Raw genomic sequence first — 53,424 nt, 5'->3', positions numbered from 1 at the left:
CTGAGTGTCGCGGGTTTCGATGACATCTTCGGGAGCGAGCTCATCGTCCCGGCGCTGACGACCGTGCGTGCGCAGCTGCAGCTGGCGGGTGAGCGCGCGGTGGGCAAGTTGCTCGAAGCGCTCCACGACGCCGCGGAACCGGTCAGCGACGAGCCGCTGGCGACCAGGCTCATCGTGCGCGGCAGCACGGGCCGGGTGTCGGCGCGCTGAAGCGAGCGGCTGCAGGCCGTGGCTGCTTGTGACGACAGACTGGCAATCGGTTGCCGAATCGGCGCGGATCTGTTTTGATGGAACTGTCTCAACAGCGAGACGGTCTGGAGTCTTCGATGTCGAATGCGCTGTTCCCGGTTCCTCCTCTGCGAGGAGCCGTATCCGCGGGGTCACGGCCATGAGCGAATCCGTCACGCAGACCGCGGGCGAGGATGCACGCTGGACGTCGACCGTCGCCGTGCACTACGACGCGAAGAAGCCGCTCTCGCGCTACATCCGCTGGTACCTCCTGCTGTCGCTCGCGGTGTCGGCCGTGTGGGCCGCGACCAACGGCATCCTGATGCCGAATCAGATCCAACTGCTCGAGTTCGGCTCCTTCTTCACGGGGGTCGACGCGGGGGTCGACCTGCCGGCGCTCACCGAACTCGGCCGTGCCGTGGCTTCGGGCGAGGTCACCCCGACCGCCGAGCAGACGCGGCAGCTGGGCCTGCTCGCCGACTTCGAGGCCGCACGGGCGAACGGTCTCGCGCTCGTGACCACGACCAGCGCCATCATCGTGATGATCCTCCAGCCCGTCATCGGCGTGCTCTCGGACCGCACCCGCTCGCGCCTCGGACGCCGTGCCCCGTGGATCCTGTACGCCGGCCTGATCGGCGCCGTGCTGCTCGTCGCCGTTCGCTACGCCCCCTCGCTCGTCGTGCTCGTCGTGCTGTGGTCCGCGACCGAGCTCGCGCTGAACGTGGCGGGCAACCCGCTGCAGGCCACGGTCGCCGACCGCGTGCCGCGCGACCGGCGTGGTCGTGTCACGTCGTGGACCAGCATGGGCGCCATCATCGGCGGCATCCTGGGTGGCATCGGCGCCGGCGCGCTGTTCGGCATGATCGGTCTCGACTTCTACCTGATCCTCGGGCTCGTGGTCGCGATCGCCACGGTCCTCTTCGTGACCCGCAACCGCGACGAGTCGTCGATCGACATCGAGCGCGAGCCCTTCGCCTGGAAGCCCTTCGTGCTCGGGTACGCGAGTGCTCTGAAAGCCCGCAACTACCGCTGGCTCTGGATCTCGCGGATGCTGTTCTTCTTCGGCTACAGCACCTCGACGGTGCTCAACCTCTACATGCTGCAGAGCTATGTGACCCCGGCGTTGAGCGCCGCCGAGGCCTCGGCCATGGTGCCCGTACTGGGGCTCGCCGGCATCCCGTTCACCCTCCTTGCAGTGGCGGTCTCGGGTCGGCTGTCCGACCGGGTCGGTCGCCGCAAGCCGTTCATCGTCGTCGCCTCCGTGCTCATGGCGGTGTCGATGGCGATCCCTCTTCTGTCGCCGACTCTGCCCGCGCTGTTCGCCCAGGTGATCATCACCGGGCTCGCCTTCGGCGTCTACCTGCCCGTCGACAATGCGATGTTCATCGACGTGCTTCCCGACCCGTCGAGGGCCGGTCGCGACCTCGGGTTGGCGATCGTCGCGATGAACCTCGGGCAGGCGCTGGCGCCGGCGCTCGCCGCCGTGGTCGTGTCGCTCACGGGCGGCTATCAGCTCGTGTGGGGAGCAGCCCTCGTGCTGGTCGCCCTCGCGACGCTGACGGTGGCTCCGATCACGGAGAGGAGAGACGAACGTGCTTAGGTGGGGCGTCGTCGGAACGGGTGACATCTCGGACAGGCTCGTCGCCGACCTGCTGGCGATCGACGGTGTGGTCGCCGGAGTCTGGGGCCGCACCCCTGAGCGTGCGAGCGACTTCGCGGCGCGACACGGCATCCCGTTCGCCACGGTAGATCGGGCGGCTCTGTTCGCGCGCGATGACATCGACGTCGTCTACATCGCCACCCCGGCGCACACGCACACGGAGATCGCCCTCGAGGCCCTCGACGCCGGCATGCACGTCCTGGTCGAAAAGCCCATAGCGACCTCGGCGGCCGATGCCGAGCTGCTCTTCGCCCGCGCGGAGGCGGCCGGACTCTTCCTCATGGAGGCGATGTGGATGCGGTTCAACCCGCTGCACGTCGAGGTGATCGACCGTATCGCGGCGGGGGAGCTCGGCGCGGTCCGCAGCGTGCGAGCGGGCTTCGGCACGCCCTTCTTCCCGCGACCTGGCAAGACACGGCCCGAGGATGGGGGCAGCATTCTGCGCGACCGCGGCATCTACCCGGTCACGCTCGCGCACTGGTTCCTGGGCGCCCCGGACGCGGTGCACACCAGGGGGACCATCTCGCACGGCGTCGATCTCGCGGGGCACGCGATGCTCGAGAGCGCCGACGGTGCCTTCGCGCAGCTCGCGTGGTCGGGCGTGGAGTTCCTCGACCTCTCGGCCTCGATCAGCGGCGAACGCGGCTGGATCACTCTCGCCCCGATGTTCTGGGCGGGCAGTGACGCCCGCGTGCACGCGGGCTCTGCCGAGCGCATCTTCCGCGAGCCCGAGGTCGTGCGGCACCCGCGCGTCGGCAACGGCTACGGCTACGGCCCGATGCTCGAAGCGGTCAGTGCGGCGATCGAGTCGGGGCGGCGAGAGCATCCGTGGCACGATGCCGCCACCACGATCGCGATCACACGAACCCTCGATCGCATCCTCGCCGACATCTCTTCGCTCTCGCACTGAGCGCGTCGAACCCCGTACAGAAGGAACTCATGGACATCTCAGGCAAGGTCTTCGTCGTCACCGGCGCAGGGAACGGCATCGGGCGGGAGGTGACGCTGCGCCTGCTGAGCGGGGGTGCATCGGTCGCCGGCGTCGATCTCAACGCCGCCGGGCTCGAGGCCACCGCGGCCCTGGCGAGCGCCGGCTCACGTTTCAGTCAGCACGCGGTGAACATCACCGACCGGGACGCGATCGACGCGCTGCCGGATGCCGTGATCGCGGCCCATGGTCAGGTCGACGGCGTCGCGAACATCGCCGGGGTCATCCAGAAGTTCGTGAAGGTGAACGATCTGCCGTTCTCCGAGATCGAGAAGGTCATGAACGTCAACTTCTGGGGCGTCATGAACGTCTGCAAGGCCTTCCTGCCGCATCTGCTCGCCCGGCCCGAGGCCTCGCTGCTGAACGTCGCGAGCATGGGGTCGTACGCTCCGGTGCCGGGGCAGGCCGTCTACGGCGCGTCGAAGGCCGCCGTGAAGCTCCTGACCGAAGCGCTGTACGCCGAACTCCTCGACACGAACGTGCACGTCACGGTGATCTTCCCCGGTGCGATCAGCACCGGCATCGCCGCGAACTCGGGCGTGGACCTCGGAGGCGACGCGTCTGCCGAGAACAGCGACTACAAGACCACGACCCCCGTCGAGGCCGGCCGGGTGATCGTCGAGGCGATCGAGAAGAACCGGTTCCGCGCGACCATCGGATCGGATGCGGCCGCGATGGATCGTCTGTCGCGTCTCAACCCCAAGTTCGCGACGACGCTCATCGCGAAGAAGATGGGTGCGCTGCTCGACGCGGACTGATCCATCCGGTGGTCGTATCGTTGGTGGTGATGACCACGGGTGCTGACACCACGGGCCCCGACACCACGGGCGTTGACGACGCGGTCGCCACGATCGCGCTCCCTGCCTTCGGTGCGGGTTCCGTCGATGTGCCCTGGGCGGTGAACGCCTTCGACGATGCCGTCGACCGCGACACGTCCTGGCTTCCTCACTCGCATCCGACACACGAGTTGCTCTGGAACGAGCGCGGTGCCTCGCGTGTGACCGTCGACAACCGCATCTGGACGGTCACGCCGTCGGTCGGGGTGTGGATCCCGGCGGGAGTCCTCCATTCCGCCTCGACCGCGGCGGGCACCTGGTACCGCGCGACGCATTTCGACGTGCGCCGGGTGAGCCCGCTGGCCGAACGGCCCGTGTCGATCGGCATGGAGAGCCGCATCATCGTCGACCCCACCTCGGGGAAGCCGTTGATGCTCCCGATCGGGCGCCACCACCAGCTCGAGTCCTGACGACGGGCGCGTTCACAGCGGAGAGTCGAGCTGTGCGAGCGCCGCATCCATCCGCTCGGCCATGTGCGCGTAGCCGACGTCCGACGGGTGCAGGCCATCCGACGCCATCCAACTGTCCTCCGAACCGGCGTAATGACCGTCGAGCCATCTGCTCGCGCCGGGGATCCAGTCCGCATCGACGTCGACTGCCGCACCCTCGACCCAGGCGATGATCTGGTCGACCGATGCCGGGCGCTGCTCGGTGTACCAGAACGGCTCGACGACGATGATCCGCGCGGAGGGGAGCGCGTCGCGGATGCGCGCGAGGTCGGTCGTGATCGTCTCGCGGATGAGATCGGCGCGGCGGTCGTAGCTGAAGTTGTCGTTCAGTCCCATCGTGACGAAGACGATGTCGGGCTCCTGTTCGATCACGAGCTCCGGTAGGTCGTTCTCACCGAAGCTCGATCGATGGTTCACGAACCCGAGGCCGTTGACGCTGGGGTTGAACTCCCGCCACCCGCGGTCCTCGCTGATGATCGTCGACCAGCGGAGCGACGGATCGCTCGCCCCGGTGCCGAGCGTGTAGGAGTCTCCGTAGAACGCGACCAACGGCCCGCTCCCTGCAGATGCCGAGGCGTCGGGTGCGGCCGCCGGTGCGGCGCTGCACGACGTGAGGCCCAGGGCGAGGGCGATGGCGGTCGCGAGGGTTCGGAAGCGGCGCATACTTCCTGTTCGTCGCCGAGGTGCGGGCGGATGGGCGCGCGTCTCATGGCGGCGCCGCGCCGGGGAGGCACGGATGGCAACATCGATGGCAAAAACAACGCGACCTGATCCCCGGACGGATGCATATCATTGGAATCTCGCCTCTCCGCTGGCACGTCCGTGGCACAATGCTTGTTTCCTCGGATGACGGATCCATACAGTTCCTTCAAGCGAGCGAGACCGCCGCCCACGAGAACCCGATCAGCGGTATCGCACAGCGGACACACGGCACACGACCCGATCGCCGACCCGCTCCGAGACCGCCAATGGAGGCGACATGACGACCACTTCTGTACCCAAGAAGACGCCGGCCAAGGCCGCGATCGCGTCCTGGGTGGGCACCACGCTCGAGTACTACGACTTCGCCGTGTACGGCACGGCGGCGGCGCTCGTCCTCAACCAGCTGTTCTTCCCACCCGAGCTTCCCGAGGGGGTTCGCGTGCTGCTGAGCATGATGACCCTGGCGGTCGGCTACGTGGTGCGTCCGCTCGGCGCCTTCATCCTGGGCCCGCTCGGCGACCGGTTCGGCCGCAAGTTCGTGATGATGCTCACGCTGTTCGGCATCGGCATCTGCACGTTCATCATCGGCTGCCTGCCGACGTTCGAGCAGATCGGTGTGCTCGCGCCGATCCTCCTCGTCGTCATCCGCATCATCCAGGGGCTGTCGGTCTCGGGGGAGCAGGCGAGCGCGATCTCGATGAGCCTCGAGCACGCTCCCGACAACCGTCGAGGCTTCACCACGAGCTTCGTCACCAGCGGTTCCGCCTCGGGCGGCCTGCTGGCCACCGCGGTGTTCATCCCGTTCGCGGCGATGCCGCAGGAAGATCTGCTGACCTGGGGATGGCGCATCCCCTTCTGGCTGTCGGCCGTCGTGGTCGTGGTCGCGTACCTCATCCGTCGCAACCTCGAAGAGCCGCCCGCGTTCGTGCAGACCCAGGCCATCAAGGTGCAGCTCGCGCCGATCAAGCAGGTCACCCGCTTCCACTGGGTGTCGATCATCCGGGTCGCCGCGTGCGCCATGATCGCCGGTGTCAGCTACCTCTTCGCGACGTTCTCGGTCGCCTTCGCCACGACCGGCTACGGCCTCGACAAGGCGACCATGCTGTGGGTGCCCGTGCTCGCCAGTCTGCTCGCGCTGCTCTACACGCCGTTCGCCGGATACATCTCCGACCTCATCGGCCGCAAGACCGTGTTCATCATCGGTGCCGTCGGAGCGGGTGTCACTCTGGTGCCGTACCTGTGGGCGATCACTCAGGGCGACTGGGCCTTGATCTTCCTCCTCGGCATCCTCTGCAACGGCCTCTTCTACTCGACGGCGAACGCGGCCTGGCCGGCGTTCTTCGCCGAGATGTTCCCCAACCGGGTGCGGGTCTCGGGACTCGCGGTGGGCACCCAGATCGGCTTCGCGATCGCCGGTGCCATCGGTCCGGTCGCTTCGACGGCGCTGGCCGGCGAGGACCTCACGAACTGGTTCGGCCCCGCGCTGCTGGGCCTCGGCATCATGGCGATCGCCGTCATCTCGGCGCTGACCGCCAAGGAGACCCGTCGGTATTCGCTCGACGAGGTCGATGAACGGCAGCAGACCCAGAAGGAGAAGGATGCCGTGACGGCATCCATCCTGGTCCCGTAGCCCGCGACGCGGAAGACCCCGGATGCCGACGGCATCCGGGGTCTTCTGCGTGTGGGGCGGAGGTCTGCGTGTGGGGCGGAGTTCTGCGTGTGGGGCGGAGTTCTGCGTGTGGGGCGGAGGATGCGGCGGGATGTGGCCGCCCGACGCGGAGATATCCGCCCGACTCGACGCCGCCCGCCCGACGGGCGGCGTCAGGCCGTCAGCGGGCCGGTCGACGCGCGCACCGTGAGGTGGGCGGAGATGTGGTCGATCCGCTCGGAGCGGTCACGCGTCGAGAACCGACCGATGAGCATGTCGACTGCCGCGCGGCCGGCGCTCTCGCCCGGCGAGGTGATGGTCGTGAGCGGCGGGTGCGAGAACGACGACCCGAAGATGTCGTCGCATCCGATCACGCTCAGATCGCCCGGCACGAGTACGCCCAGCTGACGGAACCGGTCGAGGGCCCCGATCGCGAGCACGTCGTTGAAGAAGATGCAGGCGGTCGCTCGCGTGAGCACGACGGCGTCGGCCGCGGCCGCACCGTTCGCGAGCGTGGGCTGGTAGCGCCCGACCGCGACGACCTCGACATCCCGTTCGGCCGCCGACGCGTTGATCGCCTCGAAGCGTGCACGGTCGGTCCACGATCCATGGGGTCCGCGCACGTACGCGATGCGAGTGTGACCGAGCGAGTTCAGGTACTGCACGGCCTGGCCGAGGCCGGCGGGAGTGTCGATCACGACTCCGGACAGCCCCGGGGCCTCGCGATTGATCACGACGGTCGGCGTGATCTGGGCGACCGAGCGCAGCACCTCGTCGTCGACGCGGGGGGAAGAGACCACGATGCCGTCGACCGTGCGCGCCATCTCGCGCAGCCACTGCTCTTCCATCGGCAGCGACTCCTCGGTGCTCACGAGCAGATGCAGGTAGCTTGCGGCGCGGATCTGCGCCTGCGCCCCGCGGGTCACATCGAGGTTGAACGGATTCGTGAGGTTCGGCAGCACCAGCGCGATCGTGCCGCGGGCGAGACGGTTCTCGGCGGCCGGCAGCAGCGCCGACGCGTATCCCATCTCCTGAGCCTTGCTGGTGATGCGCTCGTACATCTCGGCGCTGACGCGGTTCGGGTTCGAGAGAGCGCGTGACACGGTCGAGGGCGCGACGCCGCAGGCCTCGGCGATCTCGGTGAGGGTGACGCGGCGCTGCACGCGGCGGGCGGGGACGACCATCAGGATGCTCCTCGCGGTGGCGGATGATGACGTCGATGCTACCCGAGTGGCGTCGTCGTGACGAGGGAATGTGGCACGGTCTTTGCCAAGAGGCCGCCCACAAACCCGCGATTTAACGGGGGCAGGCAGAGATGTGCGGCACGGATGCGGCATGATCCTGCACTGTTCCGTGCCTGCAGCCGTAGCGTGTCTTCCACAGCGGAATCGACGACGAGAGGAGCTGACGATGACCCGGAAGATCGACCTGGTGGCAGATCTCGGTGAGGGATTCGGTCCGTGGCGCATGGGAGACGATGCCGCCCTGCTCGACGTGCTCACCTCGGCGAACATCGCCTGCGGATTCCACGCCGGCGACCCGCAGATCATGGACGAGACGGTCCGCGCCTGCGTGCAGCGCGGGGTCGGCGTCGGCGCCCACCCGTCGTTCCCCGACCTGCAGGGCTTCGGCCGCCGCGACATGGGACTCACCGCCGACGAGGTGCGCACCGACGTGCTCTACCAGTTCGGCGCGCTGCAGGCCATCGCGACCTACCACGGCACGACCGTCACGCATCTGGCTCCGCACGGCCGCCTGGGCAACCTCGTGGCGGTGCGCGAGGACTACGCGGATGCCGTCGCCGACGCCGCTCGCCGACTGAACCCCGAGCTCATCGTGCTCGCGCAGGACGGAAAGCTGGCAGACGCCGCCCGTGCAGCGGGGCTGCGCGTCGGCATCGTAGGGATCGCCGACCGTGCCTACGAAGACGACGGCACGCTCGTGCGGCGCACCGAGCCCGGCGCCGTGATCCACGACCCTGATGAGATCCGCAGCCGCACCGTGCGCATGGTGGTCGACGGGGTCATCGAGAGCCGCAACGGTGTGCTCATCCCGGTCGAGTGCGACACCGTGCTCGTGCACGGCGACACCGACGGCGCGGTCGCGCTCGCCCTGCAGATCCGTCAGGGCCTGGAGGCGGCGGGCGTCGAGATCGCCCCGCTCGCGGACTGGCTGGAATAGGACTCGCCATGGCACCGGCATCCGTCGTCATCTCTCCCAGCGGCACCTCCGCGCTGCGCGTCGTCAGCACGCTGCCCGACCGCGAGGCCGGCTGGCGACTCGTGCATCACCTCGCCCGCTTCGTCGACGCGGCGCGTGTGCCCGGAGTGGTCTGTGTGATCCCCACCTACGACGCCGCGCTCATCGAACTCGATCCGGCCGAGGTCGCGCTCGAGCGCCTGGCGGAATACCTCGAGGTCGTGGTCGACGGCCTCGACCGCGACCGCCCGCTCACCGAGACGCCGCGCACGTTCGACGTGCCCGTGCTCTACGACCTCGACGGCGAGCTCGACCTGCACATGGTCGCCGCGGCCCAGGGCATCAGCGCCGAGCAGGTCGTGCAGCTGCACAGCGAGGCGAGCTACACCGTGCGCTGTCTCGGGGCCCCCGGAGGGTCGCCCATGCTCGACGGGCCGCCGTTCCCGCATCCGGTGCCCCGCCTCGCGAGCCCCCGCGCGCACGTCCCGCAGGGCGTCGTGTCGGTCGCCGGGCGGCAGGCGACCATCACGCCGGCCGCGGCCCCCGGTGGTTGGCCCCTGATCGGCCGCACCCCTCTCACGGTGCTCGACCTCACCGTCGAACCCTTCGTGCCCTACGAGCCGGGCGATCTCATCGCGTTCCGGCCGATCGAGCGAGACGAGTACGACGCGCTTCTCGGCACCAGGATGGTGGCCCGATGAACGCCGGACAGCTGACCGTCATCGAGGCGGGCTCGACGCAGATCACCGATCTCGGCCGCGTGCGTGGCCCCCGCTACGGCGTGCCCGTGAACGGCGCTCTCGACCAGCGGTCGGCACGGGTCGCGAACATCCTCGTCGGCAACCGCGAGGATGCCGCGCTGCTCGAGGTCACGGCGCTCGACCTCGAGTTCGTCACCGACGTCGACATCCTGCTCGCGGTCACCGGAGCCGACGGACACCTCACGATCGACGGCGTCACGCGCCCGACGAACCAGCCGGTCTCGGTGCGCGCGGGTGAAGCCGTGGCGCTGCGGCAGCTGCAGGGCGGGCTGCGAGCCTACGTCGCGGTGCGCGGTTCGTTCGACGTGCCGCTGCTGCTGGGCAGCTGTGCCCCGGACTCGGTGCTGGGCTTCGGGGGTCGACTGCTCGCCGGGGCGACCATCGACATCTGCCGCTCCACGCTTCCGTTCATCAACAACCACTTCGCGGCCGAGCTGTACAGCCTCGAGGTCCCGCGGATCTCCACCGGATTCGTCGTCGACGTGACCGACGGTCCCGACATCGATGATTTCGCCGAGACCGCCGATCGACTGTTCGCGCAGCCATACCTGGTCACCCCGACCAGCAACCACATCGGCCTGCGTATGACAGGGCCGCTGCCCGAGAGGCGCTCGACGGGAGAGGTGCTCTCGCGGGGCGTGCCGGTGGGGGCGGTCGAGGTGCCGCCGGGCGACGAGCTGCTCGTGCTGCACCGCGGCCGCGGCGTCACCGCCGGATATCCCGTGCTGGCGGTCGTCACGGCGGGATCCCTCGACGTGCTCGCCCAGGTGCGCCCCGGCGAGCGCCTGCGCTTCCGCAGGGTCTCGGCCGCGGATGCTGCCGCCCATGCCCGAGCCGAGCTCGTCGAGCTCGAGACTCTCCGTCTTCGCGTCCGATCCGTGTTCACGGCCCTCGACGCCCTTGCAACATCCACCACCGGAAGGACCCTGCTATGACTTTCTCCGACTACCGAGTCGCCGTCGTCACCGGCGCCACCAGCGGCGTCGGGCGCGGTGCGATCGACCTCTTCCTCTCGAAAGGGCTGACCGTGCACGCGATCGCCCGCGACGAGTCGCGGCTCGCCGAACTCGCCGACAAGGGCGTGATCACGCACGCACTCGATGTGCGCGACACCGCCGCTCTGACGCGCGAGCTCGCGGGCATCGAAGCAGACATCGTGCTGAACAGCGCGGGAGTCAGCCGCGCGGGCAACATCCTCAGCTCCACTGCCGAAGACCTGGACGACCTGGTCGAGGTCAATCTCACGGCCGTCATGCAGATCCTTCGGCTGCTCTACCCGGGCATGGTCGAGCGCGACCGCGGGCACGTGCTCAACATCTCGTCGATCGCCGGGCACTACAACTTCTTCGGCCACACGGCGTATCACGCGACCAAGGCTGCGGTGCATCAGCTCTCGCGTCAGCTGCGCAACGACGCGATGGGCAAGCGCGTGCGCGTGACCGAGCTCAGCCCCGGGCGCATCGAGACCGAGATCTTCTCGCGCAATCTGGGTGGCACGCCCGAGACGGATGCCGAGGCATGGGCGACGTACTACGAGGGCTACGAGTCGCTCACGGTCGATGACGTGATCGCGGCGATCGAGTTCGCGGTCGACGCCCCCTCGCACGTCAACATCGGGCTCGTCGAGCTCATGCCCACCTTCCAGGTTCCCGGCGGTCTCACCTTCGACCGTCGCGAAGCCGCACTCCAGAACGCGAAGTAAGGAACATCCCCATGGTTCACGTCACCACGAAGATCCAGCGCGCCGACGCCGCCGACATCGCCCGCGTCGGAGAGTTCACCGCTGCGACGATCCACGAGGCGCAGGGCCGCCGCGGCGCCCTGAACTCGAACATCACGCCGATCGACCGCGACATGTCGTTCGTGGGTTCGGCATTCACCGTCGTGTGCGCCCCTCGCGACAACCTCATGCTGCAGGTCGCGATCCACTACGCGCAGCCCGGCGACGTGCTGATCGTGTCGGCGGGCGAGTTCGCCGAGGCGGGCATGTTCGGCGACGTGCTCGGCAACGCGTGCAAGGCCAAGGGCATCGCCGCGCTCGTCACGGATGCCGGGGTGCGCGACACGCAGGAGCTACGGGAACTCGGCCTGCCGGTGTTCTCGGGCAGCGTGTCGATCAAGGGCACGGTCAAAGAGACCCTCGGCGCCCTCAACCAGCCGGTCGTGTTCGCGGGCGAGATCATCTACCCGGGCGACATCGTCAAGGGCGATGCCGACGGCATCGTCGTCGTGCGGCGCGAGGAGGCACGCGAGGCGGCCGAGCTCTCGGCGGCCCGCGACGCGAACGAAGCCGCGCTGATCGAGAAGTACTGGGCCGGCGGCACCACTATCGAGCTCTGCAACCTCACCGAGGTGCTGAAGGCCAAGGGTCTCACGACCGACATCGACGAGGTCGAGGACCACTCATGACCGACTTCGCGACCGGAGAGGTCGCCTCGTCCTTCCACGCCGCAGAGCGCCTCGGCCGCATCAAGCCGTCGCCGAGCACGGCCGCTGCCGCACGGGTGCGGCAGCTCAAGGACGAGGGGCGCCGCATCCTCGATCTGACGGTCGGCGAGCCCGACTTCGACACTCCCGACCACGTGAAGCAGGCGGCCATCGCCGCGATCGGGGCCGGTGAGACCAAGTACACGCCCGTGAACGGCACGCCGCGGCTGCGTGCCGCGATCCGGGGTGCGCTGCGCCGCACGCACGGGATCGAGTACTCCGACGCCGAACTCACGGTCGGCGGCGGCGGCAAGCAGGTCATCTTCCTCGCGTTCATGGCGACGGTGGATGCCGGCGACGAGGTGCTCATCCCCGCGCCCTACTGGGTGTCATACCCCGACATGGTGCGCGCGAACGAGGGCACCCCGGTGATCGTCGAGACCTCGGTCGAGAACGGGTACAAGATCAGCGCCGCCGAGCTCGAGGCCGCGATCACCGACCGCACGACCTGGCTCGTGCTCAACAGCCCCGGCAACCCCAGCGGCGCGATCCACACCGAGGCCGAGCTCGCGGAGCTCGCCGAGGTGCTGCGCCGCCACCCGCACGTGTCGGTGCTGTCCGATGAGATCTACAGCGAGATCTCGTTCACCGGAGCGCCCGCTCCGAGCCTGGCCGGAGTCGCCCCCGATCTGCGCCACCGCGTGCTGGTCGTCTCGGGAGTCTCGAAGTCCTACGCCATGACCGGGTGGCGTCTGGGCTACGCAGCCGGCGACCCGGCGCTCGTGAGGGCGATCAACACCCTGCAGTCGCAGACCTCGTCGTGCCCGTCGTCGATCAGCCAGGCGGCCGCGGCCGCAGCGCTCGAGGGCCCGCAGGACTTCATCGCGGAGTCCGTGCCGGTGTACCGCGAGCGTCGAGATGCCGCGGTCGCGGGGCTGCAGGCGATCGACGGTCTCACTCCGCTCGTGCCCGACGGAGCGTTCTACCTCTACGTCGACTGCGCGGGCCTGATCGGTCGCACGACGGCCGAGGGGGCGGCGCTCGAGAACGACCAGGACGTCACGCTGTACCTGCTCGATCATGCGGGCGTCGCCGTCATTCAGGGATCGGCGTACGGCCGGTCTCCGTTCTTCCGCATCTCGTTCGCGACCGACATCGACACGATCAACGCCGCCGTGGCCGAGATCGCCGCGGCCGTGGAGGCACTGCGATGACCGCCCGTCTCCGGGTGGCCGTCGCCGCGCCGCTCGCCCCCGAACTCTGCGAACTGCTCACGTCGCTCGAGCCGCGCATCGACCTGCTCGTCGACCAGACGCTGCTGCCGCCGATGCGGCATCCGGCCGACTTCTCCGGTGACCCGTCGTTCCGCCGCACGCCCGAGCAGCAGGCGGCCTACGAGCAGCTGCTCGACTCGGCAGACGCGCTGTACGGCATCCCCGACGTCGACCCCGCGGCGCTCGCCCGCACCGTGCGCGCTGATCCGTCGCTGCGGTGGGTGCACACGATGGCGGCCGGCGGCGGGGGACAGGTGCGCGCCGCGCAGCTGCGCGACGACGAGCTCGAGCGCGTGACGTTCACCACCTCGGCCGGGGTGCACGGCGACGCGCTCGCCGAGTTCGCCGTGTTCGGCGTCTTCGCCGGGGCCAAGCACCTGCCGCGTCTGACCCGTCAGCAGGCGGATCGCGAATGGAGCGGCCGCTGGCTGATGTCGCAGGTGTCGGAGCAGACGGTGCTCGTACTGGGGCTCGGGGGCATCGGATCGTCGGTGGCCGAGAAGCTGTCGGCGCTGGGGGCGACCGTGATCGGCACCTCGCGCAGCGGAGCATCCGTCCCCGGCGTCGCCCGCACCGTGCATCCCGACGACATCGCGTCGGTGCTCGGAGAAGTGGATGCCGTCGTCACGACTCTTCCCGGAACCGACGCGACGCAGCACTTCATCGGCCGCGAGTTCCTCGCCGCCCTGCGTCCCGGGGCCACGGTGGTCAACGTCGGCCGCGGCACCGTCGTCGACGAGGCGGCACTGCTCGACGCCCTGGAATCCGGCACGGTCGGCTTCGCCGCTCTCGACGTGTTCGAGGTCGAGCCGCTGCCCGCCGAGAGCCCGCTCTGGGCGCACCCGCGTGTGCTGGTGAGCCCGCACACGGCGGCGCTCGACGCACGAGAAGACCGCCGGATCGCCGAACTGTTCGCCGACAACGCCACCCGGTTGCTCGACGGGGCGCCGCTGCGCAACGTCGTCGACACCGTCGAGTTCTACTGACCCGCACCCCGACCATCTGATCCGCATCGGAGACATCATGCCCAACCCGTTCGACCTGACCGGCAGAAGAGCCCTCGTCACCGGCTCCAGCCGGGGCATCGGCCACGCCATCGCGCGGTCGCTGCTCGACGCCGGTGCGCACGTGATCGTGCACGGGCGAGACTCCGCACGAGTGGATGCGGCGGCCGCCGCGTTCGCGATCGACTTCGGCGCGGATGCCGTGTCGACGGCGGTGTTCGACATCACCGACGAGGACTCGGTGATCGCCGGCATCCGCAGTGTCGAAGCCGAGGGCGAGATCGACATCCTGGTGAACAATGCAGGGATGCAGCACCGGGAGCCGATGCTCGATGTCAGTCTCGAGAACTGGGAGCGCGTGATCCGCACCGACCTCACGAGCGCCTTCCTCGTCGGGCGCACGGTGGCGCGAGCGATGGTGGAGCGCGGTGAGGGGGCGATCGTCAACATCTGCTCGGTGCAGACGGATCTCGCCCGACCGACGATCGGCGCCTACACGGCGGCGAAGGGCGGGTTGCGCAACCTCACCAAGGCGATGACGGCCGAGTGGGCGGGCAGCGGGGTGCGGGTGAACGGCGTCGCGCCCGGCTACATCCGCACCGAGCTCACGCAGGCGCTGGTCGACGATCCGACGTTCAATTCCTGGGTTCTCGGCCGCACCCCGGTGGGCCGCTGGGGAGAGCCCGAAGACATCGGCGGCGCGGTGGTGTGGCTCTCGTCCGACGCGTCGAGGTTCGTCACCGGCCAGGTCGTCTTCGTCGACGGCGGCATGACGGCGGTGGTGTGATGTCGAGCGCTCCGCACGCGATCGTGATCCATGAGGCCGGCGATCTGCGCATCGACGAGATCGCCGAGCCGGTCCCCGCGCCCGACGAGGCCGTGATCGAGGTGATCTACGGCGGCATCTGCGGTTCCGACCTGCACTACTGGAAGCACGGGGCCGCGGGGGAGTCGATCCTCCGCGCGCCGATGGTGCTCGGACACGAGGTGGTCGGCGTGGTGCGGCGCGCGGCGCCCGACGGCACAGGGCCCTCGGAGGGGACGCGCATCGCGGTGCACCCCGCGACCCCGGCGAAGGAGTACGTGCGTCATCCCGCAGACCGGCCGAATATCTCGGGCGGCGGGTACCTCGGATCGGCGGCGCACTTCCCGCACCGCGACGGGGCGTTCGCGCATCGGGTGGCGATGCCGACGCGGATGCTGCGGGCGCTGCCCGAGAGCATCGACCTGCAGGAGGCGGCGCTGATCGAGCCCGCGAGCGTCGCCTGGCACGCCGTGAACAGGATCGGTGATGTGACCGATCTGTCGGCGCTCGTCGTCGGATGCGGCCCGATCGGCCTGCTCGCCGTGGCGGTGCTGAAGGCGCGTGGCGCGCGTCACGTCACCGCCGTCGACCTGCACGACCGGCCGCTCGCGATTGCGAAGGAGCTCGGCGCCGACGTCGTGCTGAAGCAGCCGGATGCGGCCGACGTGGCCGCGATCGATGCGGATGTCGTGATCGAGTCGTCCGGCAGCCACCACGGCCTCGACACCGCGATCCGCGCCGCGACGCGCGGTGGGGTCGTCGCGATGGTCGGCCTGCTGCCCACCGGCCCGCAGCCCGTGCAGATCGCGCTCGCGATCGCGAAAGAGCTCGACCTGCTCGGCTCCTTCCGCTTCAACGACGAGATCGACGAGGTCATCGCCGCGCTCGCCGCGAAGGAGCTCCGCATCGCCCCGGTCATCAGCCACGTCGAGTCCTGGCGCGCGGCCGAGGCGGCGTTCGCGACCGCGGCGGATGCCACCGTGTCGAGCAAGGTCCTGCTGAAGTTCGGTCGCGCACGATGACCGCCCCGCTGATCGTCGTGATGGGCGTCTCCGGATGCGGCAAGTCCACCGTGGGCGCGGCCCTCGCCGAGCGCCTGCGCGTGCCCTTCCGCGACGCCGACGACCTGCATCCGGCGGCGAACGTCGACAAGATGTCTCGCGGAATCGCCCTCACCGACGACGACCGCGCACCGTGGCTGCACCTGGTCGGCGAAGAGCTGTTTCGGCATCGGGTCACCGGACTCGTCATCGCCTGCTCGGCGCTCAGAGTCGCCTATCGCGACATCCTGCGCGCGCATGCGCCGGCGACCCGCTTCGTGCATCTCGAGACCACGAGGCAGGTGATCGCGCAGCGGATGGTGGTGCGCTCCGAGCACTTCATGCCGCTCACGCTGCTCGACTCCCAGATCGCCACGCTCGAACCGCTCACAGCCGACGAGCAGGGTCACGTGGTGAATGCCGACCGGAGCATCGACGAGATCATCGGCGCCGCGGAGCGAGAGATCCGCTCGCCGCTCGCGCGGTGACCTGATCGTCGCGGGCGATCCACCGTCTGTTCAGGGTCGATACGCGTCGGGACGTTCGAGCGGCAACAGCGCGACGGCGACCCCGGCTGCCAGGGCACCGAGACCGCCCACGGCCATGTCACCGATGGTGTCCTGGTAGGTGACGAAGATCTCGCTGGTGACGAATGTGCGACCGGCCCACTCGATCATCTCCCAGAGCGCGCTGACGGCGAGGCCGAGCATCGCGGTGACGACGACGCCCGTGCGCCTGCGGAACGTCTCGGCGCCCTGACGCGGTACGACGTCGCACCGGGCGAGGGCGAGGTAGCCCGTGGCGGCGATCGCCCCCGTGCACACGAAGTGCACGACGAGATCCCATCCCGTGATGGTGCGGTAGAGATCGAACACATTGCTCCCTGCCGCCACGAGCACGATGACACCGACCGAGATGTCGAGCCAGGCGCGCATGCCCAGCATGCGAGGGATCATGAGGGCGGGGAGCGCGAGAGCGAGGATGCCGGCATCCGTCGGGGTCGACCAGATGGCCGCGACGACGACGCTGAGCACAGCGATCACGCGCAGAGCGTCGGCCGTGTACTCGGCGACGCCTCGAGGTGGACGGAGGAAGTTCTGCTTCATCGGGGCGTCTCCGTTCGCACATCGCGTGATTCCACGGCTGCCAGTCGGACGACGGCCTGAACGGGGAAGTGATCCGACGGCCAGCCTCCGGCGACGCGATGGGTATTGACCGCGGCGCGGCAGACGTGAACTCCCGGTGACACCAGGATCGCGTCGATGCGCCGCCCAGGCCGGGGCGGGCGGTACCCGCCGTACGTGCCCCACTCGGGGGAGAGCCTCTCATCCGCTGCCGTCCAGGCATCCGCCAGAGCGTCGCCCGCCCGCAGTGCGCCCCACGGGATCGAGGTCGGTCCCGCATTCAGATCTCCGAGCAGCACGACAGGCTGCGATTGCCCGATCACCGTGCGGTGCAGCTCCTCCGCCGCGCGATGGCGCGATCTCGTGGAGAAGACGTCGAGGTGCGTGTTGATCACCACGACTTCTCGTGACGTCACCCGATCCCGAAGCCGCGCCTGCACGGCGACGCGCGGGATCACGTTGCCCCAGGAGGTCGATCCCGGCTGATCCGGTCGGTCGGAGAGGGCGGTCTGCCGCCATTCGAGCAGTTCGAGTCGGTCATCGTCGTAGAACACGGGGCATCCCTCGCCGCGGGGCCCCGTGCTGCGGCCGTGACCCACGAAGCGGTACGAGCCGCCGAGCGCGTCGCGCATCACGATCGCCTGGTCCGGCATGACCTCCTGAGCGCCGAGAATCGTGGGTCGCTCTCTGCTCAGCAGCGCTTCGACGCGAGGACGCCGAACACTCCAACGGTCGGCGAGGGGCCAGGTCGGGAACGCCAGACGCCGCCGCACGTTGAACGTCATCACATGCAGATCCGGCGCATCCACACGGCCGACGAGCGGGATGGTCATCGATGGGCACCTCTCGGCGTAGGGACTCCGAAGCGGTGCAGGACACGCCGGAGCGCCAACCGCACCCAGCGCACCGATGGGAAGTCCTGCGGCCAACGCCGGATGACGGTGCGGAAGCCTCGGCGGGTACGACGCGCGAAGGCACGGCCGCTCACGAACGGGCGCATGGAGATCCCCATCCCTGTGTTCGGAAGGTAACGGATGCGGTGGCGTTCGCCGAGATGGAAGGCGAGGTCGAGGTCGTCGTGCACCTCCGGGTCGTCGCGCCGCACGTCTGCGCGCACCGAGAGCCAGGCCGAACGGCGGAAGGCGAGATTCGAGCCGAACAGCGGCAGGTGGCCGAGTGCGGGAGCGGTGGCAGCCGCATACGCGCCCAGATAGGCGCCGGCCAGAGGCGCTCGCAGGACTCGCGGGCCGTCGATGAAACGGGCGCCACCGGTGAAGACCGAGACCCGCGGATGCCGCACGAAGGCGTCCATCGTCTCCTCCACCCAGGTGTCGGCCGGGATGCAGTCGGCGTCGAGCCGCAGAATCACATCCCCGGTCGCCGTGTCATAGCCGAGTGCGCTCGTGGCGGGGATGCCGGGCCGATCGCAGTGCACCACTGTGGCGCCGAAGGCGGCCGCGACCGCTGCCGACGAGTCTGCGGAGTCGTTGTCGACGACGATGATCTCACTCGGCTGACGGGTCTGACGGGCGAAAGCCGTCAGACACTGCTGCAGATGACCCGCGTCATCCTTCACCGGGATCACCACGGATACGGTGAGGGACGGTCCGGCTGGTCTGGGACCCTTCACAGAGCCTCCTCGGCGCGTCGTTCGGCAAGGCTATGCGATCCCTGCCCATGGTTCGACGCCGTTGACATCGGAGCACCCGCCGGTTAGTGCGGGCATCTGCGTCGGCTGGCCAGAGGCAGCCGTGACGGTCTCACTTCAGCGTTATCCAGTTGTGAGCAGAACGTTCGTTCGGCGTAACGCCGACCGCGCTCTCCGTGAAACACCGCGCGCCTAAAGTCGGCTTCACGGACAGAGGAGGGCTCGTGATCGTTCGAGACAGCGCACCGGCGAATGTCGTCGTGGTCGGCGCCGGGATGGTGGCGCACCGGTTCGTCGAGAGTCTGCTGCGTTCGGAGAACGACGCCCGGACCGTGACCGTCATCGGCGAGGAGGCACGCGCGCCATACGACCGCGTCGGGCTGACCTCGTACTTCTCGGGTGCGCTCGCCGAAGACCTCGAGCTCGACCCCGGCGTGCTCGCTGATCCACGCGTCCGCTTCATCGCTGACGACCGTGTGACGCAGATCGATCGTGCGTCACGGTCGGTGCGCACGCGGTCGGGCGCGCAGCACGCGTACGGCACGCTCGTGCTGGCGACCGGTTCGTACGCTCTGCGACCCGCGGTCGACGGGGCCGAGCTCCCCGGCAGCTTCGTGTACCGGACGCTCGACGATGTCGCGGCGATCCGTCAGTTCGTCGAGCGGCGGCGGGCGCAGCTCGGACGCCCGCTGCGTGGCTCCGTGATCGGCGGCGGTCTGCTCGGGCTGGAGGCCGCCGGTGCGCTGCAGGGGCTCGACGTCGGATGCACCGTGGTGCAGTCCTCCGATCGCCTCATGTCTGCTCAGCTCGACCTGGCCGGCGGCACGATCCTCCGCCGGCTCATCGAGTCGAAGGGGATCCAGGTGCGCACGGGTACGAGGACCACGCGCCTGGACCCCGATGCGTCCGGTGCTGTGGCCGCCCTTCAGTTCCAGGACGGCAGCATGCACGACGCAGACATCGTCATCTTCACGGTCGGCGTGCGCCCGCAGGACTCCCTGGCCCGGCTCGCTCAGCTCGACGTGCATCCCACGGGCGGTGTGCTGATCGACTCCCGCTGCCGAACGATCGACGAGAACATCCTCGCGATCGGCGAGGTCGCCAATTTCGACGGTCGCTCCGTCGGGCTCGTCGCCCCCGGCTACGCGATGGCGGAGGTCGCGGCGACTCGCCTGCTCGGAGGAGATGCGACCTTCCCGGGCTACGACGACTCGGCCAAGCTCAAGCTCGCCGGTGTCGAGGTCGCGAGTTTCGGTGACGCGATGGCCGTGACCCCGAACGCTCTCGATGTCGTCTACACCGATCCGGTGAACGGGGTTTACAAGAAGCTCGTACTCTCCGACGACGCGAAGATTCTCCTCGGCGGCATCCTCGTCGGCGATGCATCGGCGTACGGCTCGCTCCGTCCGCTGGTGGGAGCGCCGCTCGGCGCCGATCCGGCCGCTCACCTGCTGCCGGAAGGCGGCACGACGCTCCCGGACAATGAGTTGCCGGAATCGGCCGTCGTCTGCTCGTGCTCGAATGTGACGGCGGGGCGCATCCGCGAGGCCGTCCATTCGGAGGGCTGCACGGATGCCGCAGCCGTGAAGGCGTGCACGAAGGCGGGGGCGACCTGCGGATCGTGCGTCTTCGCGGTGAAGAAGATCGTCGGACAGGAGCTCACCAAGCTCGGCCAAACGACGTCCGATGCGCTGTGCGAGCACTTCGCGATGTCGCGCCGGCAGCTCTTCGATGCCGTGCGGGTGTCGGAGCTGTCGACATTCAGCGCCATCATCGGGCGCTTCGGCACCGGTCGTGGCTGCGACATCTGCAAGCCGGCCCTCGCGAGCATCCTCGCCGTGCTGGTCGGCGCGCACGTTCTCGACGGGGAGAACGCATCGCTGCAGGACACCAATGACCATGTGATGGCGAACATGCAGAAGGACGGCACCTACTCTGTGGTGCCCCGGATGCCGGGCGGCGAGGTCACACCGGCAGGGCTCATCGCGATCGGCACCATCGCGGACACGTACGGGCTCTACACGAAGATCACCGGCGGCCAGCGGATCGACATGTTCGGTGCCCGTCTGGAGCAGCTGCCGCAGATCTGGCAGAAGCTGGTCGACGCCGGTTTCGAGTCGGGCCAGGCGTACGGCAAGGCGCTGCGCACTGTGAAATCGTGTGTCGGGTCGACCTGGTGCCGATACGGCGTGCTCGACGCAGTCGGCATGGCGGTGCGGCTGGAGCTGCGGTACCGCGGTCTGCGCGCGCCGCACAAGCTCAAGGTCGGCGTCTCCGGTTGTGCCAGGGAGTGCGCGGAAGCTCGCTCGAAGGATGTCGGCGTGATCGCGACCGAGACGGGCTGGAACATGTACGTCGGCGGGAACGGCGGGTTCTCACCTCGGCACGCGGAGCTGCTGGCATCCGATCTCGACGACGAAGGACTGATCCGTGCGATCGACCGCTTCTTCATGTACTACATCCGCACTGCGGACCGGCTGCAGCGCACAGCCGGATGGTGCATGGAGCTGGATGGTGGACTCGACGGTCTCCGGGCAGTGATCTTCGACGACAGCCTCGGCATCTGCGAGGACCTCGACGCGGCGATGGCGGTGCATGTGGACCGCTATGAGGACGAGTGGGCGGCCACTCTGCGGGATCCCGTGAAGCTGCGGCGGTTCGAGTCCTTCGTGAACGCGCCCGATACGCCGGACCCCTCGCTCGCATATGTATCGGAGCGGGGGCAGGTGCGTCCCGCCACGACGGAGGAGCGCAGCGACGGTGCGGTGCTGATCGCCGGCACGACGCTGGAGGTGCGTCGATGACGTTCACAAGCCCCACCGCCGCGCGGCGCGTGCGGGTGTGCGCCGTGAGCGATCTCGAGGTCGAGCGCGGTCGGGCTGCGCTCGTCGGTGCGGTGCAGGTCGCGCTGTTCCTGCTGGCCGATGGATCCGTGCACGCCGTGTCGAACCTCGACCCGTACAGCGGAGCGAACGTCATGTCGCGTGGCATCGTCGGGAGCAGAGGCTCGACGCCGACGCTGGCATCGCCGATGCACAAGCAGGTGTTCGACCTGCGCAGCGGAGCGTGCCTCGAGACGCAGGGTAAGGAGCCTGCATCGCTGAGGGTGTGGAGCGTGGCCGTCGTCGACGGGCACGTCGAGATCGACATCGAGGAGCTCCGATGACTGTGATGCTGGGTGTCAACCTCGCCGGCCGCGACGTGCTGCTGGTCGGCGGAGGGGCGGTGGCGAGCAAGCGGCTCCATCGCTTCCTCGCCGACGGCGCGAGGCCGCGGATCGTCGCTCCTGTGTTGGATGGCCGCACGGCACTGCTCGTCGAGCGTCACAGTGTCGCCTGGGAGCCCCGGGAGTTCCGCGCGGGCGACCTCGACGGTGCGTGGCTCGTGCACACGGCGACCGGTGATGCGCAGATCGACCGTCTGGTCGCGGAGCAGTGCGAGATGCAGCGTGTTCTCTGCATCAACGCCTCGGATGGCGCGCACGGCACAGCCAGGCTCACCGCACAGGCTGAGATCGGCGACGTGACGGTCGCCGTCACGAGCACGGTCGGGGCCGACCCCCGGCGTTCCGTCGCGGTGCGCGACGCGATCACCGACCTGGTCAGTGACGGCGGTCTGCCGTTGCGGCGACGGCGGGCCGGCCGCACTGGCAGGGTCGACCTCATCGGCGGCGGTCCCGGTCCCGCTGATCTGATGACCGTGCGCGCCCGTCGCCTGATCGCCGAGGCGGATGTGCTCGTGACCGACCGCCTCGGACCGGCGTCCGAGATCGTGCAGGGTCTCGACTCGGATGTCGAGGTGATCGACGTGGGCAAGCAGCCGGGTCGTCACCCGGTCCCGCAGGACGAGATCAACCGGATCATCGTCGAGCACGCCGCAGCCGGACGCAGGGTCGTCCGGCTGAAGGGCGGCGATCCGTTCGTTTTCGGGCGCGGCGGTGAGGAGATGCGCGCCTGTCTCGCCGCCGGGATCCCGGTCGATGTCACGCCGGGGATCTCGAGCGCGATCGCGGTGCCGCAGGCGGCCGGCATCCCGGTCACGCACCGCGGCACGGCGGCGGCGTTCCACGTCGTGAACGGGCAGGGCGGGTTCGGGCCGGGTACCTTGGAGGCCATGGCTGACGCGACGGTGACGACGGTCGTCCTGATGGGTGTCGCCGCTCTCGGGCGGCTGGTCGAGTCTGCGCTCGCGCACGGAGTCCCGAGAGATCGGGCCGTCGCATTCGTCGAGAGTGGTCACACGCCGCAGCAGCGTACAACGCGCACGACCCTCGGCCGGGCTGTGGAGGAAGCGCGCGCGGTCGGGCTCCGCAACCCCGCCGTGATCGTGATCGGGGAGGTTGCGAGCGAACGTCTGCTGCTGCCGACCCCCGCGGCGATCGGGGCTGCTCTGGCGTGACGACCCGTGCCCCGCTCCCACCGGCTCTCGCCGGATGCACCATCGTCGTGGCCGCAGACCGACGCGCGGGTGATCTGGTCTCTGCACTCGAACGCCGGGGTGGACAGGTCTACCGGGCGCCTGCGCTCAGCATCATCCCGAATGAGGACGACGAGGACCTGCTCGCCCGCACCCGCGACCTGATCGCGACTCCGCCCGACATCGTGATCGTGACGACCGGTGTCGGGTTCCGCGGGTGGATCGATGCCGCGCACGAGAACGATCTGGCGGAGGATCTCGCAGTCGCGCTGGCCGATGCGCAGTTCGTCGCGCGAGGGCCGAAGGCGCACGGAGCGATTCAGCAGGCCGGGTTCACGGCGGACTGGGTCGCGGAGTCCGAGACATCGGCGGAGGTGGGGGAGTACCTCACGGCTGACGGCGTGGCAGGCCGGCGTATCGCGATCCAGCACCACGGTGCAGGTGCGGATGGCCTCGACGCGCTGCTCCGTGATCTCGGCGCCGATGTCGTGAGCATCACGGTCTATCGGTGGGGTCCGCCGCCCGACCCTCAAATCGTTCACCGCTCCGTCGTACAGGCCGCCACGGGCGAGGTCGACGCGGTGCTCTTCACCTCCGCACCCGGCGCCGCGGAGTGGGTCAGGGCGGCGGTGCGCGCCGGCGCACTCGACTCGATCCGTCGACGCGCGGCGGCCGGACGCCTGCTGCTCGCGGCCGTCGGCCCCATCACCGCCGCACCGTTGCGCGACGCCGAGCTGCACATCACGCTCGCCGCCCGCGGCAGGCTCGGGTCGCTGGTGCGCTGCGTCGTCGACCACTTCGCCTCAGGGACGGCACCGCAGCTGCGGACCGCAGCCGGCACCCTGGAGGTGCGCAGCGGCGGAGCGTTGCTCGCGGGCCGCTTCGTGCCGCTGTCTCGCGCAGGTGCCAGCATCCTGAGCGAGCTCTTCGACGCGGCTGGACGGGTGCTCTCGCGGGAAGAGCTCGCGCTCGTGCTGCCGCGGGGCGGCGAGAGCGCGCACGCCGTCGAGATGGCGGTCGCCAGGCTCCGAGAAACGCTCGGCGGGGCGAGCGTGATCCAGACCATCGTGAAACGCGGCTACCGACTCACTGTGGAGGATTCCGAATGACCACTCTCGTCGCTTGCTCCCACGGCACCGACTCGCCGGAGGGGCGGCGTGCGGTCGAACTCCTCGTGGATCTCGTTCGGCAGCTGCTGCCGCAGACGCGGGTCGTGCAGGCGTTCGTCGACGTGCAGGAGCCCACCCTGCTCGATGTGATCGAGCAGGAGCGGAGCCTCGACGATGTCGTCGTGGTGCCGCTGCTGCTCTCCGTCGGGTTCCACACGGCCGTCGACATCGCCGACGCGGTACGCCCGCACGACAACGTGCGCCAGGGAGAGCCCTTGGGCACCCATCCGCTGGTCGCGGAGGTATTGGCCGACCGGCTTCGGGTGACCGTCTCGGACACCTGGCTGCCTGGTGACCACATCGTGCTCGCCGCAGCCGGATCGAGCAACCCGGCCGCCGTCGCGGATGTCGCCGCAGCCGCCGCGAACCTCGCTCCTCTCATTCCTGTCCCGATCACGATCGGCTACGCCTCCGCGATCGATCCGCGGATCGGAGAAGCTGTGGCATCCGCTCGTCGTGGCGGGGCTACTCGCGTGATCGCCGCGAGCCATGTGCTCGCTCCGGGGTACTTCGCCGGACTGGTCCGGAGGGCGGGTGCCGATCTGGTCTCGGCGCCGCTCGGCGTCGACGTGCGCATCGCCGAAGTGGTCGTCGACCGTTTCCACGCGGCCTGACCTCGGGAGCAACGCCCCTCGAGCGCACGACAGGGGGCGGACGCCGAAGCATCCGCCCCCTGTCTTCTCATCACACCCGAGACGGCTCACGCTCCGCACGGGCGGTGTTCTGGCCGATCGCGGGCGCGCCCGCAGCCGGCGCGTCGACGACCGCGAGGAGGGACCGACGCTGCGCTGCACGTGCCTCGCGCGCCTTTCGAGCCTTCGGGCGGCCGTGCGTGAAGTAGATCGGCAATCCGACGAAGACCAGGCCGCCCACGAGGTTCCCGACGACGGTCGGCAGCTCGTTCCAGACCAGGTAGTCCCACACGGTGAAGTCGGCACCCATCAGCAGCCCCGACGGGAACAGGAACATGTTGACGATCGAGTGCTCGAAGCCCATGTAGAAGAACAGCATGATCGGGAGCCACATCGCGACGATCTTCCCGATCGTGCTGTCCGACACCATCGCCAGTACGACACCCGTCGACACCATCCAGTTGCACAGCACGCCGCGGATGAAGAGCGTCAGCATGCCGGCCGCACCGTGATCGGCATACCCGACGGTTCTGCCGTGCCCGATCTCGCTGATCGCCTCGCCGACGGCGCTCGGCGCCGTCGAGAACCCGTACGTGAAGTAGATCGCCATGAGGATCGCCACGAGGAACGCGCCCCCGAAGTTGCCGAGGAACACGAGCCCCCAGTTGCGCATCAGCGACCCGACCGTCGCACCGGGGCGTCGGTCGAGCACCGCGAGCGGGCCGAGCGTGAAGACGCCGGTCAGCAGGTCGTAGCCGAGCAGATAGAGCATCACGAACCCGACCGGGAACAGCACGGCGCCCAGGAGCGGTTGACCGGTCTGCGTCGAGACCGTCACGGCGAAGGCGGCCGCGATCGTGAGCAGGGCCGCGCCCATGAAGGCACGGATGAGGGTGTCGCGAGTGGACAGCTGCAGTTTGTAGGCACCGGCGTCGACCATGCGGGTCGCGAGCTCGGCTGGCTTGATGTAGGACACATGACCTCCACGGGACGGGAGCACGAATGCTCAGCTGCATCGAGCATGGAGGACCGGCGTTTCGGGCAGCGACGCGCGAGGTTACGGCTGTGGAGCAAACCCTTCACTTCGCCGACCCCGCGGTGTGAGATGTCCGTTCGCGACACGCCGACCCTCACCGATCCCGCGAGAGGAAGCGCAGAGGTGATCAGCTCACCGCCGCATGCAGGCGCTGCGGTTCGGTCCGCATGGGAGTGCGGACCCCGCTGTCAGAGAAGGTCGAAGTACCCGCCGTAGGGCGAATCGGTGTCGCCGGTGTCGCGCGCGTCGAACTGCACGGTGGCGACGCTGATCGAGACACGAGAGGTCGGGGTGATCAGCACCCGCATCGTGCGGTTGCCGACGATGGTGAACGTCACGAATCTTCCCGACGTCGCGGTTGCGGCTTCGATGCGCGTCATGAGGTTGTCGAGGTCCTGATCCTGCGACAGCAGGTTGGCCATGCCGTCGATGACGATCTCGGTCTGAACCATTGTCTGCACGTCACTCATGCTCCCATATCATCGCCCTCGAGCGACCCGCGCTATGCGGTTGACAAGACCACGTCGGTTCCTCGACCGACATGGTGGCGATTGCCCCGCGCCGCACCTAGCTCTCGGGCGTCTCGAGGACTTCGTCGACGAGCGTGATGCCACCGGAGCTGTTGGCGGACTGCATGAGCGCTTCGATCCACTTCATGTTGAGTTGTGGAGTCGTCGGCTCCGAGAAGGTGAACCGGAGCGGGATCGACGGGTGGATCCAGATCGTGCTGCGCCTCTGCACGTCGCCGTCCGCGTGCTGCCACGACAGCGTGAAGGACTCCTGACGGCGCAGCTTGGTCGCGATGACGACCTTGAGGTGCGCGAGAGCGCGCTCCTCGACGTGGATCGCATCGTCGGAGTCACCGTAGTGAAGAGTGCCCATGTTGCCCGATGTCCCTTTGCTCATGACGACCGCGCCGCGGAGGAGAGGTTTACACCGTAAGCCTAGCGGTGACAAGCCCCCTCGCTGCTGCACCATGGTGGCCTATAACGGTTGCCACCGATCCGCTCGGGTCGGTCACGATGAAGGATTCGCCATGCCCCGTCCTGCACCCGCCGCCGACCGCAGCGCCCCGATCCCGAAGCGGCAGGCAAGCCGGACTCGCCGGACGACCTGCACAAGCGCTCCTGGAAGTACGTGCTGCAGAAGACGATCCGCGAGTTCTCCTCCGACCAGTGCACAGACATCGCCGCCGCACTGACGTACTACGCCGTGCTCTCGCTCTTCCCGGGTCTCATCGCGATCTTCTCCCTCCTCGGCGTCTTCGGTCAGGGACAGGCCGCGAGTGACGCGGTCCTGGACATCGTCGAACAGGTCGCTCCGGGAGACACCGCCGACACCATCCGAGGACCCATCGAGCAGATCGCGGGATAACCGGCCGCGGGGTTCGCGCTGATCACCGGAATCATCCTCGCGATCTGGTCGGCATCCGGGTACGTCGGAGCGTTCAGCCGCGCGATGAACCGCATCTACGAGATCGAGGAGGCGCGCCCCTTCTGGAAGCTGAAGCCCGCGCAACTGCTGGTCACCGTCATCGCCATCGCGCTGCTCGTCATCGCCGCGGTGATCCTCGTCGTGTCGGGACCGGTGACCGAAGCGCTGGGCAGCGCTCTCGGGCTCGGCTAGGTTCCCCAGACGATCTGGTCCATCGTGAAATGGCCGGTGCTCGCGTTCGTCGTCGTGCTGATCGTCGCGATCCTCTATTACGCGACTCCCAATGCGAAGCAGCCGAAGTTACGGTGGATCAGCATCGGCGCGCTCATCGCCATCGTCGTCCTCGTGCTTGGCACCGTCGGCTTCGGACTGTATGTCGCCAACTTCTCGAACTACGACCGCACGTACGGATCCCTCGCCGGGATCATCATTTTCCTGCTGTGGCTGTGGATCGCGAACCTCGCCCTGCTGTTCGGAGCGGAGTTCGACTCCGAACTCGAGCGCGGTCGCCAGCTGCAGGCCGGGATCTCCGCAGAGGAAGAAATCCAGCTGCCCCCCGCGCGACACTCGCAAGAGCGACAAAGCGGCGAAGAAGGAGCAGGAGGACATCGAGGAAGGCCGCAAGATCCGCATCGACGCGAGCGCCGGGAAGACCGACGACAACGACTGACCCGGCCGCGACCCGTCAGCGGCTGATGTCGGCGCTCAACCGGTCGAGGAGGACCTCGAGCGAGATCTCGAACTCCTCCTCGCTGCGGTCCTCGCTCAACAGGGGGCGAAGGCGCAGCACCTCGGGCGCGTTGGCCAGGTCGACCTGGCCGTCGCGCTCGGGGACGTCGGCGCCGCCCTCGTCGAGCGGAGCTCCGACGGGAGCGGTGTCGGCGCCGTGGACGGCGGACTCCAGAAGGAGCTGCCCGAGAAGGAAGCTGCTGAACGAGCGATAGGTGCCGACGGCCTGCGCGTCGGTGAATCCGAGGCCGATGAGCGTGCGCAGGAACAGATCGACGACCTCCACACTGCGCAGCGGCGGACGCAACCAGGGTGCCGCCGGGTGCCGGCTCGCCACGAGGGGAAAAGCGCGCGGATGCTGGGTCGCGATCCGGCGAACCCGGTGCGCGACCGTCTGCAAGAAGCCCTGCCAGTGGTCCGCGAGCTCATCGTCGAGCGTGTCGGTGAGGTTGCCCATCAGCGAAGCGACAACCCCTTCCAGCAGGTCTTCCCGGCCGTGGACGTAGCGGTAGAGCGACATCGCCTCGACCCCGAGCTCCTGTGCGAGTGAGCGCATCGACAGGTTCTCAGGACCCGTGCGGTCGATCTGCTCCAGTGCCGTCCGAATGATGAGCTCTCGGCTCAGCCGACCCGCCGACGAACCTGATGGGGTGTTCCGAGATCGCTCCGGCATGCTCACACGCTACTCGCATCGCATCGCAGCGCGGCGGCGGTCGCCGTCGGAGTCAGAGGAGTTCGGACGGGTGGGTGAGCCGCCACCACTCGGTGGGCGGATCGATGGTCCCCACGATCTCCACGGGCGCGGTGACGGTGTTCGGCCCCGCTGTCCAGGTGATGCTCCCCACGACGCTGCCGTCACGGTACGCGGGCGGGGCGTCGATGGACATCGTCAGCTCGATCGGCGTGTCCGACCAGGTGAAGATCTCTGCGTCCTCTCCAAGAGCCAGCGTCGCGGTCTCGCCCCACGGCGTCGAGATCGATCCGACTTCTTGACCCGCGGTCGCGACCGGCACCTGGTGGAAACCGGCGCGGATGCTCTCGAGCCCGGCGACGACCGTGGCGTTCACCGACTCACGCGATGCTCCGCCGAGCACGACGCCGGTGACGGCGAGCGGCGCGGCTGCGCCCACATCCAATGTCGACGTGTACAGCAGGTTGTGTGCGCCGTCGCCCAGGTTCCCGGTCTTCAGCCCCGTGATGCCGGCTGTTCCGAGCAGGCCGTTGGTGTTCTGCAGCCGACCCGCGCCGGGCACCGAGGTCGATGAGGTCGCCACGATCTGAGCGATCGCGGGATGCGCGGCGGCGAGCTTCGCGATGGCCAACAGGTCGGCCGGTGTGCTCGTGTTGCGCGGACTGATTCCCGTGGGTTCGACGATCGTCGTCCCGGTGAGACCGTGGGCTGCGAGCCAGTCGCGCGTCGCGCCGAGGAAGGCGCTCTGCGACCCGAAGATCCGCGACGACAGCGCGTCGGCGTAGTTGCTCGCGGAGGGGATGAGCATGGCCGCGAGAGCATCGTGCAGCGACATCGAGGTGCCGGTGGGCATCGGAGCGATGGTCGCGCCCAGCACGTAGTACTGGTCGTAGAGGTCGTGGTCGGACTTGCTGAACGTGATGGTCGGCCCCGGGTCGTCCGCAGACGAGAGTGGCGCCGCGTCGAGGATGACGAGGGCGGTGATGAGCTTGGTGATGCTGGCGATCGAGAGCGGTTCGCCCGTTCCTGTCGCCGACCAGGTCGCGCTCGCCGTGTCTCCCAGATAGGCATCGGCACCGGCGATGCTGATCGCCGTCGCTGCCGCCGTGGGAGTGGGGATGACAGCGGGGGCGCCGACCGCGATCTGCGGCGCGCGAGCGGCCACCTCGGGCGGATTGACCGGCGCAGTGAGCGCCCACCCGATGTAGCCGCCGGTCGCCGCCAGCAGCAGCACGATGCAGGCGGCCGTGATGATGAGTCCTCGTCGCCTGCGTCTTCTGCGCGTCGCCGGATCGATCCGATCGCCGTCGAACTCCTGCTCGCCCGCCATGAGGTCTGCGAAGTCGGAGAGTTCGTCCACCGGCTGACCGGATGCCGTCATCGAGAGCCTCTCATCGCGCCGCACCTGTCGCTCGCATTCCGCCGAAAAGCCCATCTTCTCGTAAGTCCCCAGGCCCCGGTATCGGCCGTTCGGGGGACAAACGGGGCCGACATGACGGGAATACCCGGGCAGGGTATACACTTGAACCAGATACCCCCCAGGGGTACTACCTGAACGAGAAGGAGACATCATGACCACGAACGAATTCCAGGTGACGGGGATGACCTGCGGGCACTGCGAGATGTCGGTCCGCGAAGAGGTGGCCGAGGTGCCCGGCGTCGACGACATCCGGGTGAGCGCCCAGACCGGCAGGCTCGTCGTCACGGGCTCGGACTCGCTCGACGACGCGAAGATCCTGGCTGCCGTGGCAGAAGCAGGGTACTCGGCGGTGCGGACGGCATGAACGCCGGTGCACGACTCGCCGTCTACGGCATCGGGCTGCTCGTCGCCTTCGGCGCGGCCTTCGGCCTGGCGAAGGTGATCGTGCCGCCGAGCGCCGTCAGCGAATGGACGAAAGGTGCAGAGATGAATGAACACGAAGGGCATGGGGTTTCGGCCACAGCGCCCGCTGACTCAGCCGACGCGGCGACTGCTGCCCTGAAGGGCCTCTCGCTCAGCAGCGACGGTTTCGTGCTGTCGCCGGTCGTCGCTCCCTCGGGAGTGGGCGAGGCGGGGGAGCTGAGCTTCCGGATCACGGATGCCGAAGAGGCCCCCGTCACCGACTACCAGACCGCACACGACAAGGAACTGCACCTGATCGTGGTGCGTTCCGACGGAAGCCTGTTCCGCCACGTCCATCCGACGATGGATGAGGCCACCGGCACGTGGTCTCTGCCGTGGGAATGGACCGAGCCCGGCACCTACCGCGTCTTCGCCGACTTCACGCCGGCGGCGGATGCCGCCTCCCTGACCCTCACCCGCACCGTCCAGGTGGCCGGCGATTTCGCGCCTGTGGTGCCCGAGCCGACTCGAGTCGCGAACGTCGACGGCTTCACGGTCTCCCTCGACGGCGACCTCCAGGCGGGGACGGTGAGCGACCTCGTGCTGACCGTCACGCGCGATGGTCAGCCGGTCACGACGCTGGAGCCGTACCTGGGTGCGTTCGGTCACCTCGTCGCCCTGCGCGACGGCGACCTCGCCTACCTGCACGTGCACGCCGAGGGCGAAGAGCCCGGCGTGGGCGAGACGTCCGGTCCCGAGATCGCGTTCGCCGCCGAAGCCCCGACCCCGGGTCGTTACCTGCTGTACCTCGACTTCCAGGTCGACGGCCAGGTGCACACCGCCGAGTTCGTTCTCGACGCCGGAAGAAGCTGACGCACATGAGTACATCAGCACCCCTCGACCTGGGGTCGGGCGTCGAGCTCGAGATCGGCGGGATGACCTGCGCCTCCTGCGCTATGCGGATCGAGAAGAAGCTGAACAAGCTCGAGGGTGTCGTGGCCACGGTCAACTACGCGACGGAGAAGGCGAAGGTCACGGTCCCCGAGGGGTACGACCCTGCGCTCCTGATCGCCGAGGTCGAGAAGACGGGGTACTCCGCGGCGCTCCCCGCTCCGAAGCGCGGGATGAGCGATACCGAGACGGCCGGTGAGCCCGGCGACGCGGATCCCGAGCTGCGGTCGCTGCGCAACAGGCTGATCGGCGCGATCGTGCTGACTGTCCCCGTGATCGCGATGGCGATGATCCCCGCACTGCAGTTCACATACTGGCAGTGGGCCTCGCTGGCACTGGCCGCTCCGGTGATCGTCTGGGCGGCGTGGCCCTTCCATCGGGCGGCGTGGATGAACCTCAGGCACGGCACGGCCACGATGGACACGCTCATCTCGATGGGCACCTCGGCGGCGTTCCTGTGGTCGCTCTATGCGCTGTTCTTCGGAACGGCGGGGACGCCCGGAATGACGCACCCGTTCGAGTTCGCTCTGGCGCCCTCCGACGGGGCGGCGAACATCTACCTCGAGGTGGGTGCCGGCGTGACGATGTTCATCCTGGCCGGTCGGTACTTCGAGAAGCGCTCGAAGAAGCAGGCCGGTGCGGCCCTGCGGGCCCTCCTCGAGCTCGGCGCGAAAGAGGTCGCCGTGCTGCGCGGCGGGGTCGAGACGAAGATCCCCGTCGAAGATCTGCAGGTCGGTGACGAGTTCATCGTGCGTCCCGGCGAGAAGATCGCCACCGACGGTGTCGTCGTCTCGGGCACGTCAGCCGTCGATGCGTCGATGCTCACCGGCGAGGCGGTGCCGGTCGAGGTCGCCGAGGGAGACGCCGTCACGGGGGCCACGACGAACGTCGGGGGACGGCTCGTGATCCGCGCCACCCGCATCGGCTCCGACACACAGCTGGCGCAGATGGCCCAGCTCGTCGAAGACGCGCAGACCGGCAAGGCGGAGGTGCAGCGACTCGCCGATCGGATCTCGGGGGTGTTCGTGCCCATCGTGATCGCGATCGCGGTCATCACGCTCGGCGGTTGGCTCGGCGCAGGATTCCCGGTGACGGCCGCCTTCACAGCGGCGGTGGCCGTGCTGGTGATCGCGTGTCCCTGCGCTCTGGGATTGGCGACGCCGACGGCGCTGCTCGTCGGCACCGGACGCGGAGCGCAGCTGGGCGTGCTCATCAAGGGCCCGGAGGTTCTCGAATCCACCCGCAGGATCGATACCGTCGTCCTCGACAAGACGGGGACGGTCACGACCGGCAAGATGACACTCGTGGGCGTGTTCACCGAGGACCGCACGGATCGTGCGGAGCTGCTCCGACTGGCCGGCGCGCTGGAGGATGCCTCCGAGCATCCGATCGCGCAGGCCATCGCCAAGGGGGCGACGCAAGAGGTCGGCGCACTGCCGACGCCCGAGGACTTCGCGAACATCGAGGGAAAGGGAGTTCAGGGCATCGTCGACGGCCATGCCGTACTCGTCGGACGGGACTCCCTCCTGGCCGAGTGGTCACAGAATCTGAGCCCAGAGCTCGCGGCGACGAAGGCCCGCACCGAGGCCGACGGTAAGACCGTCGTCGCGGTCGGGTGGGACGGGCAGGCGCGCGGCATCCTCGTCGTGGCCGACACCGTCAAGCCCAGTAGCGCCGAGGCGATCGCCCAGCTCGCGAACCTCGGATTGACGCCCATCCTGCTCACCGGCGACAACGAGGCCGTGGCCCGACGGATCGCCGCAGAGGTGGGGATCGATGAGGTCATCGCCGAAGTCCTCCCCGAAGACAAGGTCGACGTGGTCAGGCGCTTGCAGCGCGAGGGCAAGACGGTCGCGATGATCGGCGACGGCGTCAATGACGCTCCGGCCCTCGCCCAGGCCGATCTGGGGCTCGCGATGGGCACGGGAGCGGATGTCGCCATCGAGGCATCCGACATCACCCTGGTGCGCGGAGACCTGCGAAGCGCGGTCGACGCGATCCGGTTGTCGCGCAAGACGCTCGGAACCATCAAGACGAATCTGTTCTGGGCCTTCGCCTACAACGTCGCGGCGATCCCCGTCGCGGCGCTCGGGATGCTGAATCCGATGCTCGCGGGCGCGGCGATGGCACTGTCCAGCGTCTTCGTCGTCGGCAACAGCCTGCGTCTGCGCGGTTTCAGGAGCATCACGACGCCGTGACGTCGGCGCCGCGGGTTCACGCGCCGGGCCACAAGTATGCTCGCGGCATGGATCAGATGCGGCCTTTCGATCAGGGGGAGTGGGAGGCGCAGCGCCGGGCGCAGCGATGGCGGCGCGCGATGTGGACGGTCGTCATCGTCGGCATCGTGCTGTTCGGGCTCTTCTATGCCGCACGCGTGGGGTGGCTGTCGATGATGGCCACGGAAGGCGATGTTCCTCCGGCGTCGGCGGTTCCGCTGCCGGCGGGAGCCGAGATTCTCGGCGAGAGCATCGGATGCGGAAGTGGGGGATGCTCGGTGACTTTCACTGTGCGGCCTCCCGGCGGACAGTCGCCGCATGCGCTCGCGGAGAAGATGGGCGCCACGCCGCAGCTGTCGGTGCCGGGAGACTTCTGGGACCCTCGGACGGTATGGGTCTCGGCGAGCCCGGCCGGCAGCGTGCTCAACCTGATCGTCGACTACTGGTCGTCGGAGTGGGTGCCGTAGGCGCTCGACCGGATCACTTCTCGCTGCGCACCCTCAGTCTCGCGGGTGCGCGACGGAGGCCGGCTCCGACGAGCGGCTCTTCCGGTTGCGGCGGCTTTCTCGAATCACGCTGATCACGCTGACCGCGAGGAGGATCACGAGAACGACCTGTACGTAGCCCATCGCCGTGGGGTCGGAGTCGGCTGCCGCAGAATGCGGGGCGGGCACGGCCGCGGCGGGGAGTCCCACGTCAGAACCGACGTAGAGCACCCAGTCCGTCAGGGCATGGACGAGCATCCCGACCCAGAGGCGTCCGGTGACACGTCGGACCCAGTAGTAGGTCGCGCCTGCTGACAGGAGCCCGGCGACGTTGAAGGCGATGATGAAGAGCGGCAGCCCATCGAACAGATACGCAGGAAGATGGGCGAGGGAGAACACCACGCACGTGATCACGAACACGGAGAACTCGCCGAAGCGTGCGCGAACAGCAGTGAGCAGGACTCCGCGCATCACGAGCTCCTCACCGAATCCGACCATCAGGGTGCCCAACGCCACGACGGCCAGGAAGCCGAAGGTGCGCTCGCCCCAGGGAACGTCAGCCAGCTCGAGCAGCAGAACCGTGACGGCCAGCACCGGGATGGCGATCAGCCACCACCGCCGAGGGGTGAGGGTCGGGGTCGGGGGTTCCCTCCACACGTCGGAGCCCCAGCCCGCCCAGCGGAGGAAGAGCAGCACGCCCGCGATGCCGACGGCGAGTGGGATGAAGTGGCCGAGCGCGAACTCGGCCAGGGGGTCGTCGTCGTGGGCCAGACCGCCGATCAGATTGCCGAGACCCCACGCGCAGAGCACGTAGAAGACGACGACTCCGAGTGCGAGCCAGATGGAGCGCGGCCGGGCAGTTCGGCTCGTCGCCGCTGTGCGCCCTCCGTGTGACATCAGTCAGCGTCCGCAGAGAAGACCGGACTCAGGAACCGGCGCTCGTATCGGCGGATGCACTGCGTTCTGCGTGCGAGCTCGAAGGCCGCGACGCACTCGGGATCGGTCTTCGACGCCGTGCGGTAGACCTCGTACTCGGCCAGGGAAGGGAACGTGAAGAGCGCGAATGCCTCGTCGCTGTCGCCCTCGCTCGGCATGAAGTAGCCGTGGTGGGTTCCGCCGTGCTTCGCCACCAGTCGGATCCACGCCCGCCCGTACTCGGTGAAGTCCTCGAGCTTGTCGGGGTCGATCTCGTAGCGCAGGTGGACGGTGATCATGACGCTCATCCTTGCAGAGCGCGTGCTGAGCCCGGCCTCGATCCCGAATGTACGCTGAAGGCATGGATGATCAATCGCCGTCCCCGGCCCGCCCGCTCTGGGCGAGCGTGGCCGACGGCTTCTACGTGGGCAGCCGTGAGGGCTCCTTCCTCGGCTACGTCGACCGCCAGTCGGACGGTGCGTGGCGAGCGTTCGACGCCGCTTCGCGCTCGGTCGGCGATTTCGCCGACCATCATGCGGCGATGGCCGCGGTGACGGACACCGTCACCGTCGGAGCGCAGTCCGAACGTATCGAGCCTCAGCGAGGGGATGCCGGATGACCGAGAAGAATCCACTCGTCTCTGTCGTGTACTGCAGCAGTGCGACGCGGCCCTTCCGTGCCGAGGAACTCGGCGATCTGCTGGAAGCGAGCCGGGCCCACAACAGCGAGCACGACATCACCGGGATGCTGCTGTACCGCAGCGGAGAGTTCGTGCAGATCCTGGAGGGCCCGCGGTCGGGTGTCGACGCGCTGATGGAGAAGATCGGCCGGGACCCGCGGCACACCGACGTGCGTGTGCTGATCGAGGAGCCGCTGCACGAGCGGCGCTTCGCGGACTGGACGATGGGATATCAGTCCCTCGTGGCTCCGCGACCGGAGATGCTCGAGGGGTACCGCGACTCCTTCGACGACCTTCGCGTGGGTGACCACGACATGATCGGCCGAGCCATCATGGAACTCACGCTCTGGTTCCGAGTACGTGAGTCGGGTGCGCTCCGTCCGCACTGAGTCGGCCGCGTCAGAAGCTCCCGATGCCCTTGCCGATCGTGACCACTCCGATGACCAGCAGGAGAACCGTCATCACGGTGGCGTTGTTGTGCACGAGCCAGGTGCGCAGTGCATCGAGCGGCCCGGTCATCTTCTGCGCGGCGACGAGATAGGCGACCACCGGCAGCGCGACGGACGAGGCGGCGATCACGGTGAAGACGACGATGACGACCGTGGTCTCGCTGCTCGACAGGTTCTCCGAGCCGATCGCGACACCCGCGCCGATGCCCATCAGCAGGGTGAACACCACGACGGCGACGACGATGCCCAGCACCCATCCGACGAGGAAGCCCACGCTCGTGCTGCGGGCCTTCGGCGAGAGCAGCCCTGGCAGCGGGCATCGCATTTTTCCAGAGTCGGAGCGGGGTGTCCACCACTGCCGCCGCGGGCTGTTCGTTGTCAGACTCGGCGCATGGTGTTCATCGGATTCCACGCGTCGCACGAGCAGATCCCACCGAGCGCCCTTCTCGAGGCGGTGATCGGGGCGGAGCGCGCGGGGTTCGACGGGGCGATGTGCTCCGATCATCTCGCGCCCTGGACCACAGCTCAGGGCGAGTCGGGTTTCGCCCTCAGCTGGATCGCCGCCGCGCTCGCCCGCACCCGCTTCTCGATCGGCATGGTCAATGCTCCCGGGCAGCGCTACCACCCGGTGATGATCGCCCAGGCGTTCGCGACCCTCGAGGAGATGTTCCCCGGCCGCTTCTGGGCGGCGATGGGCAGCGGCGAGGCCGTCAACGAGCACGTCACGGGCGACGGGTGGCCCGACAAGAGCATCCGCAACGAGCGACTGCGCGAGAGCGTCGACGTGATCCGCCGCCTGATCGACGGCGAAGAGGTGGATCACGACGGACTGGTGCGCGTGCATCGGGCGCGCGTGTGGAGCAGACCCGCCGAACCGCCGCCCCTCTTCGCGACGGCCGTGAGCGCCGAGACGGCGGAATGGGCGGCGTCGTGGGCGCAGGGTCTCGCGACGGTCGCCCAGGAACCGGCCGCGCTGCAGCGGGTCGTCGAGGCCTATCGCTCGGCGGGAGGCACGGGCCCCTGCATCCTGCAGGTGCACCTCAGCCTGGCGGAGAGCGACGGCGCGGCGTTCGCGATCGCACGCGAGCAGTGGCGGAACGGTCTGCTGGCACCCCCCCGTCACCTGGGATCTCGAGCAGCCTGAGGACTTCGAGGCCGCAGTGGACGGGATCGACGAGGAGGGGCTGCGCGACTCCGTGCTGATCGACCACGACACCGCCGCGCTCGCCGGTCGCATCGCCGATCTCGTCGAGATCGGGTTCGATCGCGTCTATCTCCACCACGTCGGCACCGAGCAGTCGCGATTCCTCGATGCCGCTGCATCCGAACTCATCCCCGCCCTGAAGGAGCGACTGTGAAGATCACCGACACGAGTGACCTCTGGTGGAAGACCGCGGTGATCTACTGCCTCGACGTCGAGACGTTCCTCGACTCGAACGGCGACGGCGTGGGCGACCTGCAGGGCCTCGCGCAGCGCATCGACTACCTCTCGCAGCTCGGGGTCACCTGTCTGTGGCTGATGCCCTTCTATCCGACGCCCGACCGCGACGACGGCTACGACGTCAGCGACTTCTATGGGATCGACTCACGACTCGGCACCCACGGCGACTTCGTCGAGGTGATCCGCACCGCACGAGACCGCGGGATGCGGGTGATCGTCGACCTGGTCATCAACCACACCTCCGATCGGCATCCATGGTTCCTCGCCGCGAAGCGCAGCGTGGATTCCCCCTATCGCGACTACTACGTGTGGCGCGACGACGCACCCCCGAAGGGGCAGAAGAACGCCGTCTTCCCGGGGCAGGCGAACGGCATCTGGGGCAAGGACGAGAAGTCGGGGCAGTGGTATCAGCACAGCTTCTACGAGCACCAGCCCGACCTGAACATCGCCAATCCGCGGGTGCGGGATGAGATCGCGAAGGTGATCGGGTTCTGGCTGCAGCTGGGAATCTCGGGTTTCCGTGTCGACGCGGTGCCGTTCCTGCTCGAGATCCCCGAGGGCTCCGGCATCCCCGAGCCGCACGATCTGCTGCGCGACATCCGCCGCTTCCTGCAGCGCCGCTCGAGCGAGGCGATCCTGCTCGGCGAGGTGAACCTGCCCTACGACACGCAGGAGCAGTACTTCGGCGGCGACGATGAAGACGAGCTGACCATGCAGTTCGATTTCGTCGGGATGCAGTCGCTGTACCTGTCGTTCGCCCGTAAGGATCCGGCGCCTCTGATCGCGGCGCTGCAGGCCCGACCGGTGCTCGGCGCGGAGGTGCAGTGGGCGAACTTCCTGCGCAACCACGACGAGCTGACCCTCGACAAGCTCACCGACGGCGAGCGCCAGGAGGTGTTCGAGGCGTTCGCGCCCGACGAGCGTCAGCGCGTGTTCGGTCGAGGCATCACCCGCCGCCTTCCTCCGATGCTCGAGGGTGACCCCCGTCGCATCCGCATGGCCTACAGCCTGCTCTTCACCCTGCCGGGCACTCCCGTGCTGTTCTACGGCGAGGAGATCGGCATGGGCGAGAACATCGAGATCCCCGGCCGCGAAGCCGTGCGCACGCCGATGCAGTGGTCGGTCGACAAGAACGGCGGGTTCTCGGATGCCGCGCCCAGCCGACTCGTCGCTCGGCCGCCCTCCGACGGCTACGCGCCGGAGCACGTGAACGTCGCCGCGCAGCTGGGCGACCGCGAGTCGATGCTGTACTTCGTGCGGGCGCTCACCTCGGCATACCGGATCTCGCCGGAACTCGGCTGGGGAACGCTCGAGATCATCGACCAGCCGGCCGCCTCGCTTCTGGTGCACTCGCTCGCGGCAGACGTCGGCAGGATGATCGCCCTCCACAACTTCGCGGAGGTGCCGGTCACGACCTCGTTCCGGGTGCAGGACGAGCCAGACGGAACGAGACTCGTCGATCTGCTCGATCCCGCGCAGATCGCACTGGGGCCGCACGGCGAGGTCGAGCTGGAGGTGCCGGCATACGGCTATCGCTGGCTGCGTGTGTCACGCCCCGGCGACGGCCGTGTGACCTGAGGCTACGCCTCGACCGGCTCCAGCGTCTTCTCCGCGGGCTCGGGGACCAGATACAGCCCGGAGGGCGCGTTCGCGGTGAAGGCGAGTGCATGGACCCAGGCGGGGTTGATACGTGGATGCTGGGATGAGTCGAACTTGAAGACGAGATTCGTCCAGGGGTGGATCCACACGGTGGTGCGGCCGCCGCCGATGCTGGGGTCGTCTTTCCATGTGAAGACGAAGGGTTCGGCGATGCGGAGTTTGCCGAGGATCGCGAGCTGCAGATGTGCGAGTGCGCGGTCGTCGTAGGTCGTCTTCAAGGATCCGTCGACGATGAGTTTTCCCATCAGGGTGCCTTCCTGTAGGGGAGTCGGAAAGGTGCTTCCGACGGTACTCGCCGCTCCGCTCGACGCGGTCCGATTGTCCGATTCGCGCAGTCATTCGTCGCGGCGCGGTTCGTGACCCGCACGAACGAGGTGGATGTGCTTCAGAAGACGACGTTCGAGACGCATGACCGCGACGCCGCCATGCAGGCGATGTCCGAGTCGGTGGGCAGCCGACTCGTCACCGACGGTTCCGGCGAACTCAGCCTGCGCACCGAGGTCACGGTGAGCGATGTCGTCACACCCCAGCACGTCGCCACCCGGGGAGAGACGATCCACACCCCCACGCATCTCGTCTGCGAGTTCACCGTCTCCCGCGGGGAGTTCACGATCACCTCGCTGCCCGGGGCCGCGGTGCGCGATGTCGCCCGCGAGGTCTTCGTGGACGCGCAGGCCACGCTCGATATCGACTCGGTGCGCCCGGTGTCGGCGGAGATGGATCGGCTGTGGCAGGCGAACCTCGCGTTCTACCGCGAGCACATCCTGCAGCCCGAGATGTACGACAACGCGCTCGTCCGGCAGGAAGCCACGAGGTCGCTCCTGACGACGGCGATCCTCGCCTTCGGCCTGCACCGGCCCGGCGAGCGGAGCGCCGCCCCGTCGGCGGCGGCACGGCGAGCCCGCCTGTACATCGACGAGCACCTGCACGAGCCGATCACCGTGCACGACATCGCGGTCGCCGCCCGCCTCAGCGTGCGAGGGCTCCAGTACGCGTTCGACCGTGCGTACGGCGAGCCGCCCATGACGTATCTGCGATCGGCGCGGCTGTCGGCCGCACGTCGTGACCTGCTCGCGGCCGATCCCGAGTACGACGGCGTGGGCGACATCGCACGGCGCTGGGGGTTCGCGCATCTCGGTCGCTTCTCGAGCACGTACCGGGACACCTACGGGGAGAGTCCCCGGGTGACGCTGGCGTCGTAGGAGGAGATCGGCCGTGCCTGCCGTGGATCAGTCGTTCGTGTCGACCGGGGCGGATGCCGTCGAGGTGGCGCGTCGACGACGAAGACGGCGATGCGCACTCCCGTCCGGTGCTCGTCCGCCCCGGCCATGTGATGCACGCGACGTGCGGCGATTCGCACGCCATCACGGCGACGTTCGACCTCGACTCTCTCGAGCGCATGGCCCGCAGCTTCTACGCCGACGATGGTCTCACGGTCCGCTTCGACAGCAGCGTGCCGATCAGTCGTGCATCCGCGCAGCTCTATCGTCGACTCCTGATCGACGCCCACGTGAACCTGCCCGTGCTCGCCGACAGCGAACTGCTCCGCGCATCGCTGTACCGGATGCTGACCGTGGGACTCCTCGAGTGCTTCGCGCTGCACGGCGAACCTGCCCGCCGCCGCGACTCCGTCCGGCCGCCGCGGTTCTCCTGGTCGGCTGGCCAGGACGCGCGAATCCGCTATCCAGATCACGCGAAACCGTCACAGGTCGGAATCCACGGCGTAACGTCGGTTGACATCCAGGGGGAGGACATCATCATGGGGACACTCGAGATCGTCTATGCCGGCAGCCCGTTCCGCATCGTGGGCCGCAGCCTCGAAGAAGTACAGCAGCAGATCGCCATCACACTCGCGTCGGGCAACACCGGCTGGCTCGAGGCCTACGACGGCTACGGCAGCCGCTCGCCCTTCCAGCTGCTCATCGCCCCCGGTGTGCCGCTCGCTCTCTGCGCGGTCGGCGACGACGCGGACTGAGCGACGAGATGGCTCAGACGGTCGCGTCTGCCGCGCGCAGCACCCCGGTGTCGAGCGCCTCGAACGAGACGACCTTGTACCCCTCAGACCCGAAGTAGATCGTCGCGCGATCGGCGTCGACGCTCGTGACCGTGCCCGCACCCCACTCGCGATGCTCGACGTGCTGGTCGACAGTGATCGGCGCGTCCGCGATCTCCGCATCGTCGGCCGCTACGGCTGCCGCGTCGCGCTGCTCGCAGCGATCGCAGTTGTCGCACCATCGCGGTCCCTCGACGCCGAAGTAGTCGAGCAGGATGCGGCGTCGGCACTGCGAGGTCTCGGCGTACGACCGCATCATCGCCAGGCGCGAGTCGGCCACCCGTTCGCGCGCGTCGAGCGTCTCACGCACCGCTCGCACAGCCGTCTGCGCCGAGACGTCGCGAACTCCACGCACGCCTTCGCCCGTTTCGGCGAGTCCGGCGTCGAGGAGGTCGTTGACGAGGCGTGTGATGGTGCGCTGCGGCCGATCGAGCGCGTCAGCGAGCTCGGCGACGGACCGCCCCGGTGTCGCGCCGATCGCCGTCCACAACGCGCGGAGATCGGTCGAGTGCGCCGAGCGTCGCGTGAAGAAGCGCCGGAGGCCCAGGTCCTTCGCGTGGTAGTGCAGCGCTGTCGTGGCGGGCTCTCCGTCGCGACCCGCGCGGCCGATCTCCTGGTAGTACGCGTCGAGTGACTCGGTGACCGTCGCGTGCAGGACGAAGCGCACATCGGCGCGGTCGATACCCATGCCGAAAGCCGAGGTGGCGACCACGACGTCGAGCTCGCCGTCGCGCCAGCGGTCCTGGATGCTGCGGCGCTCGGCGGCCTTCATGCCCGCGTGGTACGCGGCGACGCGTCGGTCCGCCGACGCGATCTCGTCGGCGTAGATCTGCGTCTCCTTGCGAGTCGCGACGTAGACCAGACCCGGGGCGGTCCACGTGCGGGCCTCTTCGACGACGGCCGCGCGCTTCTGCGCCTCGCTCTCGTGCCGGTGCACGACGAGACGGATCTCGGGGCGATCGACTCCGTGCACCTGCACGTCGACGTCACGCATCGTCAGCTTCTCGATGATCTCCGCCCGCACCGGGTCGGACGCGGTGGCCGTCATCGCCAGCACCGGAGGATCCCCCAGCTCTCGTCGGACCTCGCCGAGTCGCAGGTAGTCGGGCCGGAAGTCGTGCCCCCACGACGACACGCAGTGGGCCTCGTCGATCACCAGCAGCGTCACCCCCGCGGCGGCGAGGCGGGCGACCGTGTCGTCGTGGCCCAGCTGCTCGGGGGCGAGCAGCACGTACACCGGCCCGCCCGCGTCGATCAGCTCCCAGGCGCGCGCGGTCTCGGCCGCCGAGATCGACGAGTTGAGTGCGACGGCGGGCGGCGCGGCAGGAGCAGCGTCGATCGAGGCCATCTGGTCGGCTTGCAGCGCAACGAGGGGCGAGACGACGAGCACGACCCCGCCGCGCTGAGCCCCCGCGATCTGGTAGACCGCCGACTTGCCGCCGCCGGTCGCGAGCACCAGCAGGGTGTCGCGCCCCGCGGTCGCCGACTCGATCGCTTCACGCTGGCCCGGAAGCAGCTCATCCCACCCGAAGCCCTCTCGCGCGATGGTGTCGACGGATGCGGAGGACGTGCGGGAAGAGCTCATGGACGTGACGGTAACCGCGCGATCCGAGACACGCGTGCGGGTTGACAAGTCGACTCCGCGCACCTCCGTCGCCGCTGCGCGCGAGTGCCGCTTCGTCGGGAGCCGTCCTGGTCAGTCCGCGGACGCCCGAGACGGGGGAGCCGCTGGTGAGCATGACGACCGCGTCCGCCGCATCCTCGTACATCTCGAGGATGATCCCGGAGCGGCGCCGCACGCCTCCGTCGCCTGGGCAGGTCAGCCGCCCGCGGTGTCGGCACCGACCTCGTGCACGGCCGCGGGCAGCTCGCGCACGAGTTCGCGGGCGAGGAAACCGAGCCCCGATCGCGCGGTGAGCCGGTCGCCGGCGCGCGCATGCGTCCAGGCTCCCCACACGGCAGCGTGCGCGGGGTCGAGACCTCGCGCCGCGAACCCGACGATCGCACCCGCCGCGACATCGCCGGAGCCGGCGGTGCCGAGTCCCGGCCCGCCGCCGTCGAGCTCCCACACCTCTCCCGAGGGCGCCGCGATCGTGGAGTAGCAGTGGATGATGGCGTCGAGCTCCTGTGCGAGGCGGGGCAGGTCGCGGGCGGGGTCGTCGACGGGTCGGCCGAGCAGAAGGGCCGCTTCGTCGAGGTTGGCGTTCACGATCACCACCTTCGGCAGCGATGTGCGGGGCAGGTCGCGCAGCACACCGACCGCGAACGCGTCGACCACGAGCGTCGAGATGCTCCTGCTCGCCAGACGCTCGAGCCACGCCCGCGCATGCTCGGGGTCGTCGAGTCCCGGCCCCACCAGCACGGCATCCGCGGCGTCGCACGCGTCGTTCCAGGCGTCGTCGGTCGCGTCCGGCTCGCGCGGCGCGTCGTAGACGCCCGCCTCAGGCACCGAGATGCGCACGACGTCGGCGACGACGGCATCCGTGGTGACGCCGATCTTGCCCGCTCCGACCCGCAGCGCCGCCTCGCCGGCGAGCACGACAGCCCCCGCCGACAGGCGCGATCCGCCGACGATCATCGCGGTCCCTCGAGAGTTCTTCGACTCGCCGGGGTCGGGCAGCGACCACTCGCGCAGCAGATCGGGTGTCACCCGCGTCGGCTCACTCGGGGCGGACATCAGGACTCCCGGGGTGCACGGTGACTTCGGCGCCGAGCTGCTCGAGATGGCGCACATCCGAGAAGTCGACGAGCTGCCACTGGCCTCCCTCGACACGCAGACGGGTCACCGACGCGTTCAGCACGGTGTTCGCGGCGGCGAAGCGCAGCAGGCGCTCCTCATCCATGCCGGTCAGCAGCGCCACGAGCAGCATGACGACCGCGTCATGCGCGACCACCAGTCCGAGTCGGGCATCGACCGCGAGCGCATCGTGCAGGAACGATCGCAGCCGCAGAGCAACGTCGGCCCACGACTCGCCGCCGGGCGGTCGATGGTAGTACTTGCCCAGATGCGCGCGGCGGCGGGCTTCCTCCGGATGCCGTGCGGCGACGCCGTATCGGGTCAGCAGGTCGAGAATGCCGAGCTCACGGTCGCGCAGCCGCTCGTCGATGACCACGTGCTGCGGGGTCGGCCCGTCGGCCGTCGCGATCGCGAAGGTCTGCTGGGCGCGCGCATACGGCGAGATCCAGGCGACGGATGCGGTGTCCGCCAGCTCGCGCAACGGCATCGCCAGCGCGCGTGCCTGCTCGACACCCGTCTCCGACAGCGGCACGTCGGCGTCGCGCGTGTCCAGCGCGATCTCCTCCTGTCGGGCCACTTCTGCGGCCGTCGCGGCGATGTTGCCCACGCTCTCGCCGTGGCGCACGAGCCACAGTTCTTGCAGTGACGCCATGCGGTGTCCTCTCCTCGCGAGTCGCTCGAATCCCGTCTGTGGCTCAGCGCGAGGTCGGGGGAAGCTTGTCGACGCCGTGCCGGTGGGGCTTGTCGGGCTCGGCGGCGGTCTCGGGCGACGCGTGCGCGGGCCCGGTCGGCGACTCGGATGTGGGGTAGTGGGGCTCGTCGATCTCGATCGCCTTGTCGCGCTCGTCGAGCGGAGGCAGGTGGTCGAGCGGCTGCTTGATGTCGTCGGGGTGGCTCATGGCCCCATGCTCCGCGAGACGATGCCCGCGTGACAGGGGGTTGTGATCTGACGCGTCCTGTGGTCGGGTACGCCCCGTCATCACACCGGGATCGCGTGACCCTTGTCGGCGGGATCCGCGAAGCTCTGCGCGGGTTCCGGTACGAGATACAGTCCTGTCGGCGCGTTGGCGGTGAACGAGAGCGCCTCGATCCACCGTCGGTTGATCGACGGCTGCCTGCTCCCGTGGAACTTGTAGACGATCGAGCTGTGGCAGTGCAGCCAGACCGAGATGCGGCCGCCGCCGACGCTGGCATCTTCCTTCCAGGTGAAGGTGAACGGCTCGGCACGGCGCAGCTTCGCGGTGATCACCAGCTGCAGGTGGGTGAGCGCGCGATCCTCGATCTCGATCTTGTTCGTGTGCTCGTAGATGAAGTAGCCCATGGGGATTCCTCGATTCGATCTCTTGCGGAGACGCGAGTCAGGGGCTGGGACCGGCGGCGACACGGGGAGAGGACCCTGAGCGGATCCTGTGTCGCCCTTTCACGGTAGCGCGGTCGCGCCCGTGTGTCATCCCTTCGTCGGAACGGGTCGGCGAATGTCGGGGTGCGTCACCGCATGTCGACGTCGGTCAGGGCGCCACGGCCGAATCGATGACCTCCTGGGCCACCACCGACAGCAGTCGGCCGCTGTTGCGTGCGCGGCTCCTCAGGAGGCGGAAGGCCTCGTCCATGTCGACCTGCTCACGGTGCGAGAGCACGCCCTTGGCCTGTTCGATGACCACGCGGCTGTCGAGCGCCCGCTGCAGCTGCTCCTGCGCGATGTTCGCCTCCCGCAGCGCCCGCTCCTGGATGATGCTGATGGTCGCGATGTCGGTGAGCGCGCGCGCGATCGTGAGATCCGTCTCGGGCAGCGGACCCTTGCGGTCGCTGAAGAGGTTGAGCGACCCGATGACGTCATCGTGGAAGCGCATCGGGATGGCGTACATCGCGTGGTATCCGACACTGGCCGCGCCCGTGGCGAACGCGGGCCAGCGTCCGGCCGTGGCGGCGATGTCGTCGACCGAGACGATGGTGCCCGTCTCATAGGCGTCCACGCAGGGGCCTTCGTCCACGCGCAGCTGCAGCAGGCTGACGAGCTGACTGCGTTCGCTCGTCGAGGCGACGACCTCGAGGTGTCCGGAGGCACTGGGCAGGAGGATGCCGGCGTCCGCCGCCTCGACGATGTGCGACGTCTGCTCGACGAGTGTCTGCAGGACGTCGACCATGTCGTAGTCGTGGACGAGGGTGTCGGCCAGGGAGACGAATGTCTGGGCGAGCTGGGCTTCGCGGGTCTGGGCGATCATGAGCACAACCTACCTTTCGGGTGGGTGCGAGTCACGGTTCTAAGGTGAGTCGGCGGGCGGTGATGTCGGCGGCCGTCTCCCGAACAGAACGACCGGATGCGAAGGCATGGGCGCGGATCCGCAGAAGCGCCTCGGCGGGCGGGATGCGGAGCTGCGCGGTGACCATGCCGGTCGCCTGATGGACTTCGCGGCGTGAGAACGGTCCGTCTTCGGCCGGCTCGAGGTTTCGACGTCGCAGTGCGCGCTCGAGAACGCGGGCGGCCGTCTCCTCGACGAGCCGCGATGCCTCGTCGAGGCCGTCCGTCGTGAGTGCGTCGGCGGTCTCGGCGTACAGCTCGACGGCCCCCATGCGCAGCGGCCCGATCGAGAGGGGGAAGGAGTAGAGCGCGTGGATGCCGGACCCGGCCAGGGTGTGCGCGAACATCGGCCAGCGCTCCGGCGAGACCTCTTCCAGTCGAGGGACGAGCACCACCGATCGGGAGCGGTGCGCCTCCCAGCTCGGGCCCTCACCGGCGTCCAGCTGGGATTCGATGACCTGTGCGGCGAGGTCATCGGTCGCGCTGACCGTCTCGATGTCGAACGGCAGGTCGAGAGTCGAGATCGCCGCTCTCTCGATGGGCAGAGCGCCGACGAAGTGTGCGCTCAGATCGGGCGCACCCGGAGTTCGCGCGGTCGTGATGATGACCTCCTGGTCTGGTGGGGTGCCAGAAGCCGTGAGCGGCCATGGTCGGGGACGGATTTTCCGTCTCACACCATATAAGAACGGAGGGGTGTCGCGCCGAACGCCCTTCCCTCGGCATCGCGAGTCTTTATGATTCGGTTCTCCGACGATCCACCGGCCCCGCCGGTCGTGCAGGTTACGCGTGCCCGGTCCGATCGACAAGCCCCCTCTGCGCGAAAGCCGACCGTCATACGGTGGCCGCTCGCCGCCACCATCCCGAGGCGAGACGGCCGACCGAGAGGAACACCCCATGCGCGCGATGACCTACCGAGGGCCGTACAAGGTCCAGGTGACCGAGAAGCCCGAACCCCGCATCGAGCACCCGAACGACGCGATCGTGCGGGTGACGCACGCCGCCATCTGCGGCTCCGACCTGCACCTCTTCCACGGCATGATGCCGGACACCCGGATCGGTCACACGTTCGGGCACGAGATCGTCGGCGTCGTGCACGAGGTCGGACCCTCGGTGCAGAACCTCTCGGTCGGAGACCGGGTCATGGTGCCGTTCAACATCTACTGCGGGTCGTGCTACTTCTGCTCGCGCGGTCTGTTCTCGAACTGCCACAACGTCAATCCCAACGCGACCGCCGTCGGCGGCATCTACGGCTACTCGCACACCACCGGCGGGTACGACGGAGGGCAGGCCGAGTTCGTGCGCGTGCCCTTCGCCGACGTCGGGCCGAAAGTGATCCCCGACTGGTTGGATGCCGAGGATGCGCTGCTGCTGACCGACGCGTATTCGACCGGCTACTTCGGCGCTCAGTTGGGCGACATCGCCGAGGGCGACACCGTCGCGGTGTTCGGCGCGGGTCCGGTGGGGCTCGCGGCAGCGCGCTCGGCCTGGTTCATGGGGGCGGGTCGGGTGATCGTCGTCGACCAGCTCGACTACCGGCTCGAGAAGGCGCGCGATTTCGCCTTCGCCGAGACCATGCACCTCGCCGAGGTGGGGGACATCGTCCTGGCCATGAAGCGGGCGACCGGCCACCTGGGCGCCGATGTGGTGATCGACGCGGTCGGAGCCGAGGCCGACGGCAGCGTCGTGCAGCACGTCACCGCGGCCAAGCTGAAGCTGCAGGGCGGGTCTCCGGTGGCGGCGAACTGGGCGATCGACTCGGTGCGCAAGGGAGGAACGGTCTCGCTCATCGGCGCCTACGGACCGCTCGTCTCGTCGGTGCGCCTCGGCGATGCGATGAACAAGGGCCTCACCATCCGCGCCAACCAGGCGCCCGTCGCGCGCCAGTGGCCGCGCCTGCTCGAGCACATCCAGGCGGGGCATGTGAAGCCGAGCGAACTGCTCACCCACCGCTTCCCGCTCGAGCACATCGCCGAGGCCTACCACGTGTTCTCGTCGAAGCTCGACGACTGCATCAAACCCCTGATCACGTTCGGAGAGGACTGAGACCATGCCGTACGAAGCCACCAAGCCCCTGCTCGCACCCACCGCCGACGAACTGCGAGAGCGGATCCCCGGGTGGGGTGCGGATGCCGCGCCCGAACACCGTCGCACCTGGCAGGAGCGTGACGACATCGGCGACACCGGAGCCCGCTGGACCTTCCCCGATCGGCAGCCGGGCGGCGAGGGGCGCGAGCGCTCGATCGAGCACGGGATGCTGCCTCCGGTGTTCGGCACCGCCCAGCCGCTGCACGGGGTGTCGGGAGCGATCCGCCGGTTCGCCTACGACCACTTCAGCGAGACCAAGAACACCCGCTGGCTGCTGCTCGTGATCGGTGATCGTGTGGAGTCCGTCGGTGCGCACGTGCGGTCGATGGTCACGCGGCACCCCGACAACCCGATCACCCAGACCGGCGTGCTCGCGGAGTTCTCGCATCACCCGGTGCGCTCGCGCGTGGGGCAGGGCCGGATCGACGTGCGCCACACGTGGATGGACCCGATCATCGTGGCGGGACCGTGGATCGCGACAGGCGTTCTGCTCATCACGGTGGCGCGGCGCATGCTCCGTCGAGGCTGATCGCGGCGCGGGCGCGAGGCTGCACTCAGTGCGGACCCCGCGACCGCGCGGCGGCCACGTCGGCGCGGATGCCGGACGACGACGGCTCGCCGTGCCCGGGCAGCACCAGAACTGCATCGGTCTGCGCGAGGGTGTCGAGCGAGGTCATCGCCTCGGCGGTGTCGGCAGTCGCGGCCCGCGCGACGATCTGCGGCCCGGTCTCGCCGGTGTACGGGTCGAGAGTCACGAGGGCGTCACCGGTGATCAGCACCCCGCGATCCTCGAGCAGGAACGCGCAGTGACCGTCGGTGTGACCGGGGGTCCACAGCGCGATGGGGGCGCCGGGGGCGTCGACCGTGTGTCCGTGCTGCAGCCGACCCTGTGCCTCGACGCCGCGGACCATGAGGGCGCCGTGCGCCGCCATCCTCGCGATCACCGGGATGCCCCGCGGGTGCGTGAGCACGTAGGCCAGCCGCGGAGACGCCGGCCGGTAGCTGTAGGGGTGCCGCGCCAGCCGTGCGTCCCTGGCGTGCACGAGGACCGAGGTGCCCTCTGCGCTGATGCGGCGTGCCATTCCGACGTGGTCGAAATGCCCGTGCGTGAGAATCAGGGCGTCGATGTCGGACGGCTGTGCGCCGAGGTGCGCGAGCAGCGTGTGCAGCACCCGTTCGGAGCCGGGGAGCCCCGCATCGAACAGCGTGAGGCCGTCGTCGGTCTGCACGAGGTAGCAGTTGACGTCGGCTACTCCGATGCGGAAGATCCCGGGTGCGACTTCGGACCAGGCGGGGGAGGAGGACATGCCCCGAGAGTAGAAAACGCCTGGCGAGGCGATGAGGGCATTGACAATCTCGCCGAGTCGGCTCTCGCGCGCTCTCGCGGACGCCGGCGGCGCGCCCGCGTTTTACTCCTCGATCCCGATACACGCAAGGGTGCTTGCCTGGGCAATTCCCGGGGTTAGGAATGCCCCACCGATCACACCGATCGGACCGCGAGAAGGAGCACCAATGTCGAACATCTATGAGACGTCGGGCCCTCAGGGCTCGGACGCGACATCCCCCGATTCGTCAGGCACGGTGGATGCCGCGAAGCACGAGGCAGCCGACCTCAAGGACACGGCCACCGCGCAGGCCAAGGACGTGCTCGACACGGCGAAGCACGAAGCCGCGTCGGTCGCCGGCGAAGCGAAGGCGCAGGCGAAGGACCTGTTCGCCCAGACTCAGCGTGAGCTGAAGGAGCAGGCGAACACTCAGCAGCAGCGTGTCGCGGGCGGGTTGCGTTCGGTCAGCGAAGAGCTCGACTCGATGGCGTCGTCGGCCTCCGGCAGCGGCATCGCGGCAGATCTCGTGACCCAGGTGTCGTCGCGGCTGTCGGCGGCATCGACCTGGCTCGGCGATCGCGATCCTGCCTCCGTCGTCACCGAGGTCAAGCGTTTCGCTCGACGTCGGCCGGGCACGTTCATCCTCGCCGCAGCCGTCGTGGGCGTCGTCGCCGGCCGCCTCACCCGGGCGCTGGCCTCCGCCGCGTCCGACGAGAAGAACGCATCCGGCGCCCCAGCGACATCGGCGTCCATGCCGCCCGCGCCTGCGCCTGTCGAGGTGCGTCCTGACCCGGCCGTACCGGTTCCGGTCGGCGGCTCCACGACCGGCGCAGGAAGCACCCCGCTGTACGCCCAGACCGCATCGGGCAGCCAGGACATCCTCGGGGAGGCGGACCATGACCGATCCGACACCGTCTGAGGCCAAGGCCGCATCGACATCCATCGGCGACCTCCTGGGCGAGGTCTCGCGCGACATCTCGACGCTCATGCGGCAGGAGGTCGCTCTGGCCAAGGCCGAGCTGAAGGACTCCGCGTCGAAGTCCGCCAAGGGCGCCGGGCTCATGGGCGCAGCAGGATACGGCGCGCTGATGGCGGTGTTCTTCCTCTCCGTCGCCCTCTGGTGGGCCCTCGGAGAACTGGTCGGCGGCGGCTGGTCCGCCGTGATCGTCGCACTGATCTGGGCGATCATCGCGGGCATCCTGTTCGCTGTCGGACGCGGCCAGCTGGCCAAGGTCGAGGGCGTGCCGCAGACGGTCGACACGCTGAAAGAGATACCCGAAACGCTGAGAAGGAATGAGGAGAACCGATGAGTGATTCACCCGAAGAGATCCGCGCCGACATCGAGCGCACCCGCCAGGAGCTGGGGCTCGACGTCGACGCCCTCGCCGACAAGGTATCTCCGTCGAAGATCGTCGACAGGCAGATGGGCAGGGTGCGCGGCGCCTTCACCTCGGTCCGCGAGCGCGTGATGGGGGCGGCCGACGATGCCGGCTCCTCGCTGTCGGATGCGGGCTCGCACGCCGGTGACCTCAAGGACCGCGCGGTCGCGAAGGCGGAGGGCAACCCGCTCGCGGTCGGCCTCATCGCCTTCGGCGCCGGACTGCTGCTCGCGTCGCTGGTCCCCGCGTCGTCGAAGGAGAAGGACATCGCGTCGACCGTGAAGGACCAGGCGCAGCCGCTCGTCGACGAGCTCACGGATGCCGCGAAGGAGGTCGGCGAGCACCTCAAGGAGCCCGCGAAGGAATCGGTGGCCGCAGTGCAGGACTCCGCGCAGGAGTCGGTGGAGGTCGTCAAGGACGAGGCGCAGAGCGCCACCGGCGAGGTGCGGGACCAGGCTCAGCACGCTCGGGACAACCTCTCGGGAGGCTGACCCGGGTGCAAGACAGACAGGGCGGATGTGCCGAGCGGCGCATCCGCCCTGACTGTGTGTCGGGGGACGTCGACGCTGCGCCGCTCAGGCGACCGGGTGCCGCTCAGCCCAGCAGCGTCACGCCGAAGCTCGCGACGACGGCGCGGAGCTCCGTGAGATAGCGCTGCGCCTGCTCGGTCAGCGGAATGGCGGAGTGACCGATCCACCCGATCTCGATCTCTTCGTCGACATCGAGCGGAATCGCGACGATCTCGGGGTCGAGGTCGTCGCTGATGATGCCGGTGGAGATCGTATAGCCGTCGAGTCCGATCATGAGGTTGAAGATGGTCGCGCGGTCGGAGACGCGGATCTCGCGCGGGGTGGAGAGGGTGGAGAGGATCTCCTCCGCGAAGTAGAACGAATTGTTCGCGCCCTGATCGAAGGTGAGCCGCGGCACCTCGGCGAGGTCCGAGAGCGTCACGCGATCCCGCGACGCGAGGGGGTTCTTCCGGGAGATGAAGATGTGCGGCTCGGCGATGAAGAGCGGCCGGAAGGCGAGCCCGGAGTCGCGGAGCAGCTTGTCGATGACGTTGCGGTTGAAGTCGTTGCGGTAGAGGATCCCCAGCTCGCTGCGCAGAGTGCGCACGTCTTCGATGATGTCCCAGGTGCGGGTCTCGCGCAGTGAGAACTCGTACTCGGCGGCCTCGCTCGCCTTCACCATGCGCACCATCGCGTCGACCGCGAACGAGTAATGCTGCGTCGACACCCCGAGCAGACGGCGGGAGGGAGGTCGGCCCAGGTAGCGCTGCTCGAGCAGCGCCACCTGCTCGACGACCTGCCGGGCGTAGCCGAGGAACTCGACGCCGTCGGAGGTGAGGGTCACGCCGCGGGCCGAGCGGAGCAGCAGATCGCGCCCCACCCTCTGCTCGAGATCCTTCATCGCCGCGGACATCGTGGGCTGCGCGACGTAGAGCAGATCGGCGGCGGCGCTGATCGATCCTTCCGCCGCGACCTCGATGTAATAGGTGAGCTGCTGCAGCGTGATGCCGCTCGTGCGCTTGGCCATAGTCTCAGACTATGCCACGGCATAGTCGCGGTGCATTACTCGATGGGCGGTCACCGCCGTCACGATGGAAGGACCCCCGATCGAGGCCGCACCCGGCCGATCAGACCCCCGATTGGCCGCTCATGGCATCCGAGTTCACCTTCCGCATCACGACGACCCGCTTCGACGAGGACTACTCCCCGTCGGATGACTCGCGCATCACGACGAACTTCGCGAACCTGGCGCGTGGTGAGCACCGTCAGCAGAACCTGCGCAACGCCCTGACGATGATCGATCGGCGATTCAACGATCTGGCGCACTGGGACAACGCCGAGCGCGACCGCTACACGCTGGAGCTCGAGATCGTGTCGGTCGCGATGCAGTTCGCAGACGAGGGCGAGGACCGGGAGTTCCCTCTGCTCGAGGTGCTCGACATCGGCATCCTCGATCGGCTCACCGGCACGCGCACGCAGGGGATCGTCGGAAACAACTTCTCGTCGTACATCCGCGACTA

At 68.8% G+C, this 53,424-nt stretch carries 61 protein-coding genes and 1 pseudogene (2 of these 62 cut by a window edge); 39 read left to right on the top strand and 23 right to left on the bottom strand.

Translation table 11 applies throughout. From position 1 onward, the window contains the following. From AC3WS6_RS17175 to AC3WS6_RS17155, 5 genes are all read left to right on the top strand, one after another. Positions 1-210, top strand: the 3' end of a protein-coding gene (locus AC3WS6_RS17175) for a LacI family DNA-binding transcriptional regulator (RefSeq protein WP_492502225.1). Its footprint begins 855 nt before the window's first position; the window shows 210 of its 1,065 coding nt (coding positions 856-1,065); its start codon lies beyond the left edge, outside the window; its stop codon occupies positions 208-210. 178 nt (positions 211-388) lie between these two features. Further along, positions 389-1,828 carry an MFS transporter gene (locus tag AC3WS6_RS17170; protein ID WP_492502224.1) on the top strand — a complete coding sequence of 480 codons (1,440 nt, stop codon included), beginning with the start codon at positions 389-391 and terminating at the stop codon, positions 1,826-1,828. Beyond that, positions 1,821-2,798: a Gfo/Idh/MocA family protein gene (locus AC3WS6_RS17165; RefSeq protein ID WP_492502223.1), complete on the top strand. Its 978-nt coding sequence runs from the start codon at positions 1,821-1,823 to the stop codon at positions 2,796-2,798. The genes AC3WS6_RS17170 and AC3WS6_RS17165 overlap by 8 nt, the downstream gene beginning before the upstream one ends. Positions 2,799-2,827: 29 nt before the next feature. Next, positions 2,828-3,634, top strand: coding sequence for an SDR family NAD(P)-dependent oxidoreductase (locus tag AC3WS6_RS17160; protein WP_492502222.1), 807 nt, complete (start codon positions 2,828-2,830; stop codon positions 3,632-3,634). A gap of 29 nt (positions 3,635-3,663) precedes the next feature. Next, positions 3,664-4,122 carry an AraC family ligand binding domain-containing protein gene (locus AC3WS6_RS17155; RefSeq protein WP_492502221.1) on the top strand — a complete coding sequence of 153 codons (459 nt, stop codon included), beginning with the start codon at positions 3,664-3,666 and terminating at the stop codon, positions 4,120-4,122. 12 nt (positions 4,123-4,134) lie between these two features. Here AC3WS6_RS17155 and AC3WS6_RS17150 read toward each other — a convergent pair whose 3' ends face one another. Next, positions 4,135-4,824, bottom strand: coding sequence for an SGNH/GDSL hydrolase family protein (locus AC3WS6_RS17150; protein ID WP_492502220.1), 690 nt, complete (start codon positions 4,822-4,824; stop codon positions 4,135-4,137). A 316-nt stretch (positions 4,825-5,140) separates the two neighbouring features. On the opposite strand from AC3WS6_RS17150, the gene AC3WS6_RS17145 reads away from it, so the two are divergent. Continuing rightward, a complete protein-coding gene (locus tag AC3WS6_RS17145; protein WP_492502219.1) occupies positions 5,141-6,493 on the top strand; it encodes an MFS transporter in 1,353 nt (450 codons plus the stop codon). Positions 6,494-6,684: 191 nt separating this feature from the next. Here AC3WS6_RS17145 and AC3WS6_RS17140 read toward each other — a convergent pair whose 3' ends face one another. Next, positions 6,685-7,695 (bottom strand): LacI family DNA-binding transcriptional regulator, encoded by a 1,011-nt coding sequence (locus AC3WS6_RS17140; RefSeq protein WP_492502218.1) that lies wholly within the window; start codon positions 7,693-7,695, stop codon positions 6,685-6,687. A 226-nt stretch (positions 7,696-7,921) separates the two neighbouring features. Between AC3WS6_RS17140 and AC3WS6_RS17135 the strand changes: the two genes are divergently transcribed. From AC3WS6_RS17135 to AC3WS6_RS17090, 10 genes are read left to right on the top strand one after another with little or no spacing between them, the layout of a single operon-like run. Next, complete coding sequence (locus tag AC3WS6_RS17135) at positions 7,922-8,692, top strand: LamB/YcsF family protein (RefSeq protein WP_492502217.1); 771 nt, start codon at positions 7,922-7,924, stop codon at positions 8,690-8,692. 8 nt (positions 8,693-8,700) lie between these two features. Next, positions 8,701-9,411, top strand: coding sequence for a 5-oxoprolinase subunit B family protein (locus AC3WS6_RS17130; RefSeq protein ID WP_492502216.1), 711 nt, complete (start codon positions 8,701-8,703; stop codon positions 9,409-9,411). Continuing rightward, a complete protein-coding gene (locus tag AC3WS6_RS17125) occupies positions 9,408-10,406 on the top strand; it encodes a 5-oxoprolinase subunit C family protein (RefSeq protein WP_492502215.1) in 999 nt (332 codons plus the stop codon). The genes AC3WS6_RS17130 and AC3WS6_RS17125 overlap by 4 nt, the downstream gene beginning before the upstream one ends. Next, positions 10,403-11,173: an SDR family oxidoreductase gene (locus AC3WS6_RS17120; protein WP_492502214.1), complete on the top strand. Its 771-nt coding sequence runs from the start codon at positions 10,403-10,405 to the stop codon at positions 11,171-11,173. The genes AC3WS6_RS17125 and AC3WS6_RS17120 overlap by 4 nt, the downstream gene beginning before the upstream one ends. Positions 11,174-11,184: 11 nt before the next feature. Then, entirely contained in the window at positions 11,185-11,880 is a 696-nt protein-coding gene (locus AC3WS6_RS17115; RefSeq protein ID WP_492502213.1) for a 4-carboxy-4-hydroxy-2-oxoadipate aldolase/oxaloacetate decarboxylase, read from the top strand. Then, positions 11,877-13,112: an aspartate transaminase gene (locus tag AC3WS6_RS17110; protein ID WP_492502212.1), complete on the top strand. Its 1,236-nt coding sequence runs from the start codon at positions 11,877-11,879 to the stop codon at positions 13,110-13,112. Before AC3WS6_RS17115 ends, AC3WS6_RS17110 begins: the two co-directional genes overlap by 4 nt. Continuing rightward, the gene (locus AC3WS6_RS17105; RefSeq protein ID WP_492502211.1) at positions 13,109-14,158 is read left to right on the top strand and encodes a D-2-hydroxyacid dehydrogenase; all 1,050 of its coding nucleotides are present in this window, start codon (positions 13,109-13,111) and stop codon (positions 14,156-14,158) included. Before AC3WS6_RS17110 ends, AC3WS6_RS17105 begins: the two co-directional genes overlap by 4 nt. A 37-nt stretch (positions 14,159-14,195) precedes the next feature. After that, positions 14,196-14,963, top strand: a complete 768-nt coding sequence (locus AC3WS6_RS17100; RefSeq protein ID WP_492502210.1) for a glucose 1-dehydrogenase — start codon at positions 14,196-14,198, stop codon at positions 14,961-14,963. Then, positions 14,963-16,003 carry a zinc-binding dehydrogenase gene (locus tag AC3WS6_RS17095; protein ID WP_492502209.1) on the top strand — a complete coding sequence of 347 codons (1,041 nt, stop codon included), beginning with the start codon at positions 14,963-14,965 and terminating at the stop codon, positions 16,001-16,003. The genes AC3WS6_RS17100 and AC3WS6_RS17095 overlap by 1 nt, the downstream gene beginning before the upstream one ends. Beyond that, complete coding sequence (locus AC3WS6_RS17090) at positions 16,000-16,509, top strand: gluconokinase (protein ID WP_492502208.1); 510 nt, start codon at positions 16,000-16,002, stop codon at positions 16,507-16,509. The genes AC3WS6_RS17095 and AC3WS6_RS17090 overlap by 4 nt, the downstream gene beginning before the upstream one ends. Before the next feature lie 30 nt (positions 16,510-16,539). Here AC3WS6_RS17090 and AC3WS6_RS17085 read toward each other — a convergent pair whose 3' ends face one another. The 3 genes from AC3WS6_RS17085 to AC3WS6_RS17075 are packed head-to-tail and all read right to left on the bottom strand — an operon-like array spanning position 16,540 to position 18,730. Beyond that, positions 16,540-17,127: a DUF2238 domain-containing protein gene (locus AC3WS6_RS17085; RefSeq protein WP_492502207.1), complete on the bottom strand. Its 588-nt coding sequence runs from the start codon at positions 17,125-17,127 to the stop codon at positions 16,540-16,542. Next, a complete protein-coding gene (locus AC3WS6_RS17080) occupies positions 17,124-17,978 on the bottom strand; it encodes an endonuclease/exonuclease/phosphatase family protein (protein ID WP_492502206.1) in 855 nt (284 codons plus the stop codon). Before AC3WS6_RS17080 ends, AC3WS6_RS17085 begins: the two co-directional genes overlap by 4 nt. After that, positions 17,975-18,730 carry a glycosyltransferase family 2 protein gene (locus AC3WS6_RS17075; RefSeq protein WP_492502205.1) on the bottom strand — a complete coding sequence of 252 codons (756 nt, stop codon included), beginning with the start codon at positions 18,728-18,730 and terminating at the stop codon, positions 17,975-17,977. Before AC3WS6_RS17075 ends, AC3WS6_RS17080 begins: the two co-directional genes overlap by 4 nt. Positions 18,731-19,017: 287 nt before the next feature. Between AC3WS6_RS17075 and nirB the strand changes: the two genes are divergently transcribed. From nirB to AC3WS6_RS17050, 5 genes are read left to right on the top strand one after another with little or no spacing between them, the layout of a single operon-like run. Further along, complete coding sequence (gene nirB, locus AC3WS6_RS17070; RefSeq protein WP_492502204.1) at positions 19,018-21,597, top strand: nitrite reductase large subunit NirB; 2,580 nt, start codon at positions 19,018-19,020, stop codon at positions 21,595-21,597. Next, on the top strand, positions 21,594-21,959 hold the full coding sequence (nirD, locus tag AC3WS6_RS17065; RefSeq protein WP_492502203.1) for a nitrite reductase small subunit NirD: 366 nt from the start codon (positions 21,594-21,596) through the stop codon (positions 21,957-21,959). Before nirB ends, nirD begins: the two co-directional genes overlap by 4 nt. After that, positions 21,956-23,191, top strand: coding sequence for a uroporphyrinogen-III C-methyltransferase (cobA, locus tag AC3WS6_RS17060; protein ID WP_492502202.1), 1,236 nt, complete (start codon positions 21,956-21,958; stop codon positions 23,189-23,191). Before nirD ends, cobA begins: the two co-directional genes overlap by 4 nt. Further along, positions 23,188-24,318: a uroporphyrinogen-III synthase gene (locus AC3WS6_RS17055; RefSeq protein ID WP_492502201.1), complete on the top strand. Its 1,131-nt coding sequence runs from the start codon at positions 23,188-23,190 to the stop codon at positions 24,316-24,318. The genes cobA and AC3WS6_RS17055 overlap by 4 nt, the downstream gene beginning before the upstream one ends. Beyond that, positions 24,315-24,992, top strand: a complete 678-nt coding sequence (locus tag AC3WS6_RS17050) for a sirohydrochlorin chelatase (protein ID WP_492502200.1) — start codon at positions 24,315-24,317, stop codon at positions 24,990-24,992. Before AC3WS6_RS17055 ends, AC3WS6_RS17050 begins: the two co-directional genes overlap by 4 nt. Positions 24,993-25,062: 70 nt before the next feature. Here AC3WS6_RS17050 and AC3WS6_RS17045 read toward each other — a convergent pair whose 3' ends face one another. From AC3WS6_RS17045 to AC3WS6_RS17035, 3 genes are all read right to left on the bottom strand, one after another. Then, on the bottom strand, positions 25,063-25,986 hold the full coding sequence (locus tag AC3WS6_RS17045; protein ID WP_492502199.1) for a formate/nitrite transporter family protein: 924 nt from the start codon (positions 25,984-25,986) through the stop codon (positions 25,063-25,065). A 248-nt stretch (positions 25,987-26,234) separates the two neighbouring features. Next, on the bottom strand, positions 26,235-26,516 hold the full coding sequence (locus AC3WS6_RS17040) for a hypothetical protein (protein ID WP_492502198.1): 282 nt from the start codon (positions 26,514-26,516) through the stop codon (positions 26,235-26,237). Between the two features lie 97 nt (positions 26,517-26,613). Next, positions 26,614-26,928 carry a DUF7882 family protein gene (locus AC3WS6_RS17035; protein WP_492502328.1) on the bottom strand — a complete coding sequence of 105 codons (315 nt, stop codon included), beginning with the start codon at positions 26,926-26,928 and terminating at the stop codon, positions 26,614-26,616. A 147-nt stretch (positions 26,929-27,075) separates the two neighbouring features. Here AC3WS6_RS17035 and AC3WS6_RS17030 point away from each other — a divergent pair. Then, positions 27,076-28,150: pseudogene (locus AC3WS6_RS17030) on the top strand (YihY/virulence factor BrkB family protein). 15 nt (positions 28,151-28,165) lie between these two features. Here AC3WS6_RS17030 and AC3WS6_RS17025 read toward each other — a convergent pair. Continuing rightward, entirely contained in the window at positions 28,166-28,882 is a 717-nt protein-coding gene (locus AC3WS6_RS17025) for a TetR/AcrR family transcriptional regulator (protein WP_492502197.1), read from the bottom strand. Positions 28,883-28,934: 52 nt separating this feature from the next. Next, complete coding sequence (locus AC3WS6_RS17020; protein ID WP_492502196.1) at positions 28,935-30,281, bottom strand: D-alanyl-D-alanine carboxypeptidase family protein; 1,347 nt, start codon at positions 30,279-30,281, stop codon at positions 28,935-28,937. A gap of 190 nt (positions 30,282-30,471) precedes the next feature. Here AC3WS6_RS17020 and AC3WS6_RS17015 point away from each other — a divergent pair, with 190 nt between their 5' ends. The 4 genes from AC3WS6_RS17015 to AC3WS6_RS17000 are packed head-to-tail and all read left to right on the top strand — an operon-like array spanning position 30,472 to position 34,356. Then, positions 30,472-30,684 (top strand): heavy-metal-associated domain-containing protein, encoded by a 213-nt coding sequence (locus AC3WS6_RS17015; protein ID WP_492502195.1) that lies wholly within the window; start codon positions 30,472-30,474, stop codon positions 30,682-30,684. Further along, entirely contained in the window at positions 30,681-31,595 is a 915-nt protein-coding gene (locus AC3WS6_RS17010; protein WP_492502194.1) for a DUF8832 domain-containing protein, read from the top strand. The genes AC3WS6_RS17015 and AC3WS6_RS17010 overlap by 4 nt, the downstream gene beginning before the upstream one ends. A gap of 5 nt (positions 31,596-31,600) precedes the next feature. Further along, positions 31,601-33,871, top strand: coding sequence for a heavy metal translocating P-type ATPase (locus tag AC3WS6_RS17005; RefSeq protein WP_492502193.1), 2,271 nt, complete (start codon positions 31,601-31,603; stop codon positions 33,869-33,871). A gap of 47 nt (positions 33,872-33,918) precedes the next feature. Continuing rightward, a complete protein-coding gene (locus AC3WS6_RS17000) occupies positions 33,919-34,356 on the top strand; it encodes a hypothetical protein (RefSeq protein WP_492502192.1) in 438 nt (145 codons plus the stop codon). Positions 34,357-34,389: 33 nt separating this feature from the next. On the opposite strand, the gene AC3WS6_RS16995 is transcribed toward AC3WS6_RS17000, so the two are convergent. Both AC3WS6_RS16995 and AC3WS6_RS16990 read right to left on the bottom strand, forming a co-directional pair. Further along, complete coding sequence (locus AC3WS6_RS16995; RefSeq protein ID WP_492502191.1) at positions 34,390-35,271, bottom strand: CPBP family intramembrane glutamic endopeptidase; 882 nt, start codon at positions 35,269-35,271, stop codon at positions 34,390-34,392. Then, positions 35,271-35,588, bottom strand: coding sequence for an NIPSNAP family protein (locus AC3WS6_RS16990; protein ID WP_492502190.1), 318 nt, complete (start codon positions 35,586-35,588; stop codon positions 35,271-35,273). The genes AC3WS6_RS16995 and AC3WS6_RS16990 overlap by 1 nt, the downstream gene beginning before the upstream one ends. Positions 35,589-35,650: 62 nt before the next feature. On the opposite strand from AC3WS6_RS16990, the gene AC3WS6_RS16985 reads away from it, so the two are divergent. Both AC3WS6_RS16985 and AC3WS6_RS16980 read left to right on the top strand, forming a co-directional pair. After that, positions 35,651-35,908, top strand: coding sequence for a hypothetical protein (locus AC3WS6_RS16985; RefSeq protein ID WP_492502188.1), 258 nt, complete (start codon positions 35,651-35,653; stop codon positions 35,906-35,908). Next, a complete protein-coding gene (locus AC3WS6_RS16980; protein WP_492502187.1) occupies positions 35,905-36,357 on the top strand; it encodes a BLUF domain-containing protein in 453 nt (150 codons plus the stop codon). Before AC3WS6_RS16985 ends, AC3WS6_RS16980 begins: the two co-directional genes overlap by 4 nt. Before the next feature lie 10 nt (positions 36,358-36,367). On the opposite strand, the gene AC3WS6_RS16975 is transcribed toward AC3WS6_RS16980, so the two are convergent. Next, entirely contained in the window at positions 36,368-36,742 is a 375-nt protein-coding gene (locus tag AC3WS6_RS16975; RefSeq protein ID WP_492502186.1) for a GAP family protein, read from the bottom strand. Between the two features lie 66 nt (positions 36,743-36,808). Between AC3WS6_RS16975 and AC3WS6_RS16970 the strand changes: the two genes are divergently transcribed. The 3 genes from AC3WS6_RS16970 to AC3WS6_RS16960 are packed head-to-tail and all read left to right on the top strand — an operon-like array spanning position 36,809 to position 39,436. Then, positions 36,809-37,561, top strand: coding sequence for an LLM class flavin-dependent oxidoreductase (locus AC3WS6_RS16970; protein ID WP_492502185.1), 753 nt, complete (start codon positions 36,809-36,811; stop codon positions 37,559-37,561). A gap of 16 nt (positions 37,562-37,577) precedes the next feature. Beyond that, entirely contained in the window at positions 37,578-37,775 is a 198-nt protein-coding gene (locus AC3WS6_RS16965) for a hypothetical protein (RefSeq protein WP_492502183.1), read from the top strand. Next, complete coding sequence (locus AC3WS6_RS16960; protein ID WP_492502182.1) at positions 37,772-39,436, top strand: alpha-amylase family protein; 1,665 nt, start codon at positions 37,772-37,774, stop codon at positions 39,434-39,436. The genes AC3WS6_RS16965 and AC3WS6_RS16960 overlap by 4 nt, the downstream gene beginning before the upstream one ends. Before the next feature lie 2 nt (positions 39,437-39,438). Here AC3WS6_RS16960 and AC3WS6_RS16955 read toward each other — a convergent pair whose 3' ends face one another. Continuing rightward, positions 39,439-39,762, bottom strand: coding sequence for a DUF7882 family protein (locus AC3WS6_RS16955; RefSeq protein WP_492502181.1), 324 nt, complete (start codon positions 39,760-39,762; stop codon positions 39,439-39,441). Positions 39,763-39,873: 111 nt separating this feature from the next. Between AC3WS6_RS16955 and AC3WS6_RS16950 the strand changes: the two genes are divergently transcribed. Together AC3WS6_RS16950 and AC3WS6_RS16945 are read left to right on the top strand one after the other, a co-directional pair. After that, the gene (locus AC3WS6_RS16950; protein ID WP_492502180.1) at positions 39,874-40,719 is read left to right on the top strand and encodes a helix-turn-helix transcriptional regulator; all 846 of its coding nucleotides are present in this window, start codon (positions 39,874-39,876) and stop codon (positions 40,717-40,719) included. Between the two features lie 53 nt (positions 40,720-40,772). Next, positions 40,773-41,492, top strand: coding sequence for a hypothetical protein (locus tag AC3WS6_RS16945; protein WP_492502179.1), 720 nt, complete (start codon positions 40,773-40,775; stop codon positions 41,490-41,492). Between the two features lie 13 nt (positions 41,493-41,505). On the opposite strand, the gene AC3WS6_RS16940 is transcribed toward AC3WS6_RS16945, so the two are convergent. The 7 genes from AC3WS6_RS16940 to AC3WS6_RS16910 form a co-directional block, all read right to left on the bottom strand. Continuing rightward, positions 41,506-43,155 carry a RecQ family ATP-dependent DNA helicase gene (locus AC3WS6_RS16940; protein WP_492502178.1) on the bottom strand — a complete coding sequence of 550 codons (1,650 nt, stop codon included), beginning with the start codon at positions 43,153-43,155 and terminating at the stop codon, positions 41,506-41,508. Positions 43,156-43,389: 234 nt separating this feature from the next. Continuing rightward, positions 43,390-44,247, bottom strand: a complete 858-nt coding sequence (locus AC3WS6_RS16935; protein ID WP_492502177.1) for an ADP-dependent NAD(P)H-hydrate dehydratase — start codon at positions 44,245-44,247, stop codon at positions 43,390-43,392. Further along, complete coding sequence (locus AC3WS6_RS16930; RefSeq protein WP_492502176.1) at positions 44,231-44,959, bottom strand: histidine phosphatase family protein; 729 nt, start codon at positions 44,957-44,959, stop codon at positions 44,231-44,233. The genes AC3WS6_RS16935 and AC3WS6_RS16930 overlap by 17 nt, the downstream gene beginning before the upstream one ends. A gap of 43 nt (positions 44,960-45,002) precedes the next feature. Beyond that, positions 45,003-45,206, bottom strand: a complete 204-nt coding sequence (locus AC3WS6_RS16925; protein WP_492502175.1) for a hypothetical protein — start codon at positions 45,204-45,206, stop codon at positions 45,003-45,005. 80 nt (positions 45,207-45,286) lie between these two features. Next, positions 45,287-45,628: a DUF7882 family protein gene (locus tag AC3WS6_RS16920; protein WP_492502174.1), complete on the bottom strand. Its 342-nt coding sequence runs from the start codon at positions 45,626-45,628 to the stop codon at positions 45,287-45,289. Positions 45,629-45,815: 187 nt separating this feature from the next. Further along, a complete protein-coding gene (locus AC3WS6_RS16915) occupies positions 45,816-46,529 on the bottom strand; it encodes an ANTAR domain-containing protein (RefSeq protein ID WP_492502173.1) in 714 nt (237 codons plus the stop codon). Positions 46,530-46,560: 31 nt separating this feature from the next. Further along, on the bottom strand, positions 46,561-47,280 hold the full coding sequence (locus tag AC3WS6_RS16910; protein ID WP_492502172.1) for an ANTAR domain-containing protein: 720 nt from the start codon (positions 47,278-47,280) through the stop codon (positions 46,561-46,563). 220 nt (positions 47,281-47,500) lie between these two features. Here AC3WS6_RS16910 and AC3WS6_RS16905 point away from each other — a divergent pair, with 220 nt between their 5' ends. Both AC3WS6_RS16905 and AC3WS6_RS16900 read left to right on the top strand, forming a co-directional pair. Next, positions 47,501-48,649, top strand: a complete 1,149-nt coding sequence (locus tag AC3WS6_RS16905; protein ID WP_492502171.1) for a zinc-dependent alcohol dehydrogenase — start codon at positions 47,501-47,503, stop codon at positions 48,647-48,649. Positions 48,650-48,653: 4 nt separating this feature from the next. Then, positions 48,654-49,220 (top strand): hypothetical protein, encoded by a 567-nt coding sequence (locus AC3WS6_RS16900; RefSeq protein ID WP_492502170.1) that lies wholly within the window; start codon positions 48,654-48,656, stop codon positions 49,218-49,220. Between the two features lie 25 nt (positions 49,221-49,245). Here the strand turns inward: AC3WS6_RS16900 and AC3WS6_RS16895 are convergent, their stop codons facing one another. Beyond that, a complete protein-coding gene (locus AC3WS6_RS16895; RefSeq protein ID WP_492502169.1) occupies positions 49,246-49,998 on the bottom strand; it encodes an MBL fold metallo-hydrolase in 753 nt (250 codons plus the stop codon). 205 nt (positions 49,999-50,203) lie between these two features. Here AC3WS6_RS16895 and AC3WS6_RS16890 point away from each other — a divergent pair, with 205 nt between their 5' ends. Genes AC3WS6_RS16890 through AC3WS6_RS16880 form a run of 3 tightly spaced genes read left to right on the top strand, consistent with a single transcriptional unit; the run spans position 50,204 to position 51,886 of the window. After that, positions 50,204-50,935, top strand: a complete 732-nt coding sequence (locus tag AC3WS6_RS16890; protein ID WP_492502168.1) for a hypothetical protein — start codon at positions 50,204-50,206, stop codon at positions 50,933-50,935. Then, a complete protein-coding gene (locus AC3WS6_RS16885) occupies positions 50,913-51,326 on the top strand; it encodes a phage holin family protein (protein WP_492502167.1) in 414 nt (137 codons plus the stop codon). The genes AC3WS6_RS16890 and AC3WS6_RS16885 overlap by 23 nt, the downstream gene beginning before the upstream one ends. Next, positions 51,323-51,886: a DUF3618 domain-containing protein gene (locus AC3WS6_RS16880; protein ID WP_492502166.1), complete on the top strand. Its 564-nt coding sequence runs from the start codon at positions 51,323-51,325 to the stop codon at positions 51,884-51,886. The genes AC3WS6_RS16885 and AC3WS6_RS16880 overlap by 4 nt, the downstream gene beginning before the upstream one ends. Positions 51,887-51,989: 103 nt before the next feature. Here AC3WS6_RS16880 and AC3WS6_RS16875 read toward each other — a convergent pair whose 3' ends face one another. Then, positions 51,990-52,931 (bottom strand): LysR family transcriptional regulator, encoded by a 942-nt coding sequence (locus tag AC3WS6_RS16875; RefSeq protein WP_492502164.1) that lies wholly within the window; start codon positions 52,929-52,931, stop codon positions 51,990-51,992. 122 nt (positions 52,932-53,053) lie between these two features. Between AC3WS6_RS16875 and AC3WS6_RS16870 the strand changes: the two genes are divergently transcribed. Further along, positions 53,054-53,424, top strand: the 5' portion of a protein-coding gene (locus AC3WS6_RS16870) for a putative oxygenase MesX (RefSeq protein ID WP_492502163.1). 634 nt of this gene lie beyond the right edge of the window; 371 of the gene's 1,005 nt are visible here — the first part of the coding sequence; the start codon lies at positions 53,054-53,056; its stop codon lies beyond the right edge, outside the window.

This window comes from Microbacterium sp. EB106-03-03-XG65 (assembly GCF_058791955.1).
The sequence above is the reverse complement of the archived record's forward strand: the minus strand, read 5'-3'. Positions and strand labels throughout refer to the sequence as shown.

What these genes read in the sequence shown, in the direction of transcription:
- AC3WS6_RS17170 (WP_492502224.1), top strand. Translation starts at nt 389, where the DNA reads ATGAGCGAATCCGTCACGCAGACCGCGGGCGAGGATGCACGCTGGACG.
- AC3WS6_RS17160 (WP_492502222.1), top strand. Translation starts at nt 2,828, where the DNA reads ATGGACATCTCAGGCAAGGTCTTCGTCGTCACCGGCGCAGGGAACGGC.
- AC3WS6_RS17155 (WP_492502221.1), top strand. Translation starts at nt 3,664, where the DNA reads ATGACCACGGGTGCTGACACCACGGGCCCCGACACCACGGGCGTTGAC.
- AC3WS6_RS17150 (WP_492502220.1), bottom strand. Translation starts at nt 4,824, where the DNA reads ATGCGCCGCTTCCGAACCCTCGCGACCGCCATCGCCCTCGCCCTGGGC.
- AC3WS6_RS17145 (WP_492502219.1), top strand. Translation starts at nt 5,141, where the DNA reads ATGACGACCACTTCTGTACCCAAGAAGACGCCGGCCAAGGCCGCGATC.
- AC3WS6_RS17140 (WP_492502218.1), bottom strand. Translation starts at nt 7,695, where the DNA reads ATGGTCGTCCCCGCCCGCCGCGTGCAGCGCCGCGTCACCCTCACCGAG.
- AC3WS6_RS17135 (WP_492502217.1), top strand. Translation starts at nt 7,922, where the DNA reads ATGACCCGGAAGATCGACCTGGTGGCAGATCTCGGTGAGGGATTCGGT.
- AC3WS6_RS17130 (WP_492502216.1), top strand. Translation starts at nt 8,701, where the DNA reads ATGGCACCGGCATCCGTCGTCATCTCTCCCAGCGGCACCTCCGCGCTG.
- AC3WS6_RS17125 (WP_492502215.1), top strand. Translation starts at nt 9,408, where the DNA reads ATGAACGCCGGACAGCTGACCGTCATCGAGGCGGGCTCGACGCAGATC.
- AC3WS6_RS17120 (WP_492502214.1), top strand. Translation starts at nt 10,403, where the DNA reads ATGACTTTCTCCGACTACCGAGTCGCCGTCGTCACCGGCGCCACCAGC.
- AC3WS6_RS17115 (WP_492502213.1), top strand. Translation starts at nt 11,185, where the DNA reads ATGGTTCACGTCACCACGAAGATCCAGCGCGCCGACGCCGCCGACATC.
- AC3WS6_RS17110 (WP_492502212.1), top strand. Translation starts at nt 11,877, where the DNA reads ATGACCGACTTCGCGACCGGAGAGGTCGCCTCGTCCTTCCACGCCGCA.
- AC3WS6_RS17105 (WP_492502211.1), top strand. Translation starts at nt 13,109, where the DNA reads ATGACCGCCCGTCTCCGGGTGGCCGTCGCCGCGCCGCTCGCCCCCGAA.
- AC3WS6_RS17100 (WP_492502210.1), top strand. Translation starts at nt 14,196, where the DNA reads ATGCCCAACCCGTTCGACCTGACCGGCAGAAGAGCCCTCGTCACCGGC.
- AC3WS6_RS17095 (WP_492502209.1), top strand. Translation starts at nt 14,963, where the DNA reads ATGTCGAGCGCTCCGCACGCGATCGTGATCCATGAGGCCGGCGATCTG.
- AC3WS6_RS17090 (WP_492502208.1), top strand. Translation starts at nt 16,000, where the DNA reads ATGACCGCCCCGCTGATCGTCGTGATGGGCGTCTCCGGATGCGGCAAG.
- AC3WS6_RS17085 (WP_492502207.1), bottom strand. Translation starts at nt 17,127, where the DNA reads ATGAAGCAGAACTTCCTCCGTCCACCTCGAGGCGTCGCCGAGTACACG.
- AC3WS6_RS17080 (WP_492502206.1), bottom strand. Translation starts at nt 17,978, where the DNA reads ATGACCATCCCGCTCGTCGGCCGTGTGGATGCGCCGGATCTGCATGTG.
- nirD (WP_492502203.1), top strand. Translation starts at nt 21,594, where the DNA reads ATGACGTTCACAAGCCCCACCGCCGCGCGGCGCGTGCGGGTGTGCGCC.
- cobA (WP_492502202.1), top strand. Translation starts at nt 21,956, where the DNA reads ATGACTGTGATGCTGGGTGTCAACCTCGCCGGCCGCGACGTGCTGCTG.
- AC3WS6_RS17050 (WP_492502200.1), top strand. Translation starts at nt 24,315, where the DNA reads ATGACCACTCTCGTCGCTTGCTCCCACGGCACCGACTCGCCGGAGGGG.
- AC3WS6_RS17040 (WP_492502198.1), bottom strand. Translation starts at nt 26,516, where the DNA reads ATGAGTGACGTGCAGACAATGGTTCAGACCGAGATCGTCATCGACGGC.
- AC3WS6_RS17035 (WP_492502328.1), bottom strand. Translation starts at nt 26,928, where the DNA reads ATGGGCACTCTTCACTACGGTGACTCCGACGATGCGATCCACGTCGAG.
- AC3WS6_RS17025 (WP_492502197.1), bottom strand. Translation starts at nt 28,882, where the DNA reads ATGCCGGAGCGATCTCGGAACACCCCATCAGGTTCGTCGGCGGGTCGG.
- AC3WS6_RS17020 (WP_492502196.1), bottom strand. Translation starts at nt 30,281, where the DNA reads ATGACGGCATCCGGTCAGCCGGTGGACGAACTCTCCGACTTCGCAGAC.
- AC3WS6_RS17015 (WP_492502195.1), top strand. Translation starts at nt 30,472, where the DNA reads ATGACCACGAACGAATTCCAGGTGACGGGGATGACCTGCGGGCACTGC.
- AC3WS6_RS17010 (WP_492502194.1), top strand. Translation starts at nt 30,681, where the DNA reads ATGAACGCCGGTGCACGACTCGCCGTCTACGGCATCGGGCTGCTCGTC.
- AC3WS6_RS17005 (WP_492502193.1), top strand. Translation starts at nt 31,601, where the DNA reads ATGAGTACATCAGCACCCCTCGACCTGGGGTCGGGCGTCGAGCTCGAG.
- AC3WS6_RS17000 (WP_492502192.1), top strand. Translation starts at nt 33,919, where the DNA reads ATGGATCAGATGCGGCCTTTCGATCAGGGGGAGTGGGAGGCGCAGCGC.
- AC3WS6_RS16995 (WP_492502191.1), bottom strand. Translation starts at nt 35,271, where the DNA reads ATGTCACACGGAGGGCGCACAGCGGCGACGAGCCGAACTGCCCGGCCG.
- AC3WS6_RS16990 (WP_492502190.1), bottom strand. Translation starts at nt 35,588, where the DNA reads ATGATCACCGTCCACCTGCGCTACGAGATCGACCCCGACAAGCTCGAG.
- AC3WS6_RS16985 (WP_492502188.1), top strand. Translation starts at nt 35,651, where the DNA reads ATGGATGATCAATCGCCGTCCCCGGCCCGCCCGCTCTGGGCGAGCGTG.
- AC3WS6_RS16980 (WP_492502187.1), top strand. Translation starts at nt 35,905, where the DNA reads ATGACCGAGAAGAATCCACTCGTCTCTGTCGTGTACTGCAGCAGTGCG.
- AC3WS6_RS16975 (WP_492502186.1), bottom strand. Translation starts at nt 36,742, where the DNA reads ATGCGATGCCCGCTGCCAGGGCTGCTCTCGCCGAAGGCCCGCAGCACG.
- AC3WS6_RS16970 (WP_492502185.1), top strand. Translation starts at nt 36,809, where the DNA reads ATGGTGTTCATCGGATTCCACGCGTCGCACGAGCAGATCCCACCGAGC.
- AC3WS6_RS16955 (WP_492502181.1), bottom strand. Translation starts at nt 39,762, where the DNA reads ATGGGAAAACTCATCGTCGACGGATCCTTGAAGACGACCTACGACGAC.
- AC3WS6_RS16945 (WP_492502179.1), top strand. Translation starts at nt 40,773, where the DNA reads ATGCCGTCGAGGTGGCGCGTCGACGACGAAGACGGCGATGCGCACTCC.
- AC3WS6_RS16940 (WP_492502178.1), bottom strand. Translation starts at nt 43,155, where the DNA reads ATGAGCTCTTCCCGCACGTCCTCCGCATCCGTCGACACCATCGCGCGA.
- AC3WS6_RS16935 (WP_492502177.1), bottom strand. Translation starts at nt 44,247, where the DNA reads ATGTCCGCCCCGAGTGAGCCGACGCGGGTGACACCCGATCTGCTGCGC.
- AC3WS6_RS16930 (WP_492502176.1), bottom strand. Translation starts at nt 44,959, where the DNA reads ATGGCGTCACTGCAAGAACTGTGGCTCGTGCGCCACGGCGAGAGCGTG.
- AC3WS6_RS16925 (WP_492502175.1), bottom strand. Translation starts at nt 45,206, where the DNA reads ATGAGCCACCCCGACGACATCAAGCAGCCGCTCGACCACCTGCCTCCG.
- AC3WS6_RS16920 (WP_492502174.1), bottom strand. Translation starts at nt 45,628, where the DNA reads ATGGGCTACTTCATCTACGAGCACACGAACAAGATCGAGATCGAGGAT.
- AC3WS6_RS16915 (WP_492502173.1), bottom strand. Translation starts at nt 46,529, where the DNA reads ATGATCGCCCAGACCCGCGAAGCCCAGCTCGCCCAGACATTCGTCTCC.
- AC3WS6_RS16905 (WP_492502171.1), top strand. Translation starts at nt 47,501, where the DNA reads ATGCGCGCGATGACCTACCGAGGGCCGTACAAGGTCCAGGTGACCGAG.
- AC3WS6_RS16900 (WP_492502170.1), top strand. Translation starts at nt 48,654, where the DNA reads ATGCCGTACGAAGCCACCAAGCCCCTGCTCGCACCCACCGCCGACGAA.
- AC3WS6_RS16895 (WP_492502169.1), bottom strand. Translation starts at nt 49,998, where the DNA reads ATGTCCTCCTCCCCCGCCTGGTCCGAAGTCGCACCCGGGATCTTCCGC.
- AC3WS6_RS16890 (WP_492502168.1), top strand. Translation starts at nt 50,204, where the DNA reads ATGTCGAACATCTATGAGACGTCGGGCCCTCAGGGCTCGGACGCGACA.
- AC3WS6_RS16885 (WP_492502167.1), top strand. Translation starts at nt 50,913, where the DNA reads ATGACCGATCCGACACCGTCTGAGGCCAAGGCCGCATCGACATCCATC.
- AC3WS6_RS16880 (WP_492502166.1), top strand. Translation starts at nt 51,323, where the DNA reads ATGAGTGATTCACCCGAAGAGATCCGCGCCGACATCGAGCGCACCCGC.
- AC3WS6_RS16875 (WP_492502164.1), bottom strand. Translation starts at nt 52,931, where the DNA reads ATGGCCAAGCGCACGAGCGGCATCACGCTGCAGCAGCTCACCTATTAC.